Source organism: Lactiplantibacillus fabifermentans DSM 21115 (assembly GCF_000498955.2).
Classification (GTDB): Bacteria; Bacillota; Bacilli; order Lactobacillales; family Lactobacillaceae; genus Lactiplantibacillus; species Lactiplantibacillus fabifermentans.
The window spans coordinates 1-40,879 of sequence record NZ_AYGX02000134.1 but is presented as its reverse complement, the minus strand read 5'-3'; the positions used below and the strand labels follow the sequence as shown (position 1 = coordinate 40,879).

30 protein-coding genes and 1 pseudogene are annotated in these 40,879 nt (G+C 44.0%); 23 read left to right on the top strand and 8 right to left on the bottom strand.

The annotated features are described in order from the left end of the window. Window positions 1-52: 52 nt before the first annotated feature. A pseudogene (locus DY78_RS11375) lies at window positions 53-796 on the bottom strand (glycoside hydrolase family 1 protein); the annotation flags it as partial. Window positions 797-1,008: 212 nt separating this feature from the next. On the opposite strand from DY78_RS11375, the gene uidA reads away from it, so the two are divergent. From uidA to DY78_RS11360, 3 genes are all read left to right on the top strand, one after another. Further along, the gene (uidA, locus tag DY78_RS11370) at window positions 1,009-2,796 is read left to right on the top strand and encodes a beta-glucuronidase (protein ID WP_024625929.1); all 1,788 of its coding nucleotides are present in this window, start codon (window positions 1,009-1,011) and stop codon (window positions 2,794-2,796) included. Window positions 2,797-2,977: 181 nt separating this feature from the next. Continuing rightward, window positions 2,978-4,468 (top strand): glycoside hydrolase family 1 protein, encoded by a 1,491-nt coding sequence (locus DY78_RS11365; protein WP_051502080.1) that lies wholly within the window; start codon window positions 2,978-2,980, stop codon window positions 4,466-4,468. Between the two features lie 158 nt (window positions 4,469-4,626). Next, window positions 4,627-5,823, top strand: a complete 1,197-nt coding sequence (locus DY78_RS11360; RefSeq protein WP_024625926.1) for an MFS transporter — start codon at window positions 4,627-4,629, stop codon at window positions 5,821-5,823. A gap of 132 nt (window positions 5,824-5,955) precedes the next feature. Here the strand turns inward: DY78_RS11360 and DY78_RS11355 are convergent, their stop codons facing one another. Further along, a complete protein-coding gene (locus tag DY78_RS11355) occupies window positions 5,956-6,885 on the bottom strand; it encodes a LysR family transcriptional regulator (protein ID WP_024625925.1) in 930 nt (309 codons plus the stop codon). Between the two features lie 140 nt (window positions 6,886-7,025). Between DY78_RS11355 and DY78_RS11350 the strand changes: the two genes are divergently transcribed. The 12 genes from DY78_RS11350 (at window position 7,026) to DY78_RS11295 (ending at window position 21,551) form a co-directional block, all read left to right on the top strand. Continuing rightward, window positions 7,026-7,907: a shikimate dehydrogenase gene (locus tag DY78_RS11350; RefSeq protein ID WP_024625924.1), complete on the top strand. Its 882-nt coding sequence runs from the start codon at window positions 7,026-7,028 to the stop codon at window positions 7,905-7,907. A gap of 28 nt (window positions 7,908-7,935) precedes the next feature. Further along, window positions 7,936-9,174: an MFS transporter gene (locus tag DY78_RS11345; RefSeq protein ID WP_024625923.1), complete on the top strand. Its 1,239-nt coding sequence runs from the start codon at window positions 7,936-7,938 to the stop codon at window positions 9,172-9,174. Then, on the top strand, window positions 9,155-9,916 hold the full coding sequence (gene aroD / locus DY78_RS11340) for a type I 3-dehydroquinate dehydratase (protein WP_024625922.1): 762 nt from the start codon (window positions 9,155-9,157) through the stop codon (window positions 9,914-9,916). The genes DY78_RS11345 and aroD overlap by 20 nt, the downstream gene beginning before the upstream one ends. 20 nt (window positions 9,917-9,936) lie before the next feature. Next, window positions 9,937-10,899, top strand: a complete 963-nt coding sequence (locus DY78_RS11335) for an FAD:protein FMN transferase (RefSeq protein WP_024625921.1) — start codon at window positions 9,937-9,939, stop codon at window positions 10,897-10,899. Window positions 10,900-10,924: 25 nt separating this feature from the next. Next, window positions 10,925-13,195, top strand: coding sequence for an FAD-dependent oxidoreductase (locus DY78_RS11330; RefSeq protein ID WP_029779127.1), 2,271 nt, complete (start codon window positions 10,925-10,927; stop codon window positions 13,193-13,195). Window positions 13,196-13,414: 219 nt separating this feature from the next. After that, entirely contained in the window at window positions 13,415-14,485 is a 1,071-nt protein-coding gene (locus DY78_RS11325; protein WP_024625919.1) for a GntR family transcriptional regulator, read from the top strand. Window positions 14,486-14,666: 181 nt separating this feature from the next. Continuing rightward, window positions 14,667-16,070, top strand: a complete 1,404-nt coding sequence (locus DY78_RS11320; RefSeq protein ID WP_024625918.1) for a sugar porter family MFS transporter — start codon at window positions 14,667-14,669, stop codon at window positions 16,068-16,070. Window position 16,071: 1 nt separating this feature from the next. Then, window positions 16,072-17,676 (top strand): xylulokinase, encoded by a 1,605-nt coding sequence (locus DY78_RS11315; RefSeq protein ID WP_024625917.1) that lies wholly within the window; start codon window positions 16,072-16,074, stop codon window positions 17,674-17,676. A gap of 13 nt (window positions 17,677-17,689) precedes the next feature. Next, window positions 17,690-18,418 (top strand): L-ribulose-5-phosphate 4-epimerase, encoded by a 729-nt coding sequence (locus DY78_RS11310; RefSeq protein WP_024625916.1) that lies wholly within the window; start codon window positions 17,690-17,692, stop codon window positions 18,416-18,418. Window positions 18,419-18,439: 21 nt separating this feature from the next. Beyond that, window positions 18,440-19,861, top strand: coding sequence for an L-arabinose isomerase (araA, locus tag DY78_RS11305; protein WP_024625915.1), 1,422 nt, complete (start codon window positions 18,440-18,442; stop codon window positions 19,859-19,861). 78 nt (window positions 19,862-19,939) lie between these two features. Beyond that, window positions 19,940-20,512, top strand: a complete 573-nt coding sequence (locus DY78_RS11300) for a sugar O-acetyltransferase (protein ID WP_029779126.1) — start codon at window positions 19,940-19,942, stop codon at window positions 20,510-20,512. A gap of 10 nt (window positions 20,513-20,522) precedes the next feature. Next, window positions 20,523-21,551, top strand: a complete 1,029-nt coding sequence (locus tag DY78_RS11295) for an aldose epimerase family protein (RefSeq protein WP_024625913.1) — start codon at window positions 20,523-20,525, stop codon at window positions 21,549-21,551. Window positions 21,552-21,632: 81 nt separating this feature from the next. On the opposite strand, the gene DY78_RS11290 is transcribed toward DY78_RS11295, so the two are convergent. After that, window positions 21,633-22,751: an ABC transporter ATP-binding protein gene (locus DY78_RS11290; RefSeq protein WP_024625912.1), complete on the bottom strand. Its 1,119-nt coding sequence runs from the start codon at window positions 22,749-22,751 to the stop codon at window positions 21,633-21,635. A gap of 153 nt (window positions 22,752-22,904) precedes the next feature. On the opposite strand from DY78_RS11290, the gene DY78_RS11285 reads away from it, so the two are divergent. From DY78_RS11285 to DY78_RS11270, 4 genes are all read left to right on the top strand, one after another. Further along, on the top strand, window positions 22,905-23,786 hold the full coding sequence (locus DY78_RS11285; RefSeq protein WP_024625911.1) for a helix-turn-helix domain-containing protein: 882 nt from the start codon (window positions 22,905-22,907) through the stop codon (window positions 23,784-23,786). 140 nt (window positions 23,787-23,926) lie between these two features. Then, window positions 23,927-25,243: an ABC transporter substrate-binding protein gene (locus tag DY78_RS11280; protein ID WP_081754438.1), complete on the top strand. Its 1,317-nt coding sequence runs from the start codon at window positions 23,927-23,929 to the stop codon at window positions 25,241-25,243. A 45-nt stretch (window positions 25,244-25,288) separates the two neighbouring features. Further along, a complete protein-coding gene (locus DY78_RS11275) occupies window positions 25,289-26,164 on the top strand; it encodes a carbohydrate ABC transporter permease (RefSeq protein ID WP_024625909.1) in 876 nt (291 codons plus the stop codon). Beyond that, window positions 26,157-26,978 carry a carbohydrate ABC transporter permease gene (locus DY78_RS11270; protein ID WP_024625908.1) on the top strand — a complete coding sequence of 274 codons (822 nt, stop codon included), beginning with the start codon at window positions 26,157-26,159 and terminating at the stop codon, window positions 26,976-26,978. Before DY78_RS11275 ends, DY78_RS11270 begins: the two co-directional genes overlap by 8 nt. Before the next feature lie 414 nt (window positions 26,979-27,392). On the opposite strand, the gene DY78_RS11265 is transcribed toward DY78_RS11270, so the two are convergent. The 4 genes from DY78_RS11265 to DY78_RS11250 all read right to left on the bottom strand — a co-directional run bounded on the left by DY78_RS11265 (window position 27,393) and on the right by DY78_RS11250 (window position 31,271). Further along, window positions 27,393-28,199, bottom strand: a complete 807-nt coding sequence (locus DY78_RS11265) for an AraC family transcriptional regulator (RefSeq protein WP_024625907.1) — start codon at window positions 28,197-28,199, stop codon at window positions 27,393-27,395. Window positions 28,200-28,334: 135 nt separating this feature from the next. After that, window positions 28,335-29,225, bottom strand: a complete 891-nt coding sequence (locus DY78_RS11260; RefSeq protein ID WP_024625906.1) for an ROK family protein — start codon at window positions 29,223-29,225, stop codon at window positions 28,335-28,337. 17 nt (window positions 29,226-29,242) lie between these two features. Beyond that, entirely contained in the window at window positions 29,243-30,013 is a 771-nt protein-coding gene (locus DY78_RS11255) for an alpha/beta hydrolase (protein ID WP_024625905.1), read from the bottom strand. 16 nt (window positions 30,014-30,029) lie between these two features. Beyond that, the gene (locus DY78_RS11250; RefSeq protein WP_024625904.1) at window positions 30,030-31,271 is read right to left on the bottom strand and encodes a PTS sugar transporter subunit IIC; all 1,242 of its coding nucleotides are present in this window, start codon (window positions 31,269-31,271) and stop codon (window positions 30,030-30,032) included. A gap of 353 nt (window positions 31,272-31,624) precedes the next feature. On the opposite strand from DY78_RS11250, the gene yicI reads away from it, so the two are divergent. The 4 genes from yicI to xylB all read left to right on the top strand — a co-directional run bounded on the left by yicI (window position 31,625) and on the right by xylB (window position 38,300). Beyond that, window positions 31,625-33,913, top strand: coding sequence for an alpha-xylosidase (gene yicI / locus DY78_RS11245; protein WP_024625903.1), 2,289 nt, complete (start codon window positions 31,625-31,627; stop codon window positions 33,911-33,913). A gap of 76 nt (window positions 33,914-33,989) precedes the next feature. Continuing rightward, window positions 33,990-35,171: an ROK family protein gene (locus DY78_RS11240; RefSeq protein ID WP_235810671.1), complete on the top strand. Its 1,182-nt coding sequence runs from the start codon at window positions 33,990-33,992 to the stop codon at window positions 35,169-35,171. 193 nt (window positions 35,172-35,364) lie between these two features. Further along, on the top strand, window positions 35,365-36,717 hold the full coding sequence (gene xylA / locus DY78_RS11235; protein ID WP_024625901.1) for a xylose isomerase: 1,353 nt from the start codon (window positions 35,365-35,367) through the stop codon (window positions 36,715-36,717). Between the two features lie 77 nt (window positions 36,718-36,794). Next, window positions 36,795-38,300, top strand: a complete 1,506-nt coding sequence (gene xylB / locus DY78_RS11230) for a xylulokinase (RefSeq protein ID WP_024625900.1) — start codon at window positions 36,795-36,797, stop codon at window positions 38,298-38,300. Window positions 38,301-38,752: 452 nt separating this feature from the next. On the opposite strand, the gene DY78_RS11225 is transcribed toward xylB, so the two are convergent. Further along, entirely contained in the window at window positions 38,753-40,780 is a 2,028-nt protein-coding gene (locus tag DY78_RS11225) for a beta-galactosidase (protein ID WP_024625899.1), read from the bottom strand. Between the last annotated feature and the right edge of the window lie 99 nt (window positions 40,781-40,879).

Genomic DNA, 40,879 nt, shown 5'->3' with positions numbered 1-40,879 from the left:
TTATGCTGAACAATTTGTCCAAAAATTCGGATTAAATTTGCAATCTACCAATTAAATTATAATCAGTAAATTCTTTGAAACGCCGAACGGCTTCGACATCTTTGGGATTAGGACTAGCTGGATAAGCTTCTTGGAAGGCTTCCATGCCACCAATTAACAAGTTCGGTTGCGTTTCATGAATATAGTTAGCAACTTTGGCGTGTGCTAAGGCAATGTTGTGTTGGATTTGATATAAATCACGCAATGATTCATCGCCCTTTAAATAGCCACTAGCTTTGAAAGCTTCGCCAAAGCCGTATAAGTTTTGTTCGTTAAACGTGATCCAATACTTTACTTTTGGTCCAAAAGTGTCGACCATCTTTTTAGCATACTTAAAGAAGGCCTCAACTACAGCATGATTTACAAAGCCATTATATTTTTCTGCCAAACTCAACGGCATGTCAAAATGATAGAGACAAATCATTGGTTCGATGCCCGCAGCTAACAATGAGTCAATTAGTTTTTGGTAAAACGCAATACCGGCTTCATTGAAATCACCTTCGCCATCCGGTTGCACGCGACTCCAAGAAATTTGGAATCGGTAGCAGTTCATCCCTAGATCTTTCATTAGAGCTACGTCTTCAGGGTAGCGATGATAAGCATCAACGGCGACTTTCCAGTCGGAACTATTCTCGGTAGCTGGGCGGACGTCATAAACGGATTTACCTTTATGGTCTTCATCCCAAGCGCCTTCAGTTTGCATACTTGAAGTCGAATTTCCCCAGAGAAAATCATCTGGCAATAGTGTAGTAGTCATGTTGAATCTTCCTTTTTTTAGTATTCGTAAGCGCTTACAACTATATTATAACCAGCTTTTAACAAATGTAAAGTCATTTCTTTATAAAGGAAAGTCATTATCGAACATTGTAGACATTTTTCTAATCGGATATTTTATTCGGATGTTGTAATCGCTTACCAAATCAACTAAAGTAACCCATAGCAATTAATTTCAGTGAGGTGGTAATTATCATGACAACATCAGTTTTATATCCAGTTAGCAATTCGTATCGCGATAACAAGTCGTTAAATGGGCTGTGGCAATTTAAGTTTGATCCTCAAAAAGTGGGGCCGGCTGAACATTGGGAGCGAGGCTTAACTGACACGATTTCAATGCCGGTCCCGGGCAGTTTTGCGGATTTGTTCACAGACCGTGAATCACGTGATTATACGGGAGATTTCTGGTATCAGACGGACTTTTACGTGCCCCGCGATTGGGATGAGCAAACGTTGCTGGTACGGTTTGGTAGTTTGACGCACCGTGCCGTTATTTATTGTAATGGCGTTGAAATTACGACCCATGAAGGGGGCTTTTTACCAGTGGTGGCAGACATTACAGCCGCGGTCAATGCCGTGACCGTTAACCACCTGGTCATTAAGTTAAATAATGAATTGAGTGAAGCAACATTACCGGTTGGGACGACTAAAACGTTGCCGACTGGCCGGTTAGTGGCCCAACCATACTTTGATTTCTTCAACTATGCAGGGATTCAACGAAATGTCTGGCTAATGACGCTACCTAAACAGGCGATTACTGATTTTGATACTGTGACAACTTTGCAGGCCACCACGGCGACGCTACAGTATCACGTGCAAAGTGCCACGGGAACCATTACGGCGCAACTTTGTGATGCCGATGGCCAGGTTGTCGCCGAAAATACAGGCGTAGCCGGTAAGCTCGTCGTCTCGAACCCGCACTTGTGGCAAGTACGACACGCCTATTTGTATACTTTGAAATTGCAGTTACAGGTGGCGGGACAGCTTGTGGATGCATACCAAACATCGATTGGGTTGCGCACGGTTGCGGTTCACGGTGAGCAGATCTTAATTAATGATGAACCCGTTTATTTGAAAGGTTATGCGAAACATGAAGATTTTGATGTGCTAGGCAAAGCCTTCAACTGGAGTATTGTAAAACGGGACTTTGAATGTATGAAGTGGACTAATGCCAACTGTTTTCGGACGAGTCATTATCCGTATGCCGAAGAATGGTACCAAATGGCGGATGCGGAAGGGTTCTTAGTCATTGATGAAGTGCCAGCCGTGGGCATGATGCAGTCCACCCAAAATTTTGCCGATGCGGGTAAAGGTAAGTTCACGCATTTCTTTGAAACGCCGACAGTACCAACGTTAAAGCACAATCACATCACGCAAGTTAATGAAATGATCCAACGCGACAAAAATCACCCGTGTGTCTTTGCTTGGAGCTTGTTCAATGAACCAGAAACAACGAGTACGGAAGCCGCTACTTATTTCAAAGATATCTTCAAAGCCGCACGGGCAGCTGACGTGCAACAACGACCGTGCACGGGCGCCTTTGAAAAAAACAGTCAACCAGATACATGCCAAGTTTATCCGCTGTGCGACTTTATTTGCCTGAATCGCTACTATGGCTGGTACATTAACAGTGGTGAGTCGTTTGATGAAGCGACGGTCGCCTTTAAAGCGGAACTTGACCAGTGGCAAGCCAAACATTTACACAAACCGTTCGTCTTTAGTGAGTTTGGAACGGATAACCTAGTAACTGAGCATAAGTTACCGAGCGTGATGTGGAGCCAAGAATATCAAAATGAGTTTTTACAATTATATTTTGATATCTTTGATGAATATTCATTTATTCAAGGCGAGCTGATTTGGAACTTCGCCGACTTTCAGACCAATCAAGGGGTTCTGCGAGTAAACGGTAATCGTAAAGGTATTTTTACTCGGGAGCGGCAACCAAAAGATGCGGCGTTCCTCGTTAAAAAGCGCTGGGAGTAGCCTTGATAGCGCTACTTGTCGATCGCTACAAAAGCGATATGGGCCAATTTAATGATTTTGGCAACCCAATAACGGTAGTTCGGACAATTAATTAATTTGATATTCGGACAACAAAATGATTATACTGTCATGTAAGGGCTAACATTTTTCAAAACATAAGTCAGAAAGGGTGTCATTTTATATGTCAGAATTTCCAGAAGGCTTCCTATGGGGCGGCGCAACTGCTGCCAACCAATTAGAAGGGGGCTATCAAGAAGGCGGCCGCGGGTTATCTATCGCGGATGCCTTGCCTGGTGGTAAAGACCGCTTTAAGATTGTGTCCCAACCAGATTTTGATTGGACGATTGATGAAGATAAATATACTTATCCAAACCATCTTGGGATTGATTTTTATCATCATTACAAAGAAGATATCGCCTTGTTTGCTGAAATGGGCTTCAAATGTTACCGTTTCTCCATTGCTTGGTCGCGCGTTTTTCCAAACGGTGACGAAATGCAACCAAACGAAGCGGGTTTGAAGTTTTATGATGACGTCATCGACGAATGTTTGGCACATGACATTCAACCCGTTATCACGATTTCACATTATGAATTACCATTAAACTTAGCGAAAAAATATGGTGGTTGGAAAAACCATTACTTGATTGAATTTTACGAACGCTTTGCGCGGACCGTCTTAACTCGTTATGCAGACAAAGTTAAATATTGGATGACTTTCAATGAAATCAATAGTGCTGCCCATTTCCCAGTGATGGGTCAAGGGATGGTACCATCAACGGGCGCTGATGATAAGAAGAATGTCTTCCAAGCTTGGCATAATCAATTTGTCTCCAGTGCCAAGGCCGTTAAGATTGCGCATGAACTCAACAAGGGCTTGCAAGTTGGTTGCATGATTTTATATGCAACGAGTTACAGCTATGACTCAAATCCAGAAAACCAATTAGCAAACTTACATCAAAACCAAGATTTCAACTTCTTCTGTGGCGATGTGCAAGTTCGCGGGGCTTATCCGGCTTACACGAAGCGGTTATTAGCTGAATATGGCTTGAAGTTTGAAGATTTGGAAACGACTGATGGCGACTTAGCCTTATTAAAGGAATATCCAGTCGATTACGTCGGCTTTAGCTACTATATGTCGATGGCCGTTGAAACGACTGGTCGCGATACGGATACGGTCGCAGGTAACTTAATGGGTGGCGTTAAGAACCCATTCTTGAAAGCCAGCGACTGGGGTTGGCAAATTGACCCAACTGGATTACGCGTCGCCTTAAACGAATTATATGATCGTTATCAAAAACCATTGTTTGTCGTTGAAAATGGTTTAGGCGCGATCGACCATCCGGAAAAAGACTTCCATGTCGAAGATGATTACCGCATCGATTACTTGAAACAACACATCCAAGCCATGGCCGGCGCGATTGCTGATGGCGTCGACTTGATGGGTTACACGCCATGGGGCTGCATTGATTTAGTTAGTGCCTCAACGGGTGAAATGAGCAAACGCTATGGCTTCATCTATGTCGACTTAGACGACGAAGGCCACGGGACGTTGGCGCGTTATCCGAAGAAGTCATTCTACTGGTATCAAGAAGTCATTAAAAATAACGGGCTCGAAAAACCAAAGCCCGCACCTAAAAAGAAAATGAGCTTAGCTGATTTAGATTTAAGTTAGTTAACGACGGTGCTGAGTTCGTCTAATAGGCGGCTCAGCACTTTTTTGTTAAATGACTAGGATTGACAAATATCTTGGTTTCCGGTTAAATAGTTAAAAAATGAGCAAGTGTTTTGTTACCCAATTCAAAATTTTTAGCAAAGCACAGGTGAGCCTAAATGACCAAATTGGAACGTACCAAAACAACCATTTGTCTGTACCTAAATTACTTAGTTCATGGGATGGCCATCGTTATCTTGGCCCAAAACATGACCGTCTTAAGTCAACAATGGCATGTTAGTGATGCCGGCGTTTCTTTAGTAATTTCGTCACTCGGTATCGGGCGCTTGTTAGTTTTGTATCTAGCGGGATCGTTTTCTGACCGGGTGGGACGCAAGTTCTTTGTGCAACTCGGCATTTTAACGTATACGCTGTTTTTCGTGGGGATTGTTGTGGCACCAGATGTCTACGTGGCCTACGCCGCTGGGATTTTAGCCGGAATGGCGAATTCTTTCCTCGACTCTGGGACGTATCCCGCCTTGATGGAACTTTATCCGCAACGCCAAGCCACGGCGAATATTATGATTAAGGCGTTCGCGTCGATTGGTGAATTATTATTGCCCATTATCGTCGCAGGCTTAGATCACTTCAACTTATGGTATGGCTGGTCATTCTTGCTATGTGTGGCCTTAATGTTGATTAATTTCTTCTTTTTACGGACGCGCGAGTTCCCGGCACTATCAACAACTAAGCCGGCTGAAAAGCAAGTTGCCACTAAAACGAGATTAACGTGGCAACAACTGGTTTTAGGTGTGGTCCTAACCATATTTGGCTACATTTCCATGGCGACCTTTTACTTAGTGAGTCAATGGCTAACCAAGTATGGCACGAGTGTTGTCCATTTGAACTTAGTTCATGCGCGGATGCTGGTCAGCATTTATAGCGTCGGCTCGATTTTAGGTGTGGTTGTCACGGCCTTGCTAGTCGAACGGGTCTTAAAACCAGTCTGGTTCATGTTATTGGATACGGTCGTTTCGTTGGCCGCCTTGTTAGCCATTACCATGATTCCCGCCTGGCATGTGGCCATGATTAGCTCGTTTATTATTGGTTGTTCGGCTGCTGGTGGTGTCATGCAACTTGGGTTAACGATTATGAGTGAGACCTTCCCCGGTGCTAAAGGGCGGATTACCGGAATTTATTACACCGCGAGCGGCCTAGCGTCGTTTACGATTCCCGTCTTTACGGCGTGGATCTCGCAAGTGGGGATTCATCAAATTATGTGGTTTGATGTCCTGATTGCAGCGGTGGGCGTCGTTTGTAGCTTGATTGTCATCGGCTTCAAATACGAACCACGCTTAGTTGCAAAAACAAATTAAATCGTTAATTAAATAAAGATCCCGTCTGATGAAAATAATCATTAGACGGGATATTTTTCGTGTTCTGATGAGTCACATGGAACTAGCGGCACGCTTGGAGACGGGCCAACGGACTAAGCAGTTGACCCATGTTTATAAAAGGCGGTCTTGGTTAGTGTAGTGCTGCCAACAGTAACTGCGACTGAATTCTTGGAACCGATGGACCGACGGCGTCATGAAATGATTGCGGCGGACGACTAAGTAAATCTGGTGTTGTAATGGTTGGTCGTCCAAATGCTTTAATAATACGTCCGTTTGATCCAATAGTGGTAAGTATGGCAAGAGGGCCACCCCGAATTGGTGTTTGACGAAGCCCACCATCGTATGATCTTCTTCAACTTCATAAGCGACTTGCGGCGTAACGTCCGCGCTCGCTAAAATTTGGTCGATCAAGGGCCGTAAGCCACTGTTTTTAGTGAACAAGATCATCGGATACGGCGCTAAATCTTGAACACGCAAATGTGGTTTAGTCGCGAGTGGATGGTCCCGGGGCACAGCAGCGACGACTTCTTGTTGGATCAGCGGAATAAAGTCGAAGAGGTTATCGGTAGCTTGATCGCCAAGCTTAGGAATACTTGAAGCAATGACCATATCGTACTTTTCGGCGGCTAAGTCTTCTAATAAGTCGGTCGTATTACCTTGATTCAAAGCGAAGGTGATCGCGCGGTTTTGCGTATCATGCTGAAAGTTAGTCAGTAATTCAGGAACGAGTTGTTGGCCCAAGGTATAAGTGAAGCCAAGGTTGACGTGCCCGGTATCGGGATTCATTAATTGGCGAACCAACTCATTACCTTGTGATAAATCGTTTAAACTGGCGGTAATGTACGTCAAATAAACGCTGCCGATGTGAGTTAATTTAATATTACGGCCATCTGGTTCAAATAATGGCACGCCGAGTTCGCTTTCGAGCTTTTTTATCGCATAACTCAAAGAAGGCTGTGAAATACCAAGGTTTTCAGCGGCTTGAGCCATATGTTGGGTGCGCGCTAATTCTTTGAAGAATTGGAGGTGTTTTAAGTTCATGAAAATGGTACCCCTTTCATTCATAAATTAATTCTATTGATTAATCGATATATCCATATTTATTATATCAAACTTTTTTGCTAAGCTAACAAGTGAATTGAGTAACAATATCATAAAAATAAATCTAGGAGTGAGTTAACATGACAGAAAGAATTGACGGACATACTTTATTAATTGGTTTGATGGCTTATCCGATTCGGCATTCAATGTCACCAACAATGCACAATAATGCTTTTGCTAAATTAGGTTTGAACTATGCTTACTTAGCATTTGAAGTAATCAATGACACGTTACCTTCAGCGATTGAATCGATTCGGACGTTAGACATGCGTGGTTCTAACATTTCCATGCCTAACAAACAAAAGGTCATTCCATTATTGGATAAATTAGACCCAGCCGCTGAAATGGTTGGGGCCGTTAATACGATTGTTAACGATGATGGCGTCTTAACGGGTTACACCACCGATGGGATTGGCTTCATGAAGTCCTTAGATGATGAAGGCATCAATATTCGCGGTCACAAGATGACCTTAGCGGGTGCTGGTGGCGCTGGGACGGCCATTGCCGTACAAGCTGCTTTAGATAGTGTCAGTGAAATGTCTATTTTCAATATTCATGATGCTTCATGGAAGCAAGCTGAAAAGAATGTGGCTTTGATCAATGAAAAAACGGATTGCAAAGCCACCTTACATGACTTAGAAGATCGCGATGACTTTAAAAAGGAAATCCAAAGCTCATTTATTTATGCCGATTCAACCGGTGTTGGGATGAAGCCATTGGAAAATGAAACTTTAGTTGATGATCCAACTTGGTTCCGTAAGGACTTAGTCGTTTTCGATACGGTCTATGCACCACGTGAAACAAAATTAATGAAAGTTGCTAAGTCAGCCGGTGTTGAACATGTTTTCAATGGTTTAGGTATGATGCTTGAACAAGGCGCCGCTGCTTTCAAACTTTGGACTGGTGAAGATATGCCAGTTGATTACATTCGTCAAATCTTGTTTGATGATGACAAAAAATAATTGTTTGAATTGGTAACGGAGGATACTCATGAAAAATAAATATATGCCGACTGCCATCAGCCTGTATATGAACTACTTCATTCACGGGATGGGCGTCATTATTTTAGCGCAAAACATGGATTCCCTCGCTAAACAGTGGGGAACCACGACTGGCGGCGTTGCCGTCGTCATTTCGTCACTCGGGATTGGACGGTTGATCGTCTTACTCGTTTCCGGGTATTTATCAGATAAATTTGGCCGTAAGCCATTCGTTATTTTAGGGGTCATCACTTATTTACTCTTCTTTGTCGGGATCATTATGAGTCCGTCAATTGCGGTGGCTTACTTCTTCGGGATTCTCGCCGGGATTGCGAACTCGTTCCTGGACTCTGGGACTTATCCAGCATTAATGGAAATGTTCCCAGCTGAAAAAGGAACGGCGAACGTGATTATCAAGGCTTTCATTTCCGTTGGTCAATTCGGTTTACCATTGTTAGTTAGTTTCCTAGTTGCCGGTAACTACTGGTATGGCTGGTCATTTATCTTATGTATCGTGGTCTTAGTCGTTAACTTGATTTTCTTGCTTAGTGCTGGTAAATTCCCAGTTGCTAACCAAGATGCCCAAGTTGCCGAAAAAGCTGCTGCTAAAACGGAAGCACCCGCACCTAAGTCTAAAGGTAGTTTATGGTTCGATGGGACGTTATTTATTCTTTATGGGTATGTTTCGCAAGCCACGTTCTATTTGGTTAGCCAATGGTTAAGCCAATATGGGACGAAAGTGGCCGGCATGGGTGATGCTAGTTCACGAGCATTGATTAGTTATTACAGTGTTGGATCGATCGTGTGTGTGTTAGTCACCGCGGCCTTAGCTAAACGCGCCGTCAAAGAAATTCAATTCTTAGGCGTGTACACGTTGATTTCATTTTTATCCTTGTTATTAATGTACATGTTCCCAACGGCCATTATGTGTTCGATTATGTCATTTGTCGTGGGGTTCTCTGCCGCTGGTGGGGTCATGCAACTCGGTTTAACGATTATGTCGACCTTCTTCCCATCCGGTAAAGGAACGATCACCGGGGCCTTTTATACCGCTGGTTCAATTGCCTCCTTTACGATTCCGCTGGTCACTGGGATGATGTCCACCAACTTAGCTAAAATCTTCTTGTTTGATGTGATTATCGCGTTAATCGGCTTTATCTTAGCGGTTATTATCACGATTCGTTATTATCACTTGTTTGGTAAAAATTCTTCGAAGGGAGCTGCTACTGATGAAGCAACCAGTCGTTAAGTTACGAAATATTGAATTAGGGTCCGGCCGACCAAAGATCGCCGTCCCCATTACTGGGAAAACGACGGCCGATATTTTAGCCGCTGTGGATCCTATCAAAGCAGCTAAACCCGATGTCGTGGAATGGCGCATTGATTTTTACGAAGATGTGACGACCGCGGCTAAGTTACAAGCTACGGGTCAACAATTACGGGCCGCCTTAGGTGATATTGCCTTATTGACGACTTTCAGGACGCAAGGTGAAGGCGGCGAGTTGGCGTTAAGTGATGCCGATTATTTCCAAGTTTGCCGCGATGTCTTAGCCGGTGACTTTACCGATGCGTTAGACGTGGAACGCTATCACGCCGAAGCGGCCGTTCAAGAAATTGTCGCGGCGGCGCATGATAAGTCCGTCGTCGTTATTATGAGTAATCATGATTTTGACAAGACGCCGGCCCAAGCTGATATCGTGGAACGGTTAACGAGTATGGTCGCTTTAGGCGCCGATGTTGCCAAGATGGCGGTGATGCCGCAGTCAGTTGACGACGTCTTGACGTTGCTCACGGCGACAAATATTTCCCGGGAAAAGTTAAGCCAACCGGTTATTACGATGTCGATGGGCGACTTAGGTAAAGTTTCCCGGATGGCTGGTGAAGTCTTTGGCTCATGTTTGTCCTTTGCGACGGTTGGCGCAGCTTCAGCCCCCGGGCAAATCGCCTTGGATCACTTACGACCAGAACTTGAAGATTTGAAATTAAATTAATTAAAAAGGAAGCGGTGGCCATGCCTGAAACGACGGCGCATAAAAAATATGTCTCGCAATTTCCGATGATGGGCACCGTGATTTCGATAACGTTGTTTACCCCCAATCAGTCGATCATCGAACAAATCTATGATTACTTACAACAAATGGACCAAGTTTTTTCGATGAATCGGCCCGATTCGGAGTTAAATGCGATTAACCAACAAGCGGGCGTTCGGCCAGTGAAGGTCAGTCCGACCTGCTTTAACTTAATTGCCGCCTCTTTAGCTTATTCCAAGCAGCATGCGGATAGCTTCAATGTATTAATTGGACCGCTCGTTAAGCTGTGGAAGATTGGTTTTGGCGGTCAGCAAGTCCCGGCGCAAGCTGAAATAACGGCCCGATTAAAACTCATGCAACTGGATCAAGTCGACTTGCAGGCGCATGACCATAGTGTCTTTTTGAAGCAACCAGGGATGCAGATTGATCTTGGGGCTATTGCGAAAGGGTACTTTGCCGATCAAATTGTTGAACAGTTGCGCCAAGCTGGAGTGACAAGTGCCATCGTCAATCTTGGTGGCAATGTGAAACTATTAGGACAGCATCCGTACACGGAAGACCATCGCTGGGAAGTCGGGATTCAAGCCCCGACCGCCCCCCGCGGGTTACCGCTCGTGCAAGTCCAAATGCCGGCCCGGACCGTGGTGACGTCCGGTATCTTTGAACGTTATTTCAAAGTCGGTAATCAGATGTATCACCATATCTTAGATCCGCGAACTGGTTACCCAGTTGAAAACCAAGTGGATCAGGTCACGATTATTACGGGCCAATCAGAATTGGCGGAAGTCTTAACGACGGTCTGCTATTTCCAAGGCGCCCAGCGAGGTAGCGAATTGATTGAAACGCTACCTGATACTGAAGCGATATTCGTCGATCATCAGCAGCACGTTGTTGTCACCAGTGGCTTAACGCCGCGACGCAAAGGAGTGTTTTTAATTGAGTAACGAAAAACAAATTACTGGGTCTGCAATGGGCCACAACGGCATTATCAATTACGAAGTGGATATTCAGGATAACAAAATTGAAGATTTGAAAATTTTGAAGCATTCCGAAACATCCGGCATTTTTAACCAAGTCATTGACAAGCTGAAACATAATATTATTGAAGAACAATCGTTTAATGTCGATACGATTAGTGGCGCCACGGTCATGACTCAAGCTTTGTTGAAGTCAGCCGATCAAGCTGTTAACGATGCCGATATTACGGTAACGCCAACGCCGAAGAAAAAGGCAGTTGCGAAGACGGAACACTACAAGACCGATGTCTTAATCATCGGTGGTGGTGAAGCGGGCTTAGTCGCCGGTTGCCGGGCCTTAGCGCAAGGCCAAACGGTCACTTTAGTTGAAAAGAACGGTTACCTTGGTGGCGCCACGATTTTGAACGGTTCTAACGTTGTGGGGACTGGCTCCAAAGTGGCAGCGCAAATTTTTGATAACAACCATGATACGCCGGAAATGTTAGCCCAAGATGTGGCTCGCGAAAGTCTTGAGACCAACTATCCAGCATTGACGGACTTGATGGTTAAAAACATCGGTCCGGCGATTGACTTTATTAGTGACTTTGCTGATTTGCACTATCAAAAAGCGCAAACGCAAACCGCGGAACATTCGATCAACCGCCAAATCGAATTGCCATCAGCCAGCAGCTTTGAATTCATTCAAAAAGTTTCCAAGGCTTTTGCCGCCGCTGGTGGGCAGATCTTGTTAGATACTCGGGTTGAATCATTGACCTTTAATCGTAATCATCAAGTTAACGGCGTAATCGCCGCTCAACATAAGACGACAGTTAAGATCAAGGCACGTTCAGTGGTCTTAGCAACGGGTGGTCATGGTGCTAGCAAGCCGATGCGGGGTGCAGAAAGCGAAGGCATTGACTATTATGGGCCAATGACTTCCACGGGTGATGCTTATCAATTCAATAAAGAAATTGACTTGCAGACCCATGACTTAGGCTGGTACAAGATTTATCCACACGGTGTTGAAGTTGAACCAGGGGTCGCTAAATTAACGACTTACGCGTCAAAATTAGCCACTGATATGGGATCCATCTACGTTAACACTAAAGGTGAACGGATTGTCAACGAATCTAATGTCTACACGGCATTTCGGAATGCTATCTTAAAGCAAGCGGACAAAGTGGCTTACTTAATCATGGATGAACGGACTTGGAAGAAGTTCTATGATCTCTTGATCCTACACGACTTTACGGCGCCTGAAATCAAGAAGTTCTTTGATCAAAAAGATCAACGGCCAGTCTTTGCTAAAGGCGATTTAAAGACCATTGCAGCCGCAGCTGGTATCGATGAAGCGCGGTTAGCTCAAACGTTAAGTGATTACCAAGGCTACGTTAAGGATGGCCATGACCGTGAATTCGGCCGTGATCCGAAGTTCTTGCACGCCTATGAAGGTGACACTTACTATGTTGTTGAACAACGCGATCGCTTTGCCACGACTTTAGGTGGCTATTCAGCGGATGCTAAGAGTTTACAACTCTTAACGAGCAAGAATGCACCAGTGGCTAATTACTTTGGTGCTGGTGAAGTTATCGGTGGGGCCAACGGGCATGATTCAATGCCAAGTATGATGAATACTTGGGGTATTTCTTCCGGTTATGTGGCTGGGGCAGCGGCGAGTGAAAATGCCAAAGTCCAAGAAAATGCCGGTGATGACGAAGCTAACATCGTGGCGATTGTCGGGACGAATGCTTCGAAATCATATAACCGCAAATTGTTATACGCAATGAAAGATTTGTTTGATACCCAAGTTAACTTTGAAATTTCAGAAATCAAAGACTTACCGTTGTTCAACGAAGATGATTTGGATAACGAACCAGAAGCCGTTAAGCAATTAGCAGCGAAGATTGAAGCCGCCGATGGTGTCGTTATTGGGGTACCCGAATACGACCATGCGGTTCCAGCCGCTTTGAAGAGTGCTATTGAATGGTTATCATGTGCGGAACATCCCTTTAAGGATAAGCCCGTGATGATCGTTGGGACCTCCCTTGGGATTCAAGGGACCGTCCGCGCCCAAATGAACTTACGTCAAATCTTGGATGCGCCTGGGGTGGATGCCCAAGTCATGCCTGGTAATGAATTCATGTTGCCACAAGCTGGCACCAAGTTTGATGAAGCTGATCATTTGAACGACGATGGTAGTGAACACTTCTTGAAGCAATGCTTCAGTCACTTCTTGGATTCTTTACCAACAACCACGGCAAAAGCGCCCGTTACGAACAAATAAATTTATGAAACTCACGAAATCCCGGCAACTAGCGTAAAGTTGCCGGGATTTTTGTTGATTAATTGATTTATCCGGATAAATAATGACCTAAACTAACTAATTTATTAGGTCAAACCGGTCGTCAATTTGTGATTTTCCAGTATAATAAATAGTGAAGCACTAGGCGGTAACAATTCAGGATTAACTAAACAAAAGGAAAACTATTGGTGAGGACAGCAGATGGAAAGTAAATATCAACGCGTTATTAATGGGTTAAAAAAAGAAATTTTAGCGGGGAAGTATCAAGTTAACGAAAAATTGCCGACGGAATCAGCCTTGATGGCTCAGTATGAAGTCAGTCGGTATACGGTCAGACGAGCAGTCGGGGAGCTCGAAAATGACCATTACATTTACCGCATTCAAGGTGGCGGGATGTTCGTGCAAGATTGGCAAAAAGATTGGTCGAATGACAATAATCAGCATCTGATTGGTATTATTGCGACCCACATCGCCGACTATATCTTTCCGCAGATCATTTATGGGATGGATCAGGTCGTCTCAGAGGCCGGCTATTCGTTGATGCTCAGTGTGACCCACAATGACCATGAAAAGGAACGTCGGAGCCTAATAAGCATGTTAAATACGCAAGTGGCTGGCCTGATTATCGAGCCGACGCAAAGTGCGCTCCCTAATCCCAATATGGACTTATATCAAAAGATTAAAGAACAAAACATCCCGGTATTATTTATTAACGCCGCGTATCCCAATTTACACTTTCCAGCAGTAACGACGAAGGATCAAGCTGCTGAACAGCAACTGGTAAACTACTTGTTTAAGTTAGGCCATCAAGACATTTTGGGTATCTTTCAAATTGATGATATTCAGGGCGTCCACCGGATGAATGGTTTTGTTGCGGCTTATCAACAACATCCTGATATTGCCTACCGGAGTCGCTTGATTATGTATCAATCGAGTGATGACTTTGATAAGATTGCCACGCAAATCAAGACCGCTATGGCGCAAGCCACGGCCCCGAGTGCGATTGTTTGCTACAACGATCAACTGGCCATCAAGGTGATTGATTACTTAAAGCAACAGCACTTAAGCGTCCCTGAAGATGTGGCAGTGGCTGGCTTTGATGATTATCAAATGGACCAATATATTAGTCCGAGCCTCACGACCATGACCCATGAAAAAGAAGGCATGGGCACGACGGCCGGCCAGCTGATGATTGATTTAATCAATGGTCGCAGCATCAAATCAGTCGCGTTTGAACCGAATTTGGTTGTGCGGGCCTCAACGCAAAAATAAATGTTTTTTTTACAAGCAACGGCATGGCTACGGGCTGTAACGGTTGCTTGTTTTTTTAGATTTGGAATTTATACGTATAAATAAATTGAGTGTTGATTTATGCGTATGAATAGTGTAACTTAAATGGTGTTGAAAGCGCTTTTATTAAAAAGAGTTTTAGTTGAGATGTGGAGGTTTTAAGATGAGTCCAAGTAAAAAGATTTCAAGTGGCTTTATTTATTTTTTCGGCTCTTTTGGCGGTATTTTGTTCGGTTATGACATTGGGGTTATGACTGGCGCACTACCATTTTTGAAACAAGATTGGAACTTAACGAATGCCACGTTAGTTGGTTGGATTACATCGGCGGTGATGTTTGGCGCGATTTTTGGTGGGGCGTTAGCCGGCCAATTATCCGATCGACTTGGTCGCCGCAAAATGATTTTAATGTCATCGTTAGTGTTTGCCTTAGGCTCAATCCTATCAGGGTTTGCACCGAATGACGGCGAATATTATTTAATTATCGTGCGGATGTTATTAGGGTTAGCCGTCGGAGCTGCCTCCGCATTAGTGCCAGCTTACATGTCTGAAATGGCACCGGCGCATTTGCGTGGCCGGTTGTCAGGAATCAATCAAACAATGATTGTTTCCGGCATGTTGCTCTCATATATCATGGATTACTTACTTAAAAATTTACCTGAACAATTTGCATGGCGCTTAATGTTAGGCTTAGCTGCTGTTCCTGCAATTATTTTATTTCTTGGCGTGAGCCGCTTGCCAGAATCACCACGGTTCTTAGTTAAGTCTAATCAGTTGGATGACGCACGGGCCGTCTTAGCTTGCATCCGGCCAGCTGATCAAGTTGAAAAAGAAATCAAGACGATTCAATCAACTGCGAAACAAGAAACTACCGCTGCTCAAAATACGTCATTAGCGACCTTGATGGATAGCAAATATCGCTACTTAGTGATTGCTGGTGTTGGGGTGGCGGCCTTCCAACAATTCCAAGGTGCTAATGCCATCTTCTACTACATTCCGTTAATTGTTGAAAAAGCCACTGGGAGTTCAGCTAGTTCCGCGCTAATGTGGCCGATTATTCAAGGCATTATCTTGGTCGTTGGTTCATTGCTCTTCTTATGGATTGCGGACAAATTCAATCGTCGTACGTTATTAATGCTTGGCGGGACCGTCATGGGTTTATCGTTCTTGTTACCATCCATCATTAATAGCTTAGTACCAAATACGAATCCCATGATGATCGTCGTCTTCTTATGTATCTATGTCGCGTTTTACTCCTTTACTTGGGCACCGTTAACTTGGGTCTTAGTGGGAGAAATCTTCCCATTGGCCATTCGGGGCCGGGCATCCGGCGTAGCCTCATCATTTAACTGGATTGGTTCCTTCGTGGTCGGGTTATTGTTCCCAATCATGACGGCTTCCATGTCACAAGAAGCGGTCTTTGCCATCTTTGGCGTCATCTGTATTTTAGGCGTGATCTTCATTCACCGCTGCGTGCCAGAAACGCGGGGCCATACCTTGGAAGAAATCGAAGCGCAAGGTACTGAACATCAAAAGCCACAACCAATGCGGCATCAAGGGGTGAACTAAAGTGAATTTAATTGAAACGTCACAAGAAATTGAAAACGGTTCCGTGTCGTTAGGGATTGAATTGGGGTCGACCCGGATCAAAGCTGTCCTAGTTACCTCAGACTTTAAAACGATTGCGACCGGCAGTTATGTTTGGGAGAACCAGTTAGAAAATAATATCTGGACATATGCGCTCGAAGATGTTTGGGCGGGTATTCAACAAAGCTACCAACAAATGGCGGCCGATGTTCAAAGCAAATATCACTGTGAATTAACGAAACTCAATGCAATAGGCATTAGTGCGATGATGCATGGGTACTTAGTCTTTGATCAATCGGGTAAGCAACTGGTGCCATTTAGAACTTGGCGCAATAACATGACTGAAACCGCTGCGGATGCGTTAACTGCGTTATTTGGTTTTAATATTCCACAACGTTGGAGTATCGCGCATTTATACCAAGCAATTTTAAACGAGGAATCACATGTGACGGACATTGATTATTTAACGACGTTGGCCGGCTACGTTCACTGGCAACTATCCGGTGAAAAAGTTTTAGGCGTTGGCGATGCGTCCGGGGTCTTCCCGATTGATGAAACTACGGGGACTTATGACGAAACGATGCTGACGAAGTTCAATTCGTTGACGAATGTCCAAGCTAATCCTTGGCGCATTACCGATATCTTACCTAAGCCATTACCAGCCGGAACGGTTGCTGGCCATTTGACTGCCGCCGGGGCAGCGTTACTTGATCCAAGTGGGCAATTAGCCCCCGGAAGCGTTATGGCACCTCCTGAGGGCGATGCGGGTACCGGGATGGTCGCCACCAATAGTGTCCGGCCACGAACTGGGAATATCTCCGTCGGGACGTCGGCTTTCTCCATGAATGTCTTGGATCAACCGTTGAGCCAAGTTTATCGGGATATTGATATTGTGACGACGCCAGCTGGCGCACCGGTAGCAATGGTCCATGTTAACAATTGTTCATCCGATATCAATGCTTGGAGCGGTATTTTCAACGCATTCGCCCAACGGTTAGGCGTGAATTTAAAACCGGACCAATTATATGAAACCTTGTTCTTAGTATCAACTAAGGCTGATCCGGACGCCGGCAATCTGGTCAATTATAGCTATCAATCCGGTGAAAATATTACGAAGATCAAGACTGGTCGGCCACTGTTCGTCCGTGGTGAAAATAGCAAGTTTACCTTGCCAAACTTCATTCAATCGCAGTTATATGCGGCGTTTGCCCCTTTAAAAATTGGGATGGACATCTTAGTCAATCAGGAAAAAATCAAGACGAATGTCATGATTGCACAAGGCGGGTTATTCCGGACACCGGTCATTGAACAACAAGTGTTAGCTAATGCACTGAATATTCCGATTACCGTCATGAGTACGGCTAGTGAAGGTGGTCCATGGGGGATGGCGGTCTTAGCGATTTACGCCAGTCGTCATCAAATTGGTGATAACTTAGCTGACTTCTTGGATCGTGACGTGTTCGTCAATCCAGAAACGATGACCCTCAATCCTGAACCTGAAGGCGTTGCCGGTTATCAGCAATTCATTAAAAATTATCAACAAAGTTTGCAATTAGAAGCCTTGGCTGGTGAAACGGTCAAGTCATAAAAGAGGGACAGTTATGTTAGATAAGTTAAAACAAGAAGTGTATGACGCCAATATGCGGTTACCGCAATTGGATCTGGTGACCTTTACCTGGGGCAATGTCTCCGGTATCGATCGCGATCAAGGGTTGTTCGTCATTAAGCCCTCTGGCGTGGATTATGGCGATTTAAAACCTAGCGACATGGTCGTCGTGAATTTAAAAGGTGAAGTCGTTGAGGGGAATCTGAATCCTTCTAGTGATACCCCCACCCACACGGTGCTCTACAACGAATTTCCAACGATTGGTGGCATCGTGCATACCCATTCACCATGGGCGGTTTCGTTTGCTGAAGCGGGGATTGACGTTCCGGCACTGGGCACGACGCATGCCGATACCTTTTATGGCGACGTTCCGGTTTCAGATGCCTTGACGCAAGCTGAAATCGAAAATGCGTATGAAGAAAATACGGGTAAAGTCATTGTGCGAACTTTCAATGAACGTCACTTGGATCCCGAGGCGGTGCCAGCTGTATTAGTTCGGCAACACGGTCCCTTTACGTGGGGCGCGACGCCGGACAAGGCCGTTTATAACGCGAAGGTCTTAGAGGTTGTGGCTGAAATGGATTATCACGCGTTGCAATTAACTCGGGATAACTGTCGCGTACCGCAATACTTACTCGATAAGCATTATTACCGGAAACATGGTAATGGCGCGTATTACGGCCAAACCAATGCCCAATCACAAAATCATGCTAAACATCAATAAAATTAAGGAGTGTGCACAATTATGTTAAAAGTTTCTGATTATGAATTTTGGTTCGTTACGGGTAGTCAACATCTTTATGGTGAAGAACAATTAAAAGCGGTCGGTGCCGATGCTAGTGAAATCGTTGATAAGTTAAATGCTAGTGGCAAGTTACCTTATCCCGTTGTTTTCAAAGGGGTAATGACCACTGCCCAAAGTATTACTGACTTCATGAAAGAAGCCAACTACAACGACAAAGTTGCCGGGGTCATGACTTGGATGCACACGTTCTCACCAGCTAAAAACTGGATTCGCGGGGCGAAATTATTACAAAAGCCACTCCTACATTTAGCAACCCAATTCTTGAATAATATTCCATATGCGGATATTGATTTCGATTACATGAACTTGAATCAAAGTGCACACGGTGATCGTGAATATGCTTATATTAACGCCCGTTTACACGTTAACAATAAGATTGTTTATGGCTACTGGGGCGACGAAGAAGTCCAAGCTGAAATTGCCCGTTGGGAAGATGTTGCCGTTACTTATAACGAAAGCTTCAAGTTAAAGGTTTGCCGTTTTGGCGATACGATGCGTAATGTGGCCGTTACTGAAGGTGACAAGGTCGAAGCACAAATCGACATGGGCTGGACCGTTGATTATTACGGCATTGGTGATCTAGTTGCTGAAATCAACCAAGTAAGTGACGCAGATGTCGACGCGGAATATGCCGACTTGAAGCAAAAGTACACCTTGGTTCAAGGTGATAACGCCGCGGATAAGTACGAACATTCAGTTCGCGTACAATTACAACAATACTTAGGTATCAAACGTTTCTTGGACCGTGGGGGTTATACGGCCTTTACGACCAACTTTGAAGATCTCTGGGGCATGGAACAACTTCCTGGCTTAGCGGCACAATTATTGATGCGTGACGGCTATGGTTTCGGGGCTGAAGGTGACTGGAAGACCGCAGCGTTAGGCCGCCTATTGAAGATTATGGCCCATAACAAGCAAACCGCCTTCATGGAAGACTACACGTTGGACTTGCGTAAAGGTCATGAAGCCATTTTGGGTTCCCATATGTTGGAAGTTGACCCATCGATTGCTAGCGACAAGCCACGGGTCGAAGTCCACCCATTGGATATTGGTGGTAAAGCCGATCCAGCCCGCTTAGTCTTTACCGGCTCTGAAGGTGATGCGATTGATGCCACGGTTTCAGACTTCCGTGACGGCTTCAAATTGATCAGTTACGATGTTGCGGCGCACAAACCAGAAGCTGAAACACCAAAATTACCAGTTGCCAAGCAACTTTGGACACCAAAAGTTGGCTTGAAAGCAGGCGCCTTAGCTTGGATGAAGCAAGGCGGCGGCCATCATACGGTCTTATCCTTTGCTTTAACCGGCGAACAATTAGAAGACCTGGCAACAATGTTCCAAATTAAATCAGCACGGATTTAATCTAGCAGATTGAATAACGGTGGAGGTTAGGGTCTTGGTGATTCTAACCTCTTTTTTATCCTGAAAGGACTGGCGGTCATGATCAAAAGTGAGAAAGCAAAAATGTTAGCGGGGGAACAATTCGACGTGTACGATGCAGAGCTAGTGGCTGAACGAGCGGCGACGCGCCAACAAGTCGAAGCCTTTAATGCCTTAGGAGAAACAGATCCAACTGTGAGTGAACAACTTATTAAACAGTTATTCGGGTCCACCGGCCTAAGTTGCAGTGTCCATCCGACTTTTCGGTGTGACTATGGCTACAACATTCATGTGGGCGAAGATTTTTTTGCCAACTATGATTGTGTGATGTTGGACGTTGCCCCAATTACAATTGGCAAACATTGTTTATTAGGACCGCGGGTTCAAATCTATTCGGTCAACCATCCGCTCGAACCGGCGCAACGTCGCAATGGCGCCCAGGGGATTGGTAAGCCAGTAACTTTAGGCGATGATGTATGGGTTGGCGGCGGTGCAGTTATTTGCCCAGGCGTTACGTTAGGTAATAACGTCGTGGTGGGTGCCGGCAGCGTAGTCGTAGATTCATTTGGTGATAATGTCGTGATTGCTGGAAATCCGGCGCGCGTCGTTAAGACGTTAACGCCGACATTGTGAGAGGTGCAAAATGAAAACAAAAGTTAGTGTTTTTGATCAACTTGGTGAAACAACGGTGATGCGTTATACGTTAATCAATACGCAGCAAACACGGGTCTCCGTGTTAAGCCATGGGGGGATTTTACAAGAGTTCGTCGTCTGTGAACACGGTGTTGAACGCTCCTTAATTTGGAGTTTGCCTAGTATTGCGGATTATCGGCGCATCGGGTTGAGCCTGTGTCAAAGTATCGGTCGGGTGGCAGGGCGTATTGGTGGCGCCGGTTTTACGATTGATGGGCGCCACCATCAAATCGATATGAATGAGCAGCACCATTCGCTACATGGTGGCTACCATGGTTTCAATACCCTCGATTTCAGTGGGGAAGTGGTGAATCATGGCGACCAAGCTAGCGTGATCTTAAAACACCGTATTTTAGCGACCGATGATCATTATCCGGGTAACTTAGACTTGCAGATTAAGTTTACTTTGGATGAAAATAATCGCCTAACAGTCAGTTACACGGGGGCAACGGATGCCCCAACCTTGTTTAATCCGACTTGCCACGTTTATTGGAACGTGACCGATGACCGCACCAGTCTGAAACAGCAATGGTTACAAATCAATGGTGAGCGACGGCTACAAGTCGATCAAGAAAAGGTGCCGACGGGCGAAAAAGTGGCAGTCGACCAAACGGCTTATGATTTCCGCCACCCACAGTGTGTGCAAACCGCACTCGATAATCTGGCGAACACCACGGGTGGTGTTGAATTCGATGATGCCTATGAAGTCACCGCTGCGGCTGATCAACCGGTGGCCATCGTTGGCGATACAAGCGGCCAACGACAAGTTAAAATTTATTCTAAGCGTAATAGCATGGTGATCTATACGGCTGATCCGTTCAATGCCGAAAATGAGGCCGCCCACCGCTATAATGCTTTGGCCACCGAAGCGCAGACCTTACCAGACGCTATCCATCATCCTGGTTTTGGCAAAATCGTGTTGTGGCCCGATGCACCGGTAACACATACGATTAGTTATCAATATGAGTCCTTAAAATAAACTAAATAGCCCGCCAATCACGATTCTAAGGTAATCATGATTGGTGGGCTATTTTTATAAAAGGAGGAGGACTAATTGAAATTATTCGATATTGTTATCAATCGCTAATTCAGTCTTGGGGTCGAAGAAGTGTGCTTTGTTTAAGTCAAAGCCCATGTCCATGTGAGTACCAGGGTTTTCGAAGTCTCGAGCATTAACTTTAGAAACGAATTCAGTGTTACCAACTTTACTATAAAGTTGTGATTCAGCCCCTAATAATTCAGAAACAACGATTTCAGCATGAACGACGTTTTCAGGGAAGGTTTCTAAGAAGGCATTTTCAGTATGAATGTCTTCAGGACGAATGCCTAAGATGAAGTCTTTGTCGTCATAGCCGGCTTCGATTAAGGATTTAAGACGACCTTCTGGAATAGCTAAGCTAAAGCCATCTTTGTCATCAGTAATCTTACCGTCAGTCAAATGAACATTGAAGAAGTTCATAGCGGGTGCGCCAATAAAACCACCGACGAAGACATTAGCTGGTTTGTCATAAACTTCCGCAGGAGTCCCAACTTGTTGGACCTTCCCATCACGCATAACCACGATGCGATCGGCCATCGTCATGGCTTCAGTTTGATCATGAGTAACGTAGATGGTAGTTGTATCGAGTTCTTGGTGTAGCTTAGCAATTTGGGCCCGCATGGAAACCCGTAACTTGGCATCCAAGTTAGATAAAGGTTCATCCATTAAAAAGATTGGTGCATCACGTACGATAGCCCGGCCTAGCGCAACCCGTTGTCGTTGACCACCAGATAAGGCAGCTGGTTTACGTTTTAAGTATTCCGTTAAGCCTAAAATGTCGGCGGCGTGTTTAACACGCTTATCAATGTCTTCTTTGCTCTTCTTTTGAATCTTCAAGCCGAAAGCCATGTTTCCATAGACGGTCATATGTGGGTATAAAGCATAGTTTTGGAAGACCATCGCAATTTCCCGTTCCTTTGGTGGCAATTTATTACATTTCTTACCATTGATGATTAAGTCACCTTTGGAAATGTCTTCCAAACCAGCAATCATTCGTAAGGTGGTTGACTTACCACAGCCAGAAGGCCCAACGAAAACGATGAATTCCTTGTCTTTGATATCTAAATTAAAATCAGTTACAGAATAGTCATTTGCGTTATCGTATTTTTTATAAATATGTTCAAGTTTAACTTCAGCCATTTTATTCACGTCCTCAATATTTAAGTTCAAAATTAATTATAGATTGGAAGCGCATACAAAAATATGCTAATCTTGAACAAAAGAGGTAAAACTATTTTGTCAGTTTGCACAAAAGTATTACTAAAATTTTACTTAGGAAAGGTGTGAATATCGATGGAAATTGGACAAATCAAGGCGATCTTCCCAGCAGCTAAGTATCAAAAAACGCCGATTGATGATGAACGGTACTTAAACTTTCCGTATGGTAATCAATGGTTGGTGTTACCAGCGGCAGAGTTAACTACCCGCGAAATTGAGTTATTACGGCTAGTTGTCGGTGATCAAAGTAACGATAAAACATTGTTAGCTAACGGTCACCGGTGGTTTCGGCGGTTGTTTTTGGGTGAAAAAGCTACTACTAAGGAGACGATAGAAAAGCCGTTACGAATTATTCAAGTGCAAATTATTAATCATGATCCCGCAATTGCACCAACAAAATGGTTGGAAGCTTTTAAATCGATGTTCGAGCAGCCGTTATTAGACGTATTTATGATTAGCCGTGAGCATGCGATTGCAATTGAACAGCAGACTAGTAAAACCTTTGAAAGTGAAGACTTTCTGGGGATTAGCCAGACATTAGACACAGATTTTTCATGCAGTTCTAAGCTCTATGTCGGCCAATATTGGCATGATGATGATGCTTTAGCGGCGGTCTTTACAAAGGAACGAGAGTTGTTTCAGTTTCAAGTGCAGCAAAGTACCGGACGGCGGGTGTTTTCTATCTCAAACAGCATTTTGAAGTATTGCTTTGAACGGCAACTGAGTCAGAATCCTTTGATTGTTAAAAGTAAACACGAGTTGCTCGCTATTCCAGATGCTCAAGCGACGATAACTAACCTATACCAAAATGGGGGCAACGTCAGCATAACCGCGAAGAAACTCTATGTACACCGCAATACATTACAGTACCGCATTCGGAAATTTCAAGAAGCGACCGGCTTTAATTTGAAAAATGTGGATGATTTATTGTTCTGTTATTTGCTGACTTTGGAGTGAAATGACAAGTAAAAAAGGTAAAAACCGAGAAAAGTTATATTTTTACTAAATTATGTGATAGAAATGAGGTTGACGTTCTTTGTAAACGGTTACATAATAAGATTTGTTAAATAAAGAGGTTGTAAAAAAAGGAGGAAACAATGATGAAAAAGTTTACTAAAGCCCTCGTAGGGATGGGTGTAGTGATGGCCAGTGCCACATTATTAACAGCATGTGGTAACTCCAATTCAAGCTCTTCATCAAATTCAGGGACCACGACTGTTACCATTTGGGCCGATGATCCTAATTTCAACGTTCCAGTTATGAAGACGGCGGTTAAGATGTATAACGCCGAACATAAGAGCTCTGGTGTCAAATTCAAGGTTCAAACTGAAGGCGATTACAATACCAAAGTTCAAACAGTTTTATCTGCGGGGAACAAGAAAAATTATCCAAACATTATCAAGATTGAAGATTACGGCGCTAAGAAATTAATTTCTTCATATCAAGATGCTTTCCTAACACAAGATAGCGTTAATTTAAGCAATTTTTCAGCATATAAGAAGAGCGTCGTTTCATACAAGGGTAAGACCTATGGGATGCCATTTGACTCTGGGGTTTCAGCATTATTCTATCGGAAAGATATCTTCAAGAAGTATGGCGTTACTGCTAAAGATTTAGACAATATTACTTGGGATCAATTCATCAAATTAGCTGAAAAAGTTCACAAGGGTAGCGGTAAGAGCATCCTTGGTACTGGTGCTTTAATTGGTGAAGATCCAGACATGGTTCGTCAATTATTACAATCTGCTGGTGCATGGTACTTTGACGACTCTGGTAAATTAGATGTTAACTCAACTGCCTTCAAAGAATCATTGAAGACTGTTAAGAAGTTAAAAGACGATGGTTTAATTACTGGTTACAGCGACTTCAACGCCCGGAACAAAGCCCTCTACAATGGTAACAACTTAGCTGTTATTGAAGGTTCATGGTTCTCAGCTTCTATCAAGGCTGACAAGAAGTCATCTGGCAAATGGGGTATCGCAACCGTTCCACGTTTAAGTGGTGTTAAGGGTGCAACGAACTCAACCAACGAAGGTGGTTCTAGCTGGTATGTCTTAAACACTGGTAACACTAAGGCTGACAATGCTGCTAAGAAATTCTTGAAGACCATGTTTGATGGTAACTCAAGCTTCTACGCTAAAGTATTGAAGAACCAAGCAGCTGTTGCAACTTACAAACCAGCAATGAAGAACAAAGAATGGGATACAACGGATACGTTCTACAATCAAAAAGTTAACCAATACTTCAAGAAGAACATGAATAAGATTCCTGCTGTTTCATATGGTATCCATTCTAGCGAAGTTGAAAACATCTTATCTGGTAACTTAGGTAACTACTACTCAGGTAAGACTAGCTTAAACGCAACTATCAGTAAAATTGAAAGCTCTTACAAGTCACAAGTTGGGAGCAATTAATAATACGGACTTGAAGTAAGCTCGTAGTTTGGGAGGGTAACAAATATGAACGGTGTAAATGAGAAAACCAATCGGATTGGTTGGTGGTTTATTGGCCTTTCAATTGTGGGCTTTGCCGCATTTATGATTTATCCAATTGTTAGTTCAGTAAAATTAGTATTTTCATCACTATCAGGTGATAGCAGTACGTTTGTTGGCTTTGGTAACTTTGTCCGCTTGTTCCATGACACGACATTTTGGAGTTCATTAGGGAATTCATTTCTCTTCTTAATCGTTGAAGTACCAATTATGTTACTATTTGCGATTATCTTAGCGGTTGTTTTGAACTCAAAAACTTTGAAATTACGCGGCTTCTGGCGCTTATTGATTTTCTTACCATGTGTAACGTCATTAGTTTCATACTCTATCTTGTTCAAAATGCTGTTCTCAGCAGATGGTTTGATTAACAAATTCTTGGAAAACATCCATCTGATTTCGGCACCAATTCCATGGTTAACAGATCCGACGATGGCTAAGATTGTTATTATTTTAGCGTTACTCTGGCGGTGGACTGGTTACAATATGATCTTCTTCTTAGCTGGTTTACAAAACGTTTCTGATGAAATTTACGAAGCTGCAGAAATTGATGGGGCTTCTAAAATCCAACAATTTATGCACATTACTTTACCAGCATTGCGGCCAATTATCTTATTTACTGCCGTTCAATCAACTATTAGTACGTTACAATTGTTCGATGAACCAATGAACATTACTAATGGTGGCCCGAACAACTCTTCAACAACAATCGCGATGTACATTTACAATGTTTCATTCAAGTATGTGCCAAACTTTGGCTACGCCGCAGCAATGTCTTACGTTGTAATGTTTATCATCTTAGTTCTCTCTGTAATTCAAATGAAGGTGGCGAATAAGGATGACTAATCGAAAAGTAAACAGTGTTTTGAAATACATTTTCATTCTTATTTGCGCATTCATTAGTGTGTTCCCATTTATCTGGATGTTAATCGAATGTACGAACTCATCGGCTGATATTTTAGCTGGGAAAATGTCGATTGGTAATCAGTTCATGGTTAACTGGCACAACGCCTTTAGCCAGACTAACTTAATCGGTGACTTTTGGAACAGTTTGAAAATCGCGACCGGGGTAACCGTGCTCTCCATTATCGTGGCTTCCTTGGCTGCTTATGGGTTCCAAATCTATCGTTCTCGTGGTAAGAATTGGGTTTACTCGATTTTCATCGCTTCCATGATGATTCCATTCTCAGTTTTGATGATTCCTTTATATCGGATGGTTTCAAAACTTGGTTTGATCAACACGGCTTGGGCGGTTATCTTGCCATCAATTACGTCGGTTTTCTTAGTATTCTTCTTCCATCAAAGTTTGGAGACTTTCCCAATCGATACGATTGAGTCAGCCCGAATCGATGGGGCGCGCGAATTCCGAATCTTCTGGAGTATCGTTTTACCGCAATTACGTTCAACCTTTGCGGCCGCTGCTATCTACTCATTCATGGGTGCTTGGAATAACTATATGTGGCCATTGATTGTCTTACAAAGTGATGATCAAAAGACCTTGCCACTATTGATTTCTGGCTTGTCAGCCAATACGAACTTTTCCATTGATTATGGGGTTATCATGATTTTGATTATTATCTCAACCATTCCAATCTTCTTAATCTTCTTGTTCTTACAAAAGTACTTCGTTCAAGGTATGACTGGTGCGAACAAAGGCTAGGATTGAAAATGGTAGCGCTTTAGGAGATGATGACTGTAACCAACTACATCTTAATTCAATGTACGGAACGCAAAGGCACAGTAATAAGCATGATAATACCTGCATAGGCCCACTCCTAAGTCGGCAGAATCCATGCTTAACAAGACTTTGTAACAGTTAATCTCATAAAGTACGCAAAAGCGGCATTCTTCGGAATGTCGTTTTTGTTATGTTGAAGATGGTAACGCAATCTGTGTTCAAATGAGTGATAGGTGCAATTGGCAGTTTGAATTAACGGACAGGCTTCATCCGAATGCATTAGGTTCCAAGAAACTAGGGTTGTATTTAACCCAAAAACTTTTAAAGATATTCGGGCCAGCTTACTTTGAGGCCTAATAAAAAAGCTCCTCGCCGTGATTGGTGAGGAGCTTTTCCTTAGAAATAAAAGTGCCGGAACTTGCCAGGTGTAATGTGTTCAAACCGCTTGAACACTGAAATGAAATGGCTGTTCGTATTGAAACCGACCATCTTACCGACTTCTTCAACGGAATACTTAGAGTTGTTCAACAAGAGTTCTTTGGCTTTTTGAATCCGATACTGCAGTAAATATTGATGCGGTGAAGTGCCTGCAAACTTGCGAAAGACTTCCAAAATGTATTGTTCACTATAATTAGAAAATTCGGCGAAATCACTGTTATCAAGGTCTTCACCATATTTATCGTGAATCATCTGAATGATTGGTTCGATGACGTTTTGATAAATTGGTTGGTTACGTGGATTAGTAATTAAATGACGTTTTAATAATAGCAAAAATTGATAAACTAATTCCGACGAACGGTATACTTGCAACGGATTCGGATCTTCGATTTCGAGGTGATGGTTCTTGATGAAATCAAAGATCTGTTGATCTTGTTCCTTCACTAATAAATAGTCGTGGAAGCCGAGCATCGCAGTGGTTTCAGAAATTAAGGCGCCACCAAACGTGAAAAACTCGGTCTGCCAATCACCACTAATGGAGTGGTAAGCATGCGGAATCCCTTGATGAATTAAGATGCCTTGACCTTCTTCCAATAGGAAAGTCTGATCACCCACGGTAATCTCGCCGGCCCCTGATAAGCTCTGGAGCCAGTGGACGTACGGATAACCATGGGGGCGATTAATATCTTCTTGGTGCCAATCGTAACCGATGCTGTCGACGTAAAACGGCAATGAGCGATCGTTGACCCTAAAACTATAGCGCATAATTATTACCCCAAACTCTAATAATGACGGTGCTGATTTATTAATAATAATAACATTCACAGATAGAATTATTAACACACGCAGTGACTTGTTATAAAAAAATCAGCGGTTAAGGCGCGCTGATTTTTTTGTGAACTATTTGACTAAATCTGCATAACTATTCATGAAATCGACCGCGGCACCACGTAAGTTAGCGCCATCCGTATATTGACAAGCAACGACATCGGGATCGAATGGGGCGATTTCCACGATATCACGAATCTTCTTAATTTCAGCTAAGACGCCTGGAATTAACTTTGGATTATTGGAAACGGCGCCGCCTAAAATGATTTTTTCGGGATCAAAGCTGTATTGTAAGTTGTAAATGGCTTTAGCCAATGCTTGATACATGGTTTGTACCTCAGCTTGGGCGTCAGTGTTGCCTTGTTCCGCTAAGTCAAAGACTGTTTTACCATCATAAGTAGTGCCGTCATTGACACGGGCAGTATAGCGTTTGCCTAAGCGTACCGGTGAGCCGAGTTCGCTTAAGGTTTGATGGTCATCCATCAACATATAGCCGAGTTCGCCACCGAATAAGTGCGCACCATGTTGGACTTGCCGATTCGAAATAATGGCACCACCAATCCCAGTTCCGATAATCATAAAGATCAAGTTGTCGACATCTTTACCAGCGCCATCCGCAACTTCAGCAAGGGCCGCACAGTTCGCGTCGTTTTCAATCGTTACGGGTAGACCGAATTTTTCAACCAGGGCTGTGTGAATATCAAAGTAATGAATGTAAGGAATGGCACTGGCGCCTTCGATTTGGCCGGTCGCTTTGTTGACAGCTCCGGGAGAACTGATCCCAACACCGACGATTCGATGGTCGGCCTTCATTTGATCAACGGCGTGGCCGAGTTCGGTGTAGAAGTTTTCAATTGTCGCCGGCGTCTTAATTGCTGGGTACTTTTGAACTTCCGTCCCGGTCCATACTCCTAATTTAATGGTCGTACCGCCAACATCAATTAAACCAATCTTTTTTGTCATGTGAATTAACTCCCTTTTTATTTTAGTAAGCTTTGAAACCAATGCATGATAATCGGTAATTGTTGATCCCAAAAATTGAAATCATGGTTACCGTGACATTCGCTATAAGTGTAATGATCACCGAAAGCTGTTGATAATACCGCTTTCATTTTTTGGTTCATCTGATACAAGAAATCTTCCGTGCCAACCGTTTGAAAAACATTCAACTGGTCCGTCCGCATATGATCGACTAAGTAGGTCAGATCAGCCGGAGTGTCATCGAGGTCCGCTTGCGCGAAGATTGACGACCAATCAGGCACCAAGTCGGGATTATCACGACCAAAGGCGGTAATATCCATTACCCCAGATAAGGCGGCAACTCCGGCAAAGCGGTCAGGATGCGTGAAGGCCCATTTGTAGGCGCCATAGCCGCCCATCGAGGCACCCGCGACAAAGTTTTCCGCAGCATCTAATGAGAGTGGGTAAAAGAAACGCATCCGTTGAGGCAATTCTTCGGTAATAAAATGCCAGTAACGGCCGCCATGGACCATGTCGGTGTAAAAACTCCGTTCCGCGCGGGGCATCACCACGGCAAACCCAGTTTCGCTAGCGTAACGTTCAATGGCAGTATAGCGCAAAAACATCGATTCATCATCGAATAACCCATGGAGCAGCCAAACAACGGGCAGCCGCTTGTCCGGTTGTTCGAGTGGCACGGCATTGCCGGTCTTGCGCTCGGGCAAGATGATATACGCCGTAGTATTCATCTGTAATTCATTCGAATAAAATGTGGTTTGATGTAACGACATCCCAAATCCTCCTTAACTAAGCCGTCTTTAAGGCAGCTGTTTCTTTTAATTGATTTTGATGATCGTAAGCTCTGAAAAATGGCCAATAAATGGCGACGGCAATCACTAATTCAATGAGTTGCCAGACAGCCGCCCGCCAATCGCCCCCCGTGACTAAAAACCCATTTAAAATCGTTGGGGTGGTCCATGGTACTTGGGCGACGACCATCCCGATGAGGTGAGCGTTCATTAAGTAGTAAGTCATGGTTTGCAAAATAACAGGAATTGCGATGAATGGAATCATGAAAGCTGGATTCATCACGACCGGCAAGCCAAAGACGACGGGTTCGCTAATCCCGAAAATAGCTGGCATTAAACCAGCTTTGCCGATTTCTTTAAAACGCTTACTTTTAGCGGTGAGCGCACATAGCGTTAAGGCTAAGATGGCACCGGTCCCGCCGATATTCATCCCGAAGTTCAGAAAGCCGTCGGCCGTTACCCGCGTGGCCGCTTGTCCATGGGTGACATTTAAAGCGTTCACGAGTAGTGACTGCAAGTAAAATGGCGATAATAAGGCGCCAATGACGTTGTTTCCGTGAATTCCTAACATCCATAAGAATAAGGTCAAAATTAGAATCAAAGTAATTCCTAACCAACTATTAAAAATCATAATTAATGGCTTAAAGATGACGTTAACGAGTTGGTTTATCGATATCGGCAGTCCCGCTTGCAGCAACCAGAAGACGAGGATGACGCCTAATGCTGGCAGGACTGACGTAAACGACGTCGGCACGGCGGGCGGTAAGTTATGTTTAGGTTGCAACTTTAAGTTGTGGTTATTCAACCAAGTTAGTAGCTCAATCGCCATCAGTGGCACGATTAAGGCGGTAAAGAAACTCGTTGGCCCTAATTGGCTTACTTGTAAATGGCCGTGTTGATTAAGCAGCGCCAGTAAATAAGCAACGATTCCAGTTGTTGCCCCAACTTGAGGGCTGATCTGATTAATTTTAGTCGTCGCAAAGCTCATGCTGATGGCGACAATTAATGAGAAATAACCTAAAATTAACTCGATTGGTACTTTAAGTTGGGGCCAACTGGCAATGAAATGCTGCCAGCCGGCAAACGGCAGTTGGGTGATAATCACAAATAAGCTCGCAATTAGCATCAGGGGGCCGATATACCGCATGCCCATATCTAAAATTAACAGCGCTTTCAAATTGCTGAATTTAGTTAGTACAGGATCTAATAAAAATTGCATCTTCTTAATAAAGGTTTGCATCGACGAATTCCTCACTTTGACCATACCATATCATAGGGTTACTAGGTTGTAATTAGCCAAAACTAATTAGAAATACGCCATAATGAAACTAATTATAACCGCAAGAAGTCTAATCTGACAATCTTTAATTTTATAAATAAAGAATTATATCACTAAAAATTAATTGGAAAATGTGTAAAAATTGATTGAATTATTAGGGGTGGTGAGTGTACAATGAAAGCGTTAACTTGATTTAGTTGAATTAAACAACCAACTTACCTACTAATCATAGTTAGCGTGACTAAAAAAATCAACTGGTTTCGGCCAGCAAATTTAAAATAAATGATTAAAATTAAGACAAGAAGGTGCGATTAGTGAAATTTACAGATGGTTATTGGCTCAATCGGGAACAGTATGATATTGATTCACCAATGGAAACGTTTGATGCTCATCAAGATGGTAAAACGTTAACCGCGTTTGCCCCATACAAACGAGTATTAACGCGTGGCGACCAATTAAACTTAGGCGCAACGACGATTACGGTGACCTCACCAGTCGAAAATGTGATTGGGGTCAAGCTGGAACATTTCGTGAGTGAAGATCATGGTCCAGCCTTTAAGATTAATAACTTAGATCCGGCGGTTGACGTGCAAGTCGATGACCAACAGGCTTCCTTACAAAGTGGCGATTTAAAAGTAACTTTGCCATTGCGGACGGACTTTTCAATGCAATTTACAGCGAACGGTGAAGTCGTTACCCAGTCTGAAACTAAGGCCCAAGGGACAATTTGGGACCATGACGCCAAAGTAAACTATATGCGTGAACAATTATCGATGGATATCGATGAAAAAATCTACGGCTTAGGTGAACGCTTTGGTAACTTTGTTAAAAATGGCCAAGCTGTTGATACTTGGAACCAAGATTGTGGGACCGGTAGTGAACAAGCATATAAGAATATCCCATTTTATTTAAGCAGTAAAGGTTATGGGGTCTTTGTCGATGAACCGCAACGGGTCTCGTTTGAAGTGGGTTCTGAAAATGTGGATCGCGTGCAATTCAGTACGGAAGGGCAATCGTTACAATATTACGTCATCTACGGCCCAACGCCGAAAGAAGTCTTACACCGTTATACGCAATTAACGGGTGGCATTAACTTACCACCAGCTTGGTCTTTCGGGTTATGGCTCAGTACGTCATTTACGACTGATTACAGTGAAGACACTGTCTTGAAGTTTATCGATGGTATGAAAGAACACCATATTCCATTAGATGTTTTCCATTTTGATTGCTTCTGGCAAAAAGGTTTTGAATGGTGTACGTTAGCTTGGGATAAAGAACAATTCCCTGATCCGGAAGGGTTACTGAAGAAGATTCATGACCGCGGTATCAAAGTTTGTGTCTGGTTGAACCCATATGTTGCTCAAAAATCACCATTATTTGAAGAAGCCCGTCAAAAAGGGTATCTCGTTAAACGCGAGAATGGCGATGTTTGGCAATGGGACCTCTGGCAAGCTGGTAATGGGTTCGTTGACTTTACGAATCCAGATGCCGTTGCTTGGTATCAAGCTAAGTTGAAAGACTTGTTAGCGATGGGGGTCGATTGTTTCAAGACCGACTTCGGTGAACGGATTCCAACTGAAGACGTTAAATTCTTCGATGGGTCTAATCCGGAACAAGAACACAACTACTACACGCTACAATACAATAAAGCTGTTTATGACGCGATTGCTGAAGTTCGTGGCGCCGATGAAGCGGTGGTCTTTGCCCGTTCAGCAACTGCCGGTTCACAATCCTATCCGGTTCACTGGGGTGGCGACTGCTTATCGAACTACAACTCGATGCGTGATACGTTACGTGGCGGCTTGTCATTCTTATCATCAGGATTCGGTTTCTGGAGCCATGATATTGGTGGTTTTGAAGATGGCGACGATCGGCCAACGCCGGATTTATATAAACGTTGGACGCAATTTGGCCTCTTGTCATCACACAGTCGTTACCACGGTAGCAACGTTTACCGGGTGCCGTGGAACTTTGATGATGAAGCCGTCGCTAATACGAAGCGTTATGTTGACTTGAAGTTATCCTTAATGCCATACTTGTATACCCAAGCAGCCCACGGTGCCGCTTATGGGAATCCGCTAATGCGGCCAATGTTTATGGAATTTGGTGATGACCAAAACGTCTATGACAACGGGACCCAATACATGTTTGGGTCACAAATCTTAGTCGCCCCAATCTTTAATGATCGTGGCCAAGCGAACTTCTACCTACCAGGTGGCAAGTGGACAAGCATCCTCGATGGGCAAGTCTACGATGCGCCCGTCAGTGGTCAATGGATCAAGCAACAATTCGATGAATTGAGCTTGCCAGTCTTAGTTCGTGAAAACTCGATTATCGTGCGGAACGAAAACGCTGAACATGCGGATTACGATTACGCGCATGACGTAGATATTCATTTGTATCAATTAACTGAAGGTGAAGTCACGACCAAGGTTGTTGATGTTCATGGAGTCGACGTTGCTACAGTTACGGCTAAACGGGCTGGTCAAAAGATTGAGGTGACGACCACCGGCTTTAGCGGCGATGTAACGGTTTATGTTCATGAAAATGATCAAGTATTAGACACAAAATTAGTAGCTGGTAATGCGACAGTTACTTTATAAAATAACTTGGTAGACGACTTGCAACGACAAGTCGTTTGCCGTACATAGGTATATATTTGATGTAAAAGGTGAGGTTATGAGTATGGTACAGCGCAGTCTTAATCGGGATCAGTTACATGATCTTAATTTAAAGTTGGTTTTACAACAAATCATTAATCATCCCGCAACGTCTCGAATTGAGATTTCGCACGCGTTAGCGCTGCACAAATCAACCATTTCCTCGTTGTATAACACGTTAATGGAACAACAATTATTAACAGAAATCGGGCAAGGGGCGGCCTCCAATGTCGGTGGTCGCAAGCCAACGATGGTGACGATTAATCAAAATTATGGGTATACTGTAACGTTTGATTTAGGCTACCGGCATTTGCATGCGACTGCCAACTATATTGATACAACGATTATGGAGTATCAACGAATTGATGTGGTCAATCAGTCGATTGAAGTGATGATTGAAAAGTGTCATCAATTTCTAGCTCACATTGCAGCTAAAGCGCAGACTGTCAAAGGTTTACTCGGGATTTGCTTCTCCATTCATGGGATTATTAAGGACAATCAAATCACGTATTCGCCATGGATTGATATGCATGATGTTGACTTAGTTAAAATTTTTGAACAATTGTATCAAGTTCCCGTTATCCTTGAAAATGAAGCCAACTTGTCTGCTATTTACGAACGCGATTTCGGTCATGGGGGTCAATACAACAGCTTCATCACGCTCAGTATCCATCGTGGAATCGGGGCGGGGATTATCTTGAATAAACTCCTGACGCGCGGTGAAAGTGGTCGCGGTGGTGAAGTTGGACGTTCGTTGACGTTACTAGGTCCAAACACTGCCGGTCAATCGGTGGAATCGCTTTGTTCAGAAGATGCGATTATCACGCGGATTGAGACGGCTAAACAGTTAGATAAGCTGGATCGTGATCAAGTCATTCAAATGTTTAATGATGGTGACCGCGATACCGAGCGCATCTTACGGCAGTCATGTGGGGTCGTGGCCGGTTTGATCTACAATGTCGTGATGATGCTAGATCCGCAAGCCATTTACTTAAACTCACCATTGATTGAAGGATTACCAGAGTTATTAGCTGAAATTCAAGGTGACTACCAAGATATTGCTAAGTCGAGTTTTCCAATCGAATTGATCCAAGGAACTAAGTTCGCAACTTTGCTAGGTGGGTGCTCGTTGATTACGCATCAAGTACTTGGTTTAGCTGGTTATGAGCTTAAGTTCCAGACTACAGAAACGCCTAAATAATTTAAAACAATAGCGGTCGCTCAGCAACTAATGCAGTTGCTAAGCGACCGTTTTTGGGTTGCGGGATATTTTGGCTGATTAAGCATAACTTTATAAATTTATTTTTAGAAAGCGCTTGCAATAATAAACGGATGTTTTATAATAGATTTTGTAAGTTGGTTGTTGGAACAAACTAACGTGGAGGGATAAAATAATGGCAAATACAAGTTATTGGAAAGACGTCGACAAGATTCAATATGTCGGCCATCAAGATAAGAAATCTGGTTTAGGTTTTCAATATTACAATCCTGATGAAGTGATTGGTGGTAAGAAGATGCGCGATTGGCTCCGGTTCGCGGTAGCTTACTGGCACACCTTTGATCAACGGTTAGTCGACCCATTCGGTGATGGGACGGCGCAACGGCCATACGATCACATCTCTGACCCAATGGACTTGGCCTTAGCTAAAGTCGATGCGGCCTTTGAATTTTATGACAAATTAGGGGTGGACTATCTTTGCTTCCACGACCGCGACTTAGCGCCTGAAGGTGACACGTTACGGGAAACTAATCGCAACTTAGATAAAGTTGTTGATCGCATTGTCGAATACCAAAAGACCACTGGCATGAAAGTGCTTTGGAACACGTCAAACATGTTTACGAACCCTCGTTTCGTTGAAGGGGCCGCAACGTCACCATCTGCGGATATCTTTGCCTACTCCGCTGCCCAATTAAAGCACAGTCTTGAAATTGGGAAACGCGTTGGCGCTGAAAACTATGTCTTCTGGGGTGGTCGTGAAGGTTATGAATCACTTTGGAACACTAACATGAAGGCTGAACAAGAACATGCCGCGAAATTCTTCCATATGGCGAAGGATTACGCGAATGAAATTGGTTTCGATGCTCAAATGTTACTTGAACCAAAGCCAAAAGAACCATCAACCCATCAATATGACTTTGATGCCGCCACAACGATTGCCTTTATGCAAGAATACGGCTTGGACAAAGACTTCAAGTTGAACTTGGAAGGTAACCATGCTAACTTAGCAGGTCATACGTATCAACATGAAATTCGCGTGGCTCGTGAAGCTAACATGCTTGGTTCATTAGATGCTAACCAAGGTGACAAGTTAATCGGCTGGGATATTGATGAATATCCATCAAACTTATACGAAACAACCGCAGCGATGTATGAAGTCGTTGAAAACGGTGGTATCGGCCCTCACGGTGGCTTGAACTTTGATGCTAAACCTCGTCGGACTTCCTTTGCAGCTAATGACTTATTCTACGGTCATATTGTTGGGATGGACAGCTTTGCAGCTGGTCTTCGGGTTGCCATGAAGATGAAAGAAGATGGCTTCTTAGAAACCATCATCAATGACCGTTATGCTTCATACAAGAGCGGCATTGGCGCCGACATCGAAAGTGGTAAGGCGGACTTCAAGTCACTTGAAAAGTATGCGATTGACAAGCCACAATCAGACTGGATTGCAGCGACTTCTTCTGATCATTTAGAAGAAATCAAAGACACGATCAACCACTACATTATTGAAACGCTCAGCAAATAAATATTAACGATACTTTGAATGGAGGGCGGAAATGATCTGCCCTCCATTTTGGTTTCATAAACGAGGATGTGACTAAGATGGATTCAGTAGTATTAGGCGTTGATTTAGGTACGAGTGCGGTCAAAGTACTCGCCGTCGATGCAAGCGGTGCTGTCGTGGCTGAACAGAGTGTCAGTTACGACTTACAACAACCACACCCAGGCTACAGTGAACAACGGCCGGAAGATTGGGTTACCGGCACGACGCAGGCGATTCAGCAATTGATTCGAGTTGATCACTTGGACCCCGCTGCGATTAAAGGTATCAGTTACTCGGGGCAAATGCACGGGTTAGTCTTACTAGACGATGCGGGTCAAGTGCTGCGGCCAGCGATTTTATGGAATGATACGCGGACCACGGCGCAATGTGCTGAAATCAGTGCGGCGATGGGTGATGAATTCACCCAAATTACCGGGAATCGGCCGCTGGAAGGCTTCACATTAACCAAGTTATTATGGGTTAAAGAAAATGAACCTGAAATTTGGCAAAAAGTTGCGACCTTTGTTTTGCCAAAAGACTATGTCCGCTACCGGATGACCGGGCAATTAGCGATGGATTATTCCGACGCGACCGGGACGGTTTTATTAGATGTTAAGACCGGCCAATGGAGTCAACAAATTGCCGAAGCCTTGGAGATTCCGCTGCGGATTTGTCCACCATTAATTAAATCAGTGGATTTTGCGGGCAATATTACGCCGAAATATGCTAAAACAACGGGCTTGCCAATTACGACCAAGATATACGGTGGGGCCGCGGATAACGCGGCTGGTGCCGTTGGAGCTGGTATCTTGTCCAATGACAAAGTCATGGCTAGTATCGGAACATCTGGGGTCGTTTTGAAGTATGAAGACGATCCAACCGTTGACTATCATGGCGTACTACAATTCGAAGATCATGCTTTTCCTGATAAGTACTACTCCATGGGTGTGACGTTAGCAGCCGGGTACTCGTTGAGCTGGTTCAAGCATACCTTTGCCGCCGATGAAGATTTTAGCGCGATGGTGCAAAGTGCCAGCCAATCAACAGTCGGGGCAAATGGCTTGCTCTTTACGCCATATATTGTTGGTGAACGGGCGCCGTATGCGGATGCCAACGTCCGCGGGAGCTTTATTGGGGTCGATGGGACGCACCACCGCTACGACTTTGTTCGCTCGGTCTTGGAAGGGATTATCTTCTCATTCAAAGACCTGATGCAAATTTATCAAGACCATGGCAGCGACTTTAAGACGGTTGTTGCCATTGGTGGCGGTGCTAAGAGTCCGCTGTGGCTACAAATTCAGGCTGATATTTTCAATCATCCCGTTGTTAGCTTGGAAAATGAACAAGGCCCTGGGATGGGGGCTGCGATGATTGCGGCCACTGGCTTAGGCTGGTTTGATTCGATGGAAGCTTGCGCCGATACATTTGTTCATTACGGTAAGGTTTATCAACCAATTGCCGAAAATGTGACAGCTTATGCCGATATTTATCGTATTTATCAAAAAGTTTACGGTCAAACCAAAGATCTCTCCGCCGAATTGTTAGATTATCGGCGTACGCACTAGGTCTTAGCGAACATCGTTTGGTGGTTGCCGCTACCAACTGACCGTAACGCCATTCGCCATGGAGACCGGTCCAAGCCAGAGAAGTGGTCTTGAACCTCGCTTCCGAGCCCATAAACTGGTCTCAAAAGGCGTCCGTAGTGTAAACGGGATACGAACCAATCCCGTTAACGCCAATCGCAGGCGAATTCCGTTATGATCAGCTGGTAGCTAAATTACTTGTTGGCCAAAGATGGTGCAACTGCATTTGTTCTTGTGATTGTTGTGGTTGGCTGCGACTTGTTTGGTGAATAATGTCATTTTATGAAAGTGATGGATTCTAATTGAATGTTCTTCTATAATGGAATGTTATAAATTAATATAGAAAAATGAAACTGGACTCAGCGTGCTTGTTGTCGCTGAGTCCAGTTTTGTTTTTAATTATTGAGTTGTTAGCCGACTGTGCCAAGTTAAAGCTAAATCATTGGTTGTTGGATAATCTTAACCGCATAAGGCGCTAAGGTTAATTCACCAGATTTAACCGGATGGTTTGTTAAAAGATCAGTCGCTTTGGCGCCAGCTTCGTATCGGTAGGTCCGCGCTTGGGCGGTAGTGTTGATTAAGAAGTCGTACTGGTATTTGTCGGAATAGCGATGACTTAATTCAACGCCCGTGGGTTGATCAGCGCTCGTTAAGCCAGCTGCAGTGACTAAGAGGTCGCCTAAATGTTGCATGCCACCTTCGTCTAAGTAAGTCCCGACTAAGAAGCCTTGCCCAGTCCCATAACGATTGGCCGTAACGGCGGGCGTACCATTGTAAAAGCGGTCCGTCTGATAAGTGGCTAATGGTGTTGCCGTGTCTAAATGGAGCAAGTCACAGACAATATTAGCTTTCGTGGTCAAATGGCCATTGAAGTTTACTTCACACGTGCTAACTGGTGGCAAGACATCCCATTCTTCAGCCCATAAGCCGAGTGCTGGTTGGAGGAGCTTGAAGTAGCCGTTTAGGTGAACGTTATCTTCTTCATCAACTAAGCCACTCATGGCGTTAGTGACAAAGTTACCGCCAGTGTGAACATATTCATTGATCTTGGTGGCGGTTTCATTACGGAGTACGAATAACGTTGGCGCGATAACTAAGCGATATTGGCTGAAGTCGTCGTCAACACTGATCATATCTACCGCGATGTTCTTGGAATAGAAGTATTGATAGTAAGCATGGACTTGTTGGACATAATCTAGGCGCACACTTGGGCCTAATGCAAAGTCAATCGCCCAAAAGCTGGCCCAATCAAAAATAATTGCCACGTCAGCTTGTTTCTTACTGGTCAATAAGTCCGCCGGTAAGCCCGCTAATTCTTGGCCAATCTGGGCTGACTCCTTAAAGACGCGGGTTTCGGTCGAATTGACGTGTGAAATGATCGAACCGTGTAAGGATTCACAGCCGTTACGGGATTGCTTCAACTGGAAGACTTGGACCGTATTGGCCCCATGTGCCATAGCTTGATAGCTCAGCATCCGGAATTCGCCGGGGTCTTTGAGCGCATTGTATGGTTGCCAGTTTTGCTGACTCGGGGTTTGTTCCATCAACATGAACGGTGCTTGTTTTAAGCCGTACATCAAGTCGTGATTCATGGCGGTGAATGAAGCGGGAGTATCAAAACTAGGGTAGTTATCCCAAGAAACGACATCCAGTTCTTTAGCCCATTTGAAGTAATCGAGGTCTTTTTGCGTGCCCATAAAGTTAGTCGTAATCGGGGTCTTTTGATCCGTGGCGCGGATGATATCTTTTTCCAGCTTGAAGTTCGCTAAGAGACTATCAGATTGAAAACGACGGTAATCTAAGGATTCGCCACCTAGCATGGCGCCACCATTTTCAAATTCATCGGTATGTTGATCAGGAGGTACGATTTCATCAAAGCTATGGAACGTATGACTCCAAATATTCGTGTCCCAGGCTTGATTTAACGCGGCAATCGTTCCGTAGCGCTTTTGTAGCCAATTACGAAAATCTTGGGCACAATTATCGCAGTAACACTGGCCACCGTACTCGTTTGAAATATGCCAGCAAACGATATTTGAATTGTGGGCGTAGCGTTTGGCGATGGCGGTAACTAAATCTTGTGCCAAGCGTTGAAAGTTAGGGCTGTTTGGGCAAGCATTGTGTCGCTTGCCGAAGCCTTGGCGGATACCATGCGTGTCGACCCGGGTGACATCTGGGTATTGTTTAACCATCCAGGCTGGCAAAGCCGCGGTCGAAGTTGCCATGACGATTTGAAAGTTGTGTTTTTGTAACAAGTTGATAATTTTATCGAGCATCGAAAAGTCATAAGTACCTTCTTGTGGTTCCAGTAACGCCCAAGAAAAAACGTTAATGGTGGCCGAATTCACGTGCGCTTGGGCTAACATTTCCATGTCAGTTTCCCAAGTTGCTTCCGGCCATTGTTCCGGATTATAATCGCCACCAAATAAAATTGGATATGCCTCCCAAAGAGTTTGCTTCATGATGTGTGCCTCCGTTAATCATTGGAAATTTATTTTACATACTAAAATGGTAGATTGCAAATTTAATCCGAATTTTTGGACAAATTGTTCAGCATAACC

Excerpts from the sequence above, each read along its gene's own strand:
- DY78_RS11280 (WP_081754438.1), top strand. The coding sequence starts at position 23,927 with ATGATGAAAAAGTTTACTAAAGCCCTCGTAGGGATGGGTGTAGTGATG.
- DY78_RS11310 (WP_024625916.1), top strand. The coding sequence starts at position 17,690 with ATGTTAGATAAGTTAAAACAAGAAGTGTATGACGCCAATATGCGGTTA.
- DY78_RS11255 (WP_024625905.1), bottom strand. The coding sequence starts at position 30,013 with ATGTCGTTACATCAAACCACATTTTATTCGAATGAATTACAGATGAAT.
- DY78_RS11355 (WP_024625925.1), bottom strand. The coding sequence starts at position 6,885 with ATGAACTTAAAACACCTCCAATTCTTCAAAGAATTAGCGCGCACCCAA.
- DY78_RS11270 (WP_024625908.1), top strand. The coding sequence starts at position 26,157 with ATGACTAATCGAAAAGTAAACAGTGTTTTGAAATACATTTTCATTCTT.
- DY78_RS11295 (WP_024625913.1), top strand. The coding sequence starts at position 20,523 with ATGAAAACAAAAGTTAGTGTTTTTGATCAACTTGGTGAAACAACGGTG.
- DY78_RS11285 (WP_024625911.1), top strand. The coding sequence starts at position 22,905 with ATGGAAATTGGACAAATCAAGGCGATCTTCCCAGCAGCTAAGTATCAA.
- DY78_RS11360 (WP_024625926.1), top strand. The coding sequence starts at position 4,627 with ATGACCAAATTGGAACGTACCAAAACAACCATTTGTCTGTACCTAAAT.
- DY78_RS11265 (WP_024625907.1), bottom strand. The coding sequence starts at position 28,199 with ATGCGCTATAGTTTTAGGGTCAACGATCGCTCATTGCCGTTTTACGTC.
- DY78_RS11345 (WP_024625923.1), top strand. The coding sequence starts at position 7,936 with ATGAAAAATAAATATATGCCGACTGCCATCAGCCTGTATATGAACTAC.
- DY78_RS11225 (WP_024625899.1), bottom strand. The coding sequence starts at position 40,780 with ATGAAGCAAACTCTTTGGGAGGCATATCCAATTTTATTTGGTGGCGAT.
- aroD (WP_024625922.1), top strand. The coding sequence starts at position 9,155 with ATGAAGCAACCAGTCGTTAAGTTACGAAATATTGAATTAGGGTCCGGC.
- DY78_RS11330 (WP_029779127.1), top strand. The coding sequence starts at position 10,925 with ATGGGCCACAACGGCATTATCAATTACGAAGTGGATATTCAGGATAAC.
- DY78_RS11365 (WP_051502080.1), top strand. The coding sequence starts at position 2,978 with ATGTCAGAATTTCCAGAAGGCTTCCTATGGGGCGGCGCAACTGCTGCC.
- DY78_RS11275 (WP_024625909.1), top strand. The coding sequence starts at position 25,289 with ATGAACGGTGTAAATGAGAAAACCAATCGGATTGGTTGGTGGTTTATT.
- xylB (WP_024625900.1), top strand. The coding sequence starts at position 36,795 with ATGGATTCAGTAGTATTAGGCGTTGATTTAGGTACGAGTGCGGTCAAA.
- xylA (WP_024625901.1), top strand. The coding sequence starts at position 35,365 with ATGGCAAATACAAGTTATTGGAAAGACGTCGACAAGATTCAATATGTC.
- DY78_RS11250 (WP_024625904.1), bottom strand. The coding sequence starts at position 31,271 with ATGCAAACCTTTATTAAGAAGATGCAATTTTTATTAGATCCTGTACTA.
- DY78_RS11335 (WP_024625921.1), top strand. The coding sequence starts at position 9,937 with ATGCCTGAAACGACGGCGCATAAAAAATATGTCTCGCAATTTCCGATG.
- DY78_RS11325 (WP_024625919.1), top strand. The coding sequence starts at position 13,415 with ATGGAAAGTAAATATCAACGCGTTATTAATGGGTTAAAAAAAGAAATT.
- DY78_RS11260 (WP_024625906.1), bottom strand. The coding sequence starts at position 29,225 with ATGACAAAAAAGATTGGTTTAATTGATGTTGGCGGTACGACCATTAAA.
- araA (WP_024625915.1), top strand. The coding sequence starts at position 18,440 with ATGTTAAAAGTTTCTGATTATGAATTTTGGTTCGTTACGGGTAGTCAA.
- DY78_RS11240 (WP_235810671.1), top strand. The coding sequence starts at position 33,990 with ATGAGTATGGTACAGCGCAGTCTTAATCGGGATCAGTTACATGATCTT.
- uidA (WP_024625929.1), top strand. The coding sequence starts at position 1,009 with ATGACAACATCAGTTTTATATCCAGTTAGCAATTCGTATCGCGATAAC.
- DY78_RS11320 (WP_024625918.1), top strand. The coding sequence starts at position 14,667 with ATGAGTCCAAGTAAAAAGATTTCAAGTGGCTTTATTTATTTTTTCGGC.
- DY78_RS11350 (WP_024625924.1), top strand. The coding sequence starts at position 7,026 with ATGACAGAAAGAATTGACGGACATACTTTATTAATTGGTTTGATGGCT.
- DY78_RS11290 (WP_024625912.1), bottom strand. The coding sequence starts at position 22,751 with ATGGCTGAAGTTAAACTTGAACATATTTATAAAAAATACGATAACGCA.
- DY78_RS11300 (WP_029779126.1), top strand. The coding sequence starts at position 19,940 with ATGATCAAAAGTGAGAAAGCAAAAATGTTAGCGGGGGAACAATTCGAC.